The organism is Methylobacterium sp. BTF04, from assembly GCF_010692745.1.
Taxonomy (GTDB): Bacteria; Pseudomonadota; Alphaproteobacteria; order Rhizobiales; family Beijerinckiaceae; genus Methylobacterium.
In genome coordinates this window covers 1-56,472 of sequence record NZ_JAAHTB010000021.1, presented here as the reverse complement: position 1 = coordinate 56,472, position 56,472 = coordinate 1, and the positions used below count along the sequence as shown (strand labels likewise).

The 56,472-nt window shown below is 68.4% G+C and carries 51 protein-coding genes, 5 tRNA genes and 1 other RNA gene (1 of these 57 only partly in view); 43 read left to right on the top strand and 14 right to left on the bottom strand.

Translation table 11 applies throughout. The annotated features are described in order from the left end of the window. The 10 genes from G3T14_RS14170 to G3T14_RS14125 form a co-directional block, all read left to right on the top strand. Positions 1-334 carry the 3' portion of a nucleotidyltransferase family protein gene (locus G3T14_RS14170; protein ID WP_163643187.1) on the top strand. The gene continues 119 nt to the left of window position 1, outside the view, so 334 of the gene's 453 nt are visible here — the last part of the coding sequence; the start codon falls outside the window, past its left edge; it ends in the stop codon at positions 332-334. A gap of 145 nt (positions 335-479) precedes the next feature. Continuing rightward, positions 480-893 (top strand): EF-hand domain-containing protein, encoded by a 414-nt coding sequence (locus tag G3T14_RS14165; RefSeq protein WP_163643186.1) that lies wholly within the window; start codon positions 480-482, stop codon positions 891-893. 232 nt (positions 894-1,125) lie between these two features. Then, positions 1,126-2,043 (top strand): branched-chain amino acid ABC transporter permease LivH, encoded by a 918-nt coding sequence (locus G3T14_RS14160; protein ID WP_163643185.1) that lies wholly within the window; start codon positions 1,126-1,128, stop codon positions 2,041-2,043. Positions 2,044-2,071: 28 nt separating this feature from the next. Further along, the gene (gene livM / locus G3T14_RS14155; protein ID WP_348645273.1) at positions 2,072-3,415 is read left to right on the top strand and encodes a high-affinity branched-chain amino acid ABC transporter permease LivM; all 1,344 of its coding nucleotides are present in this window, start codon (positions 2,072-2,074) and stop codon (positions 3,413-3,415) included. Between the two features lie 83 nt (positions 3,416-3,498). Continuing rightward, a complete protein-coding gene (locus G3T14_RS14150) occupies positions 3,499-4,311 on the top strand; it encodes an ABC transporter ATP-binding protein (RefSeq protein WP_246733344.1) in 813 nt (270 codons plus the stop codon). Next, complete coding sequence (locus G3T14_RS14145) at positions 4,308-5,090, top strand: ABC transporter ATP-binding protein (protein ID WP_163643183.1); 783 nt, start codon at positions 4,308-4,310, stop codon at positions 5,088-5,090. The genes G3T14_RS14150 and G3T14_RS14145 overlap by 4 nt, the downstream gene beginning before the upstream one ends. Further along, on the top strand, positions 5,087-5,434 hold the full coding sequence (locus tag G3T14_RS14140) for a DUF6867 family protein (RefSeq protein ID WP_163643182.1): 348 nt from the start codon (positions 5,087-5,089) through the stop codon (positions 5,432-5,434). Before G3T14_RS14145 ends, G3T14_RS14140 begins: the two co-directional genes overlap by 4 nt. Before the next feature lie 101 nt (positions 5,435-5,535). Beyond that, positions 5,536-6,657, top strand: coding sequence for a branched-chain amino acid ABC transporter substrate-binding protein (locus tag G3T14_RS14135; RefSeq protein ID WP_163643181.1), 1,122 nt, complete (start codon positions 5,536-5,538; stop codon positions 6,655-6,657). Between the two features lie 289 nt (positions 6,658-6,946). Further along, positions 6,947-7,228, top strand: coding sequence for a hypothetical protein (locus G3T14_RS14130; protein ID WP_163643180.1), 282 nt, complete (start codon positions 6,947-6,949; stop codon positions 7,226-7,228). A gap of 324 nt (positions 7,229-7,552) precedes the next feature. Beyond that, positions 7,553-8,014, top strand: coding sequence for a tellurite resistance TerB family protein (locus G3T14_RS14125; RefSeq protein ID WP_163643179.1), 462 nt, complete (start codon positions 7,553-7,555; stop codon positions 8,012-8,014). Positions 8,015-8,027: 13 nt separating this feature from the next. Here G3T14_RS14125 and G3T14_RS14120 read toward each other — a convergent pair whose 3' ends face one another. The 3 genes from G3T14_RS14120 to G3T14_RS14110 form a co-directional block, all read right to left on the bottom strand. Then, a complete protein-coding gene (locus G3T14_RS14120) occupies positions 8,028-8,345 on the bottom strand; it encodes a hypothetical protein (protein WP_163643178.1) in 318 nt (105 codons plus the stop codon). A 117-nt stretch (positions 8,346-8,462) separates the two neighbouring features. After that, a tRNA-Ala gene (locus tag G3T14_RS14115) sits at positions 8,463-8,539 on the bottom strand. Positions 8,540-8,844: 305 nt separating this feature from the next. After that, a tRNA-Asn gene (locus tag G3T14_RS14110) sits at positions 8,845-8,920 on the bottom strand. Positions 8,921-9,326: 406 nt separating this feature from the next. On the opposite strand from G3T14_RS14110, the gene G3T14_RS14105 reads away from it, so the two are divergent. The 13 genes from G3T14_RS14105 to G3T14_RS14045 all read left to right on the top strand — a co-directional run bounded on the left by G3T14_RS14105 (position 9,327) and on the right by G3T14_RS14045 (position 23,128). Continuing rightward, positions 9,327-9,400 (top strand) — tRNA-Cys (locus G3T14_RS14105). A 191-nt stretch (positions 9,401-9,591) separates the two neighbouring features. Next, entirely contained in the window at positions 9,592-10,242 is a 651-nt protein-coding gene (locus G3T14_RS14100) for a protein-L-isoaspartate O-methyltransferase (RefSeq protein WP_163643177.1), read from the top strand. A 580-nt stretch (positions 10,243-10,822) separates the two neighbouring features. Then, on the top strand, positions 10,823-12,274 hold the full coding sequence (locus tag G3T14_RS14095) for a TolC family outer membrane protein (RefSeq protein ID WP_163643176.1): 1,452 nt from the start codon (positions 10,823-10,825) through the stop codon (positions 12,272-12,274). A 187-nt stretch (positions 12,275-12,461) separates the two neighbouring features. Then, positions 12,462-13,085 (top strand): DUF2497 domain-containing protein, encoded by a 624-nt coding sequence (locus G3T14_RS14090; protein ID WP_204262863.1) that lies wholly within the window; start codon positions 12,462-12,464, stop codon positions 13,083-13,085. A gap of 93 nt (positions 13,086-13,178) precedes the next feature. After that, positions 13,179-15,917, top strand: coding sequence for a valine--tRNA ligase (locus G3T14_RS14085; protein WP_163643175.1), 2,739 nt, complete (start codon positions 13,179-13,181; stop codon positions 15,915-15,917). Then, entirely contained in the window at positions 15,914-16,651 is a 738-nt protein-coding gene (locus tag G3T14_RS14080) for a DUF2459 domain-containing protein (RefSeq protein WP_163643174.1), read from the top strand. The genes G3T14_RS14085 and G3T14_RS14080 overlap by 4 nt, the downstream gene beginning before the upstream one ends. A gap of 85 nt (positions 16,652-16,736) precedes the next feature. Beyond that, the gene (locus G3T14_RS14075) at positions 16,737-18,290 is read left to right on the top strand and encodes a Do family serine endopeptidase (RefSeq protein ID WP_163643173.1); all 1,554 of its coding nucleotides are present in this window, start codon (positions 16,737-16,739) and stop codon (positions 18,288-18,290) included. A gap of 205 nt (positions 18,291-18,495) precedes the next feature. Then, the gene (locus G3T14_RS14070; RefSeq protein ID WP_163643172.1) at positions 18,496-19,377 is read left to right on the top strand and encodes an aldo/keto reductase; all 882 of its coding nucleotides are present in this window, start codon (positions 18,496-18,498) and stop codon (positions 19,375-19,377) included. Positions 19,378-19,451: 74 nt separating this feature from the next. Further along, positions 19,452-20,747 (top strand): aminotransferase class I/II-fold pyridoxal phosphate-dependent enzyme, encoded by a 1,296-nt coding sequence (locus G3T14_RS14065; protein ID WP_163643171.1) that lies wholly within the window; start codon positions 19,452-19,454, stop codon positions 20,745-20,747. 62 nt (positions 20,748-20,809) lie between these two features. Further along, entirely contained in the window at positions 20,810-21,274 is a 465-nt protein-coding gene (locus tag G3T14_RS14060) for a hypothetical protein (protein ID WP_163643170.1), read from the top strand. Positions 21,275-21,316: 42 nt separating this feature from the next. After that, the gene (locus G3T14_RS14055; protein ID WP_163643169.1) at positions 21,317-21,832 is read left to right on the top strand and encodes a hypothetical protein; all 516 of its coding nucleotides are present in this window, start codon (positions 21,317-21,319) and stop codon (positions 21,830-21,832) included. A 10-nt stretch (positions 21,833-21,842) separates the two neighbouring features. Further along, positions 21,843-22,700, top strand: coding sequence for a 3-deoxy-8-phosphooctulonate synthase (kdsA, locus tag G3T14_RS14050; RefSeq protein WP_163643168.1), 858 nt, complete (start codon positions 21,843-21,845; stop codon positions 22,698-22,700). A 104-nt stretch (positions 22,701-22,804) separates the two neighbouring features. Further along, the gene (locus G3T14_RS14045) at positions 22,805-23,128 is read left to right on the top strand and encodes a hypothetical protein (RefSeq protein WP_163643167.1); all 324 of its coding nucleotides are present in this window, start codon (positions 22,805-22,807) and stop codon (positions 23,126-23,128) included. A gap of 85 nt (positions 23,129-23,213) precedes the next feature. Here the strand turns inward: G3T14_RS14045 and queF are convergent, their stop codons facing one another. Then, on the bottom strand, positions 23,214-23,678 hold the full coding sequence (queF, locus tag G3T14_RS14040; RefSeq protein WP_163643166.1) for a preQ(1) synthase: 465 nt from the start codon (positions 23,676-23,678) through the stop codon (positions 23,214-23,216). A gap of 106 nt (positions 23,679-23,784) precedes the next feature. Here queF and G3T14_RS14035 point away from each other — a divergent pair, with 106 nt between their 5' ends. The 6 genes from G3T14_RS14035 (at position 23,785) to G3T14_RS14010 (ending at position 28,839) form a co-directional block, all read left to right on the top strand. Beyond that, positions 23,785-23,988 (top strand): hypothetical protein, encoded by a 204-nt coding sequence (locus tag G3T14_RS14035; protein WP_163643165.1) that lies wholly within the window; start codon positions 23,785-23,787, stop codon positions 23,986-23,988. 233 nt (positions 23,989-24,221) lie between these two features. Beyond that, positions 24,222-25,511, top strand: coding sequence for a phosphopyruvate hydratase (gene eno / locus G3T14_RS14030; RefSeq protein ID WP_163643164.1), 1,290 nt, complete (start codon positions 24,222-24,224; stop codon positions 25,509-25,511). An 81-nt stretch (positions 25,512-25,592) separates the two neighbouring features. Beyond that, positions 25,593-26,012, top strand: a complete 420-nt coding sequence (locus tag G3T14_RS14025) for a DUF393 domain-containing protein (RefSeq protein ID WP_163643163.1) — start codon at positions 25,593-25,595, stop codon at positions 26,010-26,012. Between the two features lie 8 nt (positions 26,013-26,020). After that, the gene (locus tag G3T14_RS14020) at positions 26,021-26,677 is read left to right on the top strand and encodes a DUF1345 domain-containing protein (protein WP_163643162.1); all 657 of its coding nucleotides are present in this window, start codon (positions 26,021-26,023) and stop codon (positions 26,675-26,677) included. A gap of 54 nt (positions 26,678-26,731) precedes the next feature. Continuing rightward, the gene (locus G3T14_RS14015; protein ID WP_163643161.1) at positions 26,732-26,983 is read left to right on the top strand and encodes an acyl carrier protein; all 252 of its coding nucleotides are present in this window, start codon (positions 26,732-26,734) and stop codon (positions 26,981-26,983) included. An 11-nt stretch (positions 26,984-26,994) separates the two neighbouring features. Further along, positions 26,995-28,839, top strand: coding sequence for an HAD-IIIC family phosphatase (locus G3T14_RS14010; protein WP_163643160.1), 1,845 nt, complete (start codon positions 26,995-26,997; stop codon positions 28,837-28,839). On the opposite strand, the gene G3T14_RS14005 is transcribed toward G3T14_RS14010, so the two are convergent. Next, complete coding sequence (locus tag G3T14_RS14005; protein WP_163643159.1) at positions 28,797-29,921, bottom strand: hypothetical protein; 1,125 nt, start codon at positions 29,919-29,921, stop codon at positions 28,797-28,799. The genes G3T14_RS14010 and G3T14_RS14005 overlap by 43 nt on opposite strands. A 210-nt stretch (positions 29,922-30,131) precedes the next feature. Then, positions 30,132-31,184 carry an endonuclease/exonuclease/phosphatase family protein gene (locus tag G3T14_RS14000; RefSeq protein ID WP_163643158.1) on the bottom strand — a complete coding sequence of 351 codons (1,053 nt, stop codon included), beginning with the start codon at positions 31,182-31,184 and terminating at the stop codon, positions 30,132-30,134. On the opposite strand from G3T14_RS14000, the gene G3T14_RS13995 reads away from it, so the two are divergent. From G3T14_RS13995 to G3T14_RS13985, 3 genes are all read left to right on the top strand, one after another. Next, the gene (locus G3T14_RS13995; RefSeq protein WP_163643157.1) at positions 31,168-31,362 is read left to right on the top strand and encodes a hypothetical protein; all 195 of its coding nucleotides are present in this window, start codon (positions 31,168-31,170) and stop codon (positions 31,360-31,362) included. The two genes, G3T14_RS14000 and G3T14_RS13995, sit on opposite strands and share 17 nt — an antisense overlap. Then, on the top strand, positions 31,352-32,719 hold the full coding sequence (locus G3T14_RS13990) for a pentapeptide repeat-containing protein (RefSeq protein ID WP_348645272.1): 1,368 nt from the start codon (positions 31,352-31,354) through the stop codon (positions 32,717-32,719). Before G3T14_RS13995 ends, G3T14_RS13990 begins: the two co-directional genes overlap by 11 nt. A 71-nt stretch (positions 32,720-32,790) precedes the next feature. After that, positions 32,791-35,763, top strand: a complete 2,973-nt coding sequence (locus tag G3T14_RS13985; protein WP_163643156.1) for a response regulator — start codon at positions 32,791-32,793, stop codon at positions 35,761-35,763. 148 nt (positions 35,764-35,911) lie between these two features. Here the strand turns inward: G3T14_RS13985 and G3T14_RS13980 are convergent, their stop codons facing one another. The 4 genes from G3T14_RS13980 to G3T14_RS13965 all read right to left on the bottom strand — a co-directional run bounded on the left by G3T14_RS13980 (position 35,912) and on the right by G3T14_RS13965 (position 39,785). Next, positions 35,912-36,616: a YafY family protein gene (locus G3T14_RS13980; RefSeq protein ID WP_163643155.1), complete on the bottom strand. Its 705-nt coding sequence runs from the start codon at positions 36,614-36,616 to the stop codon at positions 35,912-35,914. Positions 36,617-36,643: 27 nt separating this feature from the next. Further along, a complete protein-coding gene (locus tag G3T14_RS13975; protein ID WP_163643154.1) occupies positions 36,644-37,060 on the bottom strand; it encodes a DUF1761 domain-containing protein in 417 nt (138 codons plus the stop codon). A gap of 269 nt (positions 37,061-37,329) precedes the next feature. Further along, positions 37,330-39,303 (bottom strand): AI-2E family transporter, encoded by a 1,974-nt coding sequence (locus G3T14_RS13970; protein WP_163643153.1) that lies wholly within the window; start codon positions 39,301-39,303, stop codon positions 37,330-37,332. A 101-nt stretch (positions 39,304-39,404) separates the two neighbouring features. Continuing rightward, positions 39,405-39,785, bottom strand: coding sequence for a response regulator (locus G3T14_RS13965; RefSeq protein WP_163643152.1), 381 nt, complete (start codon positions 39,783-39,785; stop codon positions 39,405-39,407). A gap of 342 nt (positions 39,786-40,127) precedes the next feature. On the opposite strand from G3T14_RS13965, the gene G3T14_RS13960 reads away from it, so the two are divergent. The 4 genes from G3T14_RS13960 to ssrA all read left to right on the top strand — a co-directional run bounded on the left by G3T14_RS13960 (position 40,128) and on the right by ssrA (position 41,612). Continuing rightward, entirely contained in the window at positions 40,128-40,478 is a 351-nt protein-coding gene (locus tag G3T14_RS13960) for a 4-fold beta flower protein (RefSeq protein WP_163643151.1), read from the top strand. A 208-nt stretch (positions 40,479-40,686) separates the two neighbouring features. After that, positions 40,687-40,878, top strand: a complete 192-nt coding sequence (locus G3T14_RS13955; protein WP_163643150.1) for a hypothetical protein — start codon at positions 40,687-40,689, stop codon at positions 40,876-40,878. Between the two features lie 5 nt (positions 40,879-40,883). After that, the gene (locus tag G3T14_RS13950; protein WP_163643149.1) at positions 40,884-41,234 is read left to right on the top strand and encodes a hypothetical protein; all 351 of its coding nucleotides are present in this window, start codon (positions 40,884-40,886) and stop codon (positions 41,232-41,234) included. Positions 41,235-41,241: 7 nt separating this feature from the next. After that, positions 41,242-41,612: a transfer-messenger RNA gene (gene ssrA, locus G3T14_RS13945) on the top strand. A gap of 55 nt (positions 41,613-41,667) precedes the next feature. On the opposite strand, the gene G3T14_RS13940 is transcribed toward ssrA, so the two are convergent. After that, positions 41,668-41,805, bottom strand: coding sequence for a hypothetical protein (locus tag G3T14_RS13940; RefSeq protein ID WP_163643148.1), 138 nt, complete (start codon positions 41,803-41,805; stop codon positions 41,668-41,670). Positions 41,806-41,989: 184 nt separating this feature from the next. Between G3T14_RS13940 and G3T14_RS13935 the strand changes: the two genes are divergently transcribed. Next, positions 41,990-42,066, top strand: a tRNA-Arg gene (locus G3T14_RS13935). Positions 42,067-42,355: 289 nt separating this feature from the next. Here the strand turns inward: G3T14_RS13935 and G3T14_RS13930 are convergent. Next, entirely contained in the window at positions 42,356-43,702 is a 1,347-nt protein-coding gene (locus G3T14_RS13930) for an L-serine ammonia-lyase (RefSeq protein ID WP_163643147.1), read from the bottom strand. A gap of 654 nt (positions 43,703-44,356) precedes the next feature. Here G3T14_RS13930 and G3T14_RS13925 point away from each other — a divergent pair. The 4 genes from G3T14_RS13925 to G3T14_RS13910 all read left to right on the top strand — a co-directional run bounded on the left by G3T14_RS13925 (position 44,357) and on the right by G3T14_RS13910 (position 52,910). After that, positions 44,357-45,649 (top strand): efflux RND transporter periplasmic adaptor subunit, encoded by a 1,293-nt coding sequence (locus G3T14_RS13925; RefSeq protein WP_163643146.1) that lies wholly within the window; start codon positions 44,357-44,359, stop codon positions 45,647-45,649. Positions 45,650-45,710: 61 nt separating this feature from the next. Further along, on the top strand, positions 45,711-48,875 hold the full coding sequence (locus tag G3T14_RS13920) for a CusA/CzcA family heavy metal efflux RND transporter (protein ID WP_163643145.1): 3,165 nt from the start codon (positions 45,711-45,713) through the stop codon (positions 48,873-48,875). 113 nt (positions 48,876-48,988) lie between these two features. Further along, the gene (locus G3T14_RS13915; RefSeq protein WP_163643144.1) at positions 48,989-50,548 is read left to right on the top strand and encodes an efflux transporter outer membrane subunit; all 1,560 of its coding nucleotides are present in this window, start codon (positions 48,989-48,991) and stop codon (positions 50,546-50,548) included. Positions 50,549-50,837: 289 nt separating this feature from the next. Continuing rightward, positions 50,838-52,910 carry a carbohydrate porin gene (locus G3T14_RS13910; protein WP_163643197.1) on the top strand — a complete coding sequence of 691 codons (2,073 nt, stop codon included), beginning with the start codon at positions 50,838-50,840 and terminating at the stop codon, positions 52,908-52,910. A 28-nt stretch (positions 52,911-52,938) separates the two neighbouring features. Here G3T14_RS13910 and rocF read toward each other — a convergent pair whose 3' ends face one another. Then, on the bottom strand, positions 52,939-53,868 hold the full coding sequence (gene rocF / locus G3T14_RS13905) for an arginase (protein ID WP_163643143.1): 930 nt from the start codon (positions 53,866-53,868) through the stop codon (positions 52,939-52,941). Positions 53,869-53,900: 32 nt separating this feature from the next. Beyond that, complete coding sequence (locus tag G3T14_RS13900) at positions 53,901-54,944, bottom strand: ornithine cyclodeaminase (RefSeq protein ID WP_348645275.1); 1,044 nt, start codon at positions 54,942-54,944, stop codon at positions 53,901-53,903. A gap of 432 nt (positions 54,945-55,376) precedes the next feature. Between G3T14_RS13900 and G3T14_RS13895 the strand changes: the two genes are divergently transcribed. Next, complete coding sequence (locus G3T14_RS13895) at positions 55,377-55,631, top strand: hypothetical protein (protein WP_163643141.1); 255 nt, start codon at positions 55,377-55,379, stop codon at positions 55,629-55,631. A gap of 391 nt (positions 55,632-56,022) precedes the next feature. Beyond that, positions 56,023-56,112: transfer RNA gene (locus tag G3T14_RS13890), tRNA-Ser, on the top strand. Positions 56,113-56,472 lie beyond the last annotated feature (360 nt).

Below are 56,472 nucleotides of genomic sequence, written 5' to 3'. Positions count from 1 at the left end.
GTCCCTCAAGGTCGGAGATACGATCACGGTCGCGGGCGAGGCCAAGCCATCCGAGATCAAGGTCGCGACGCTGACCTTCTCGGACGGCACGACGCACACCATCGTCTGGGACAAGCCGCATGCCGCAGAGATGCCGCCCGCCGACCCCGAGCGTGCCCGTGACGCCCTGCGCCAGGCCGGCTACCGGATCGAGGGCGAGCCGAAGCGGAAGCCCAAGCATTTCGAGCTGCAGGGCATCCGGGATGGCGGCCGTTTCGAGGTCCATGTCGCCCTCGACGGAACCATCCGCAAGGCAAAAGCCCTGGACGTAAAAGCCCTCGACGCAGCGGCCTGAAAAACCGCCCTGAACGAGCCGGGAGGCGAGATGTTCCGCCTCCCGGAATGCGGCCCAGGAAATACTGCGTTGCAATATAAATCTTTCGCCGGAGGTGGGGCCTGTGGTAAAGCGGCAACGCACATTGCCTGAAAGAGGTCACTCCATGTCCAATCTGTCTCGTCTGTCCCTCATCCTCGGCGCCGCCGCCCTCGCCCTGCCGTTGGCGGTCCCGGCCTCGGCCAAGAGCGCCGGAGCGGCCAAGGTGATCACGATGGTCGATACCGACAGCGACGGCACCATCGATCTGAAGGAAGCGCAGGCGGTGGCCGGCGCCCTGTTCGACAAGCTCGAATCCGACAAGGACGGCACCGTCGACACCAAGGAGCTCAAGGGCCGGGTCAGCAAGGCCGCGCTCAAGATGGCCGATCCGGACAAGGACGGCACCCTCGACAAGACTGAGTACCTCGCCCTCGTCGAGGCACGCTTCAAGGCGGCCGACCCCGACAACGATGGCACCCTCGATGCCAAGGAGCTGAAGACCCCCGCCGGCAAGGCCCTGATCTCCCTGCTGAAGTAAGCCGGGAATCGGCCGGTTCGGCTGCTCTCTCCGAAGTCATACGAGAACGGCCCGGCGCCTGGCGCCCGGGCCGTTTTTACGTTTCAAGAGCCGTGATTTCTCGCCCGGGGTTGTGGCGCGAGGATTGACCCGAGATCGAACTTCGGCTCATGCCAGGGGCTCTGCCAAGCTGGCACGCCATTCGCGAATGGTCGCTTACGGACGCGAGTGGTCGCCGACGGAAAAGGCGCCCATGGAATTCTTTGCCCAGCAGTTCATCAACGGCCTGACGCTCGGCTCGATCTACGGCCTGATCGCGCTGGGCTACACCATGGTGTTCGGCATCATCGGCATGGTGAACTTCGCCCATGGCGACGTCTTCATGCTGTCGTCCTTCATCGCGCTGATCTGCTTTCTCATCCTCACGACCTGGCTCGGGCTCACCTCGGTGGCCTTGGTGTTCCTGATCGTGCTGATCCTCGCGATGGTGCTCACCGCCCTGTGGGGCTGGGCGATCGAGCGCGTCGCCTACCGGCCGTTGCGGGGCTCGTTCCGGCTGGCGCCGCTGATCTCCGCCATCGGCGTCTCGATCTTCCTGTCGAACTTCGTCCAGGTGGTGCAGGGCGCCCGCAACAAGCCGGTGCCACCGCTGGTGCGCGAGGTCTTCGTGCTGTTCCAGAACGAGCAATACACCGTGACCCTGTCCTACAAGCAGGCGATCATCATGACGACGACCGCCGCCCTGCTCGCCGGTTTCTGGTACCTCGTGCAGCGCACCTCCTTCGGCCGGGCCCAGCGGGCCTGCGAGCAGGACCGGCGCATGGCGGCGCTCCTCGGCATCAACGTCGACCGCACGATCTCGCTGACCTTCGTGCTCGGCGCCGCGTTGGCCGCCGTGGCCGGCACCCTCTACCTGCTCTATTACGGAGTCGTCTCGTTCTCCGACGGGTTCGTGCCCGGCGTGAAGGCCTTCACCGCGGCCGTCCTCGGCGGCATCGGCTCGCTGCCCGGCGCCGTCCTCGGCGGCCTCATCATCGGCCTCATCGAGACGTTCTGGTCGGCCTATTTCTCGATCGAATACAAGGATGTGGCCGCGTTCCTGATCCTGATCGTGGTGCTCATCTTCAAGCCGTCCGGCATTCTCGGGCGCCCCGAAGTGGAGAAGGTCTGACGTGGCGCAAGGATCGACGATCGGACAGGTGGCCCCGACCGTGGCCCCCCGCTCCACCGCCGCCCTGCCCGCATTGCTCAAGGATGCGGCACTCTTCGCCCTCGTGACCCTCGGTCTCGCCATTCCGGTGGTGGCCTACCGGACCGATCTCGGGCAGGGCACCGGGCTGGTGCTCACCGGCCGCTGGGGTCTGGTGGCGAGCCTGTGCCTCGCCATCTTCGTCCTGCGGCTGGCCCAGAGACTGGTGCTGGCCGAGGTCTCGCGCCGACGCGACGCCCGCATCCTGGCCGGGGTCGCTGCGCCGCCGGTGGCGGTTCGCCCCGCCCGCATCCTCGGACCGCTGACCCTCGCGATCGCGCTGACGCTGCCGTTCCTCGCCGCCTTCGGCAGCGGCGGATTGTCGGAGGGGCGCTACTGGATCGATCTCGGCATCCTCATTCTCACCTACGTGATGCTCGGCTGGGGCCTGAACATCGTCGTCGGCCTCGCCGGCCTGCTCGATCTCGGCTACGTCGCCTTCTACGCGGTCGGGGCCTATTCCTACGCCCTGCTCTCCACCGTGTTCGGCCTGTCGTTCTGGATCTGCCTGCCGCTGTCCGGCCTGTTCGCGGCGGCCTTCGGCATCCTGCTGGGCTTTCCGGTGCTGCGCCTGCGCGGCGACTATCTCGCCATCGTGACGCTGGCCTTCGGCGAGATCATCCGCCTCGTCCTCATCAACTGGACCGACTTTTCCGGGGGATCCGCCGGTGTCTCGTCGATCCCGCGCGTCAACTTCTTCGGCGTTCCGTTCGCGGCGGGCGAGGGCGGGTTCGCCGCGCTCTTCGGCCTGAGCTTCAACCCGATGCACCGGGTCGTCTTCCTGTATTACCTCATCCTCGTCCTGGCGCTCATCACCAACCTCGTGACCCTGCGCATGCGCCGCCTGCCCCTGGGCCGCGCCTGGGAGGCCCTGCGCGAGGACGAGATCGCCTGCCGCTCGCTCGGGATCGACACCACCATCACCAAGCTCACCGCCTTCGCGCTGGGGGCGATGTTCGCGGGCTTCGCCGGCTCGTTCTTCGCCGTGCGCCAGGGGTTCGTCAGCCCCGAGAGCTTCAACTTCCTGGAGAGCGCCATCATCCTCGCCATCGTCGTGCTCGGCGGCATGGGCAGCCAGATCGGCGTGGCCATCGCCGCCATCGCCATGGTCGGTGCGCCGGAACTGCTGCGCAACCTCGGCTTCCTCCGCGCGGTGTTCGGGGAAGGGTTCGACCCCAACGAATACCGCCTTCTGCTGTTCGGGCTCGCCATGGTCGGCATGATGGTCTGGCGCCCGCGCGGCCTCATCTCCGAGCGCACCCCTTCCGTCCGGCTCGCGGGGCGCAAGTCATGACCCTCGCCACGATCCAGGATGCGCCCCCGGCGGCCGTCTCCGGCGGCCCCGACGACGCGGTGCTGATCGTCGACCACCTCACCATGCGCTTCGGCGGCCTCACCGCCGTCGGCGACGTCTCGTTCAAGGTCGGGCGCGGCGACATCACCGCGCTCATCGGCCCCAACGGCGCCGGCAAGACCACGGTCTTCAACTGCATCACCGGCTTCTACAAGCCCACCGAGGGCATGATCCGGCTGCGCCAGGCGGATGGGGCGACCTACATGCTGGAGCGCCTGCCCGGCCACGACGTGAACCGGGTCGCCCGCGTCGCCCGCACCTTCCAGAACATCCGCCTGTTCCCGCAGATGACGGTGCTGGAGAACCTGCTGGTGGCGATGCACAAGCCCCTGATGCGGGCGTCGGGCTTCAGCCTCGCCGGCATCCTCGGGCTGTCCGGCTACCGCAAGGCGGAGGCGGCGGCGATCGACAAGGCCGCTGCCTGGATCGCGCGCATCGGCCTGACCCACCGCGCCGACGAGCCGGCCGGCGACCTGCCCTACGGCGACCAGCGCCGGCTGGAGATCGCCCGCGCCATGTGTACCGACCCCGTCCTGCTTTGCCTCGACGAGCCGGCGGCCGGCCTCAATCCGCGCGAATCGGGCGAACTCAACACCCTGCTGCGCCTGATCCGCGACGAGTTCGACACCTCGGTGCTGCTCATCGAGCACGACATGTCGGTGGTGATGAAGATCTCCGACCGGATCGTGGTGCTCGATTACGGCATCAAGATCGCCGACGGCACGCCCGAGCAGATCCGCACGGACACGCGGGTCATCGCCGCCTATCTCGGGGTGGACGACGAGGAGGTCGCCGCCGTCGAGGCGGAAGTCGGCCTGACGGGGGCTTCCGCATGAGTGTGGCCGGCATCAACGTCCTGGTGGACGAGACCCGCGCGCGGATGGCGCAAGCCCAGGCGCCGCTCCTCAGCGTGCGCAACGTCTCGGCCTATTACGGCAGCATCCGCGCCCTGAAGGGTGTCGACATCGACGTGAACGAGGGCGAGATCGTCGCCCTGATCGGCGCCAACGGGGCCGGCAAGTCGACCCTGATGATGACGATCTTCGGCCAGCCCCAGGCGCGCGAGGGCACCATCACCTTCGCGGGTCAGGACATCACCCGGTTGCCGACCCACGAGATCGCGCGGCTCAACCTCGCCCAGTCGCCGGAAGGCCGACGCATCTTTTCGCGCATGACCGTGCGCGAAAACCTGCAGATGGGCGCCGCGGTCAATGGTGGACGACATTTCGCCGAGGATCTCGAGCGGATGTGCACCCTGTTCCCGCGTCTCAAGGAACGCATCGACCAGCGCGGCGGCACCATGTCGGGGGGCGAGCAGCAGATGCTCGCCATCGCCCGCGCCCTGATGAGCCGGCCCCGGCTGCTGATGCTCGACGAGCCGTCGCTCGGCCTCGCGCCCCTGGTGGTGAAACAGATCTTTTCCACCGTGCGCGAGTTGAACCGCACCGAGGGGCTCACCGTATTCATCGTCGAGCAGAACGCCTACCATGCCCTGAAGCTCGCGCATCGCGGCTACGTCATGGTCACGGGGGCGGTCACCATGAGCGGCACCGGACAGGCCCTCCTCGACGATCCGCAGGTGAAGGCGGCCTACCTCGAAGGGGGACAGCATTGAGCGGGGCCACGATCGGCATCTTCCTCCTGATCACCGTGGGTCTCGGCGGCTCGGCCGCCTGGATGACCGGCAGCGGTCTCGCGCGCGGCTGGCGCCCGTTCTGGCACTGCGCCCTGGCGCTGCTGCTGATCGCGGCGGTGACGCGCTTCCTCCACTACGCCTTGTTCGAGGAGACGCTGCTCTCGGCGGGCGGCTACCTCGTCGATGCGGCCGTGGCCTTCGTCGTCGGTGCCGTCGCCTATCGCTTCACCCGCGCCGGCCAGATGACCCGGCAATATGCCTGGCTCTACGAGCGCACCGGCCCGCTCTCCTGGCGGGAGCGGCAGCCGACCGCAACACCCTGACCCCGGCGGCGCATGCCTCCGTCACGCAGGATACTCAAGCTTCGCGCGACCGTGCCGCCGACCCGTCCCGCCGGCATGGCGCTTCAAGAGGGGAAACACGCATGAAGTCACTGTTTTCGGCCGGCGTCGCGCTCGGCCTGATGATCGCCGCGACCGCTGCGCACGCAGAGATCAAGATCGGTGTGGTCGTCCCCGTCACCGGCCCCAACGCCGCCTTCGGCGCGCAGATCAAGACCGGTGCGCAACAGGCCATCGCCGACATCAACAAGGCCGGCGGCGTCAACGGCGAGAAGCTCGTCATGACCGTGGGCGACGATGCCTCCGACCCGAAGCAGGGCGTCTCGGTGGGCAACAAGTTCGCCTCCGAGGGCGTCAAGGCCGTGGTCGGCGCCTTCAATTCCGGCGTCTCGATCCCGATCTCCGACGTACTGCAGGAAGCCGGCATCATCGAGATCAGCCCCGCCTCGACGGCGATCAAGTACACCGAGCGCGGCAACTGGAACACGTTCCGCACCTGCGGACGCGACGACCAGCAGGGCGCGGTGGCGGGCGATTATCTCGCCACGAAATTCAAGGGCAAGAAGATCGCCTTCGTGCACGACAAGTCGCCGTATGGCCGCGGCTTGGCCGACGAGACCCTGAAGGCGCTGAAGGCCAAGGGCGGTACCAACGTGATCTTCGAGGGCATCAACCCTGGTGAGAAGGACTTCTCCTCCCTGGTCTCGAAGCTCAAGCAGGCCGGGATCGACGTGGTCTATTTCGGCGGCCTCTACACCGAGGCCGGCCTGCTGATCCGCCAGATGCGCGACCAGGGTCTCAACGCGCCGCTCATGGGCGGCGACGGCATCGCCGACCGCGAGTTCGCGCAGGTGGGCGGCCCCGGCTCCGACGGCACCCTGATGACCTTCTCGCCCGACGCCCGCAAGAACCCGAAATCCAAGGCCACGGTCGACGCGTTCAAGGCGATCAACTTCGATCCCGAGGGCTACACGCTGTATTCCTACGCCGCCGTTCAGATCCTGAAGCAGGCGATGGAGGCGACGAAGTCTTCCGATGGACAGAAGCTCGCCGACTACATGCACCAGGGCAAGCCGTTCGACACGGTGATCGGCGACATTTCCTACGACAAGAAGGGCGACATCACCCGGCCGGACTACGTCATGTACGTCTGGAAGAAGGGCGCGGACGGATCGATCAACTACGCCGGAAACGAAGTGCAATAACCACCGCGGGATCGGCTGATCGCGCCGGTCTTCCATCGCGAGAGCCGTTTCCGTCCCGGCGGAAACGGCTCTTTCGTTTTGACGGGGTGGGGTTACCGCCTGCACCAAAGGCGCGGACGCCAAACCTGCGTATCACGCCACTCTCGCTGTTTCTCAAGTATCCATGCCCGCCACTTGCGTGTGAAACCGCACGGAATTGCCTGAAAGTCCGGCCTATATCGGGTCCACACAAGAACCCACGGCCCCCAACCCTTGATTGGCGACCGCGTCTCACCGATCGGATACCGTCATGAGCGCTCGTTTTGCTTCCGTCACCGCCGCCCTCGTCTTGAGCGCCGGCCTCCTGTCGTCCCCGGCCTTCGCCCAGAGCTATAACGCTCCGGCCGGCATCCCGGCGGCCGCCGCGCCCGGCGGTTTCGAAGGCCAGACCGGCCGCGCCGGAGCGCCTGCAGGCCGCTACGACGCCGCGCCGCAGGTCCACGATGCCCTCACTACGGGATCGATCGGCGCACGCAGCCACCGGTCGCCGCGGCCCTATACCGGCCTGCGCAGCGCGCCGCAGGCCTACTGACCGTCGTCGGACACGCCAATCGGCAAATGGCGGGACGCCAGTCCCGCCATTTGCCGATGCGGATCGCAACGACACGGCGGCCACGGCGTTTGAAAGCACGAAGAGACGTCCACGCGATGCCCGCGACAGCCTGAGGGGCCGCCCCGGCGTTCAGCCTCGCCCACGCGGCGGGGTGTCCGCTGCGGATGCTCCACACGGTTTTTGCGCCGTTACGCCAATTGTGCGGCGATCGGCGCGAGCCGACGCTGTGCCGCGGCGCGCAGGGGCGTAAGCTCGCGTGTACATCCCGTTGCCAAACGCCAGTCGGCGCATCCGAGGACGACCATGGGCATCTTTCACGACATCGCGAGCCGCATCGCCCACAGCATGACCGCGCTCACCGGCGACAAGGTGCTGATGCAGGCCATGGTCTCGGGCGCCGCGAATGTGATCGTCGCCGATGGCGAGGTCGACAACGAAGAGATCGAGGCGGCCTTGGCCGGGATGCGCGCCAACCCGGTCCTGGAAAAGGCCTACGGTACGCTGACGCTCGAAGGCGAGTTGTTCGAGGGCATCGACAGGGCCCGCAGCCGGGCCGGACGCGCCGAAAACCTGCACATGGTCGCCGCCATCGCCGACCGAGCGCTGGAGCAGCGCAACAGCGCCTTCCTGATCGCGGCGGACGTCGCCGATTACGAGGGCATCAGCGAGATCGAGCATACGGCACTAAACGAGATCGCCGCCGCTCTCCAAGTCGACAAGGCGGCATTGCTCGCAGCGTCCCCGGCTTTCCCGCGCGCGATCTGAGCCGGCATTCGCCTCAGGCGACGCCCGGCCCCTCGGCGCGGGCCTCGATCATGGCGAGCGTGCGCAGGATCCCCAGGGCGACGATCTCGGCATCGGTGTCGCCCTCGGGCGTCGCCGGCAGGATGGCGACGGTGCTGACCTCGTCCTCGCTGAGAAAGCCGACCACCACCTTGTAGACGTCGCCTTCAGGGGCGGCGTCGTCGTGGACGAGACACACCCGGCAACCGCCCGCCTCGCCGTAGACGCGCTGCGTCACCACCTGGACGCGGCGATCGTCCAGGCTGTCCTCGGGGCGGGGCTTGCCGAAAGTCGGTCGGATGATGTTGTCCATGGGGCCTTATAGACGACCGATCCCACGATTCGGGAGGTCTTTGCCGCGCCCTCGAGCGCCACACGACGGCATCGCAACGCCCGTGGGTCTCGTCGGTGTGTTGAGTAATCGAGCCGATGGAGGCCGGGGTTCGGATTTGAACCGAACGTGCGAAGCCTTGCGGGGCTCCTGGCTAAACACTCACCCACCTGGCCGTTGCCATTGAAGCACGCTGAGATTCGGTCGCCAAGAGGCGATCCCGAATCCGCCAGGCCAATCTCGCATAGTGTTTCTGAACCCTCGTGCGGCTCATCCGGCGACGCATCGGCAAGACGCACCGGACTGCCCTGCGCTGCAGGCTTCTCGGAGCGAATCCGCAGAAGATGAAGATGGGGGTCGATCTGCGCGGCGGCGTGCGCGGAAGCTGAGACGCGCCACGATCCAAGATCAGTGGCCGGACAATCAGTCTTCGAAGGATATTGGCAGTCTTCGAAAGAGATTATCAGTCTTTGAAAGGGATTGGCTCCCCGAGTAGGACTCGAACCTACGACAAAGCGATTAACAGTCGCTTGCTCTACCAACTGAGCTATCGGGGACCACGGCGGTGGCTCTACACAGCGCTGGCGCGGGACGCAAGGGTCTTGTGCCGACTTTCGACGATTCCGTCGCCCTCCCGGGCCTGCCCGCCAGGGCGAAACCGCTCCTGTGGCGTGATGCGCGACGCCTCCCGCGCGACGGACGGGCGGAGCGTCGCCGGGCGGTCCGAAAAGCGCTTCGCAGCGCCAAAGCCTGAGCCCGCTTCAGCGGGTGCCGCCGATCGCGGCCGGGGAAAATCGCGCGCGGGCGCTTTCGGTCGATTGCCCCGGAGTCGATTGCCCCGGAGACTTTGCAAAAGGGCGTTGCCCATCGGCATGGGCCTCTGCTAGAGACCGCTCTCCCCGGATCGGCCGCCCGGTCGGGGATCGCAGATCGGGGCCCGTTGCGACGGGTCCGCGCGACAGAGGCCTCGTGGCGGAGTGGTTACGCAGAGGACTGCAAATCCTTGCACCCCGGTTCGATTCCGGGCGAGGCCTCCAATTTCCCGCTTTCCGTGTCCGTTCGCGCAAGCTCCACCCGTGCGCTCGGCATCCCGCTTCGGCATCGCGAAAACCTTGCGTTTTCGGGCTTCATCCCCGACAACGCCCGAGCTTTCAGTGCTGCCGCGCGGCCTCCCGTGAGGAGGGGGCCGATGCGGGCAGCCGACCAGCGTCGAGGGAAGACGACATCCATGCTCGATTACGCGCAGGCGCGACGCCTCATGGTCGATTGTCAGTTGCGGACCTTCGACGTGAACGACATCGCGGTACTCGATGCGTTCGAGGACGTCCCCCGCGAGCGCTTCGTGCCGCCGGGCCGCGAGGACTTCGCCTATAGCGACCAGACCCTGCGCCTCGATGCGCACAGCCGTGCCATGCCGGCGCCGATGCTGCTCGCCCGCATGATCCAGTCGCTGACTGTCCTGCCCGGGACGCGCGTCCTCGACGTTGCGGCGGGCTACGGCTACGGCACGGCGCTCCTGCAGCGGCTCGGCGCTCAGGTGACGGCCCTGGAATCGGATGCCGGGCTCTGCGCCGGCGCCCGCGAGCGTCTCGCGGGCCTCACCGGGGTCGCGGTCGTCTCAGGACCGCTCGACGCCGGAAACCCCGCGAGCGCGCCCTACGACGCCATCCTGATCAACGGCCGCATCGAGGTCCGGCCGCAGGCTCTGCTGGACCAGCTCGCCGATGGCGGCCGTCTCGTCTGCGTGATGGGCCGCGACCGGGCGGCCAAGACCACCGTGTTCGTCCGTGCCGGCGATGCCTTCGGCGCGCGTCCGCTCTTCGACGCGAGCCTGCCGCTGCTGGATGCCTTCGCGGTGGAGGCGGGCTTCGCTTTCTGAAGTCTTGTGCAGCGCGGCGGACGCCGGCTCGCCTGAAGAGCAGGCGATTGTAAACCGAGATAGAGCCCTCCGCTGCAATGGAGACCGATGCGTCGTCGGAACACGGCAGAGCGAAGTCTTGGAACGGTGGTCGGATCCATCGGGAGCCGCAACGACTCTTGCCCGATAGCTTTGCTGTCTCGACGCGCGCTGGATTTCACTTTGCCCACGGTCGCTCCAAAGCATCGAATCGACTAACGTATCGCTGCTGGTTTTTTCGAATGCGTGTTCTTCGGTTGGCTTTCTGTCGAAAACCGATGTCCCGTTTTGAACCAAGACTCTCGCGTAGCTTCGGAGCGTTCGCGCGAACGTCTCATGCTTGATCTACGCGCATCGCCGCCGTCTTTTGATTCAATCCAAACGCCTTTCGCTTGCAGGACAGTCGCGTGACAGACGCGAATACTCCGATCCCGGCCGAACGTCGGTGTCGCTTTTATGCGCCACTCGCAACGATTCAGCGTGCGGAGGGAAACCACCCCTGTGCCGAGGGCGGCAACCTCGGCTAGACTTCTGTCTGAGGCGGGCAACCCGGAATGCGCCTATGGCGCGTCGGTCGCATGACGTGACCGACCGGTTCATCGAGAAACCGCAAGGGCTGATGAACGTGAAAGAACGGAAACCTGCGATCCTGAACGGGCTGTCGCTCGTAGGGATCGCCGCACTGGCGCTGGTCGCCGCACGTCCCGCTACGGCGGAGACGCTGGAGAGTGCGTTGGCGCGTGCCTATGGCGCGAATCCGACGCTGAACTCCAACCGTGCGAGCCTGCGCGCCACCGACGAAAACGTGGCGCAGGCGAAATCCGGCTATCGTCCGACCGTGAACGTCGAGGCCGACATCGGCCTGTCGCAGCAACAGGGCCGTTTCAGCGGCTTCAACCTGAACCAGGTGACGAAGCCGGGCGGCGCCGGCATTACCGTCAACCAGACCCTGTTCAACGGCTTTCAGACCGACAACCAGACCCGGCGGGCGGAATCGGGCGTGCTCGGCGCACGCGAGGCGCTGCGCGCCACCGAGATGAACACCCTGTTCAACGCCGCCCAGGCGTACATGTTCGTCCTGAGCGACACCGCGACCCTGGAGCTGCAGCGCAACAACGTCGAAGTGCTCGAAGAGCAGCTGCGCCAGACCCGCGACCGCTTCAACGTCGGTGAGGTGACCCGCACCGACGTGGCCCAGGCCGAGGCGCGCCTCGCCGGCGCCCGCTCGAACGTGAGCAGCGCCGAGGCCACCCTGCGCGCCAGCATCGGCAATTACCGGCGCTATATCGGCGTCGAGCCGCGCCAGCTCGCCCCCGGGCGGCCGCTCGATCGCTTCGTCCCGGCCAATCTCGACAGCTCGATCTCCATCGGGCTCAAAGAACACCCGCAGATTCTCGCCGCCCTGCACGCGGTGGATGTCGCCGCCGCTCAGGTGAAGGTCTACGAAGGCCAGCTCTATCCGACGGCCGGCCTGCAGGGCTCGGTCGCCCAGCGCTACGACGCGCAGTTCCCGGGCGATAACGGCGTCACCGCCTCCATCGTCGGCAGGCTCTCGATCCCGCTCTACGAGGGCGGCCAGACCTACTCGCTGGTCCGCCAGGCCAAGGAGACCGAAGGCCAGCGCCGGCTCGAGGCCGAGGACATCCGCGATCAGATCCGCTCCGCCATCGTCACCGCCTGGGGCCGGCTCGAAGCCGCGAAGGCCCAGGTGCTCGCCTCCCAGGCGCAGGTCCAGGCCAACGAAGTGGCGCTGAACGGCGTGCGCGAGGAAGCCCGCGTCGGCCAGCGCACCACCCTCGACGTCCTGAACGCGCAGCAGGAACTCCTGAACGCCCGCGTGAACCTCATCCTCGCCCAGCGCGACCGGGTGGTGTTCTCCTACGGTGTCGTCCAGGCGGTGGGCCGTCTCACCGTGCGCTACACCTCGATCCCGGTGGCTTACTACAGCCCGAAGGAGCACTTCGATCAGGTCAAGGACCTCTGGTACGGCCTTCGCACCCCCGACGGGCGCTAGTCCGTCTCGGAATGGGGCGGAGGCGTCCGGCCTGACGAAAAACCGCCGCGCCGATTTCGTGACGAACCGGCTCGGACCAGCCGGCTTATCCCGTGTCCTGGCTCCCGGTGCGCTTTCTGTCCGGTGTGAGGCGTGAAATACTACGCATCGTCGTAAACCGTTTCCCCTGACCCCGAGCATCGTCCGGATGAGTGCAGCGAGCCCCAAGGTACCGGACAAGTCCCAAGAGCCGTCGATGGAGGAAATTCTCGCCTCCATCCGCCGCATCATCGCCGACGATCAGAACGCCAAGGCCGAGGGCGCGGAACCGCCGCTCTCCGCCCCGGCGCCCGAGAACGACGACGTGCTCGATCTGGCCGAAGTCGCGCAGCCGGTGCGCAAGCCCATCGCCTTCGCGGAGCCCGAAAGCGCGTTCCGGGAAGCCCCGCGCGACGATGACGGGCAGATCGACTTCGATGCCATCTCGTTCGACGACGAGCCCGAGCCCGAGCCGCTTCCACCCGTCCGGGCCGCCCCTGCGCCGGAGCCGCCGCGGCCTGCGCCCCAGCCGGTCTACCGGGAGCCTGAGCCTCAGCCGCTACAGCTGTCGACGCCCCAGGAGCGCCTGACCTCGGCGGTCACCGATGCCAGCGTGGCCCAGGCCTTCCACATGCTGTCCAACACGGTGTTGAGCGGCAATGCCCGGACCCTGGAAGACCTCGTGCAGGACATGCTCCGGCCGATGCTGAAAAGCTGGCTCGACGAGAACCTGCCGACCATGGTGGAGCGCCTCGTCCGCGCCGAGATCGAGCGCGTCGCCCGCGGGCGCTGACACCGTCAGCGGCGTCCGGTGTTGACGGGACGGGCCTGACGGGTTGAAAGCGGGCCACCGCGATCCGCCCGCACCAGTGACCCGACCAAGCCCATGATGGACAAAACCTTCGACCCCGCCGCCGTCGAGGCGCGCGTCAGCAGCGCCTGGGAGACGGGCGACGCGTTCAAGGCCGGCCGGCCCGAGCGCAGCGGGGCCGAGCCCTTCACCATCGTGATCCCGCCGCCGAACGTCACCGGCAGCCTTCACATGGGCCATGCCCTCAACAACACGCTGCAGGACATCCTCGCGCGATTCGAGCGCATGCGCGGACGCGACGTGCTGTGGCAGCCCGGCACCGATCACGCCGGCATCGCCACCCAGATGGTGGTGGAGCGGCGCCTGGCCGAGGCCAAGCAGCCGGGACGCCGCGAGATCGGCCGCGCGGCCTTCGTCGCGAAGGTCTGGGACTGGAAGGCGGAATCGGGCGGGGCCATCGTCAACCAGTTGAAGCGGCTCGGCGCCTCCTGCGACTGGTCGCGCGAGCGCTTCACCATGGGGCTGGCCGGCGCGCCCGACGACCAGATGGTCCGCGCCGTCACCAAGGTGTTCGTGGATCTCCACGCGCAGGGACTGATCTATCGCGACAAGCGGCTCGTGAACTGGGACCCCAAGTTCCAGACCGCGATCTCGGACCTGGAGGTGCTCCAGATCGAGGTGAAGGGCCACCTCTGGCACTTCGATTATCCGATCGTCGACGCGGCCGGGACCGAGACCGGCGCGATCATCACGGTGGCCACCACCCGCCCCGAGACGCTGCTCGGCGACACCGCGGTGGCGGTCCACCCGGACGACGAGCGCTACACCGCGCTCGTCGGCAGCTTCGTGCGCCTGCCCCTGGTCGGCCGGCTGATCCCCATCGTGGCGGACGAGTATTCCGACCCGGAGAAGGGCACCGGCGCGGTCAAGATCACCCCGGCGCACGACTTCAACGATTTCGAGGTCGGGCGCCGCCACGGCTGCACGCCGATCAACATCCTGGATGCGGAAGCCCGCATAACCCTCGACGGCAATGACGCTTTCCTGAAGGATTCGACCCCCGAACCCGAGGCGCTGGCTCTGCATGGGCTCGACCGGTTCGAGGCGCGCAAGCGCGTCGTCGCCCTGATGGAGGCGCGCGAGCGGCTGCGCCTGATCGAGCCCAACACCCATGCGGTGCCGCATGGCGACCGCTCGAACGTGGTCATCGAGCCGTATCTCACCGACCAATGGTACGTGAACGTCAAGCCGCTGGCCGAGCGCGCGCTCCAGGCGGTGCGTGACGGCCGGACCCGGTTCATCCCCGAAAACTACGAAAAGACCTTCTTCCAGTGGCTGGAGAACATCGAGCCATGGTGCATCTCGCGCCAGCTCTGGTGGGGGCACCAGATCCCGGTCTGGTACGACGAGGCGGGCGGCTGCTTCGTCGCGGCGAGCGAGGCGGACGCACAGGCGCAGGCCGACGCCAAACACGGCGGCCCGGTCGCATTGCGCCGCGACGAGGACGTCCTCGACACCTGGTTCTCCTCGGCCCTGTGGCCGTTCTCGACGCTCGGCTGGCCCGATGCGACGCCGGAGCTCGAGCGCTACTATCCGACGAACACGCTCGTAACCGGCAAGGACATCATCTTCTTCTGGGTCGCCCGGATGATGATGCTCGGCCTGCACGTCACCGACCGGGTGCCGTTCGATACGGTCTACCTGCATACCCTCGTGCGCGACGCCACCGGCGCCAAGATGTCGAAGTCGAAGGGCAACGTCGTCGATCCGCTGGGGCTCATCGACCAGTACGGGGCCGACGCCCTGCGCTTCACCCTGGCCGCCATGGCGGCGCAGGGGCGCGACATCAAGCTCGCGGTCAACCGGGTCGAGGGGTACCGCAACTTCGCGACCAAGCTCTGGAACGCCTCGCGCTTCGCCGAGATGAACGGCTGTACCCTGAGGGCCGATTACCGTCCGGAGGCCGCCACCGAGACCCTCAACCGCTGGGCTCTCGGCGAGGCGGCCCGGGCCGTGGCCGAGGTCACGTCGGCGTTGGAGGCCTACCGCTTCAACGATGCGGCGGCGGCGGCCTACCGCTTCGTCTGGAACATCTTCTGCGACTGGTATGTCGAGCTCGCCAAGCCGGTACTCCAGGGGGAGGGCGATGCCGCCTCCAAGGCGGAGACGCAGGCCACCGTCGCCTTCCTCATCGACCAGATCGCCAAGCTGCTGCACCCGTTCATGCCGTTCCTCACCGAGGAGCTGTGGGCGATCAAGGGCGAGGGGATGCCGGATCGCGGCCTGCTGGCGCTGGCGCCGTGGCCGGACCTCGCGCGCCTGAACGATGCCGCCTCCGAAGCCGAAGTCGGCTGGCTCGTCGACCTCGTCTCGGAAATCCGCTCGGCCCGCTCGGAGACCAGCGTGCCGGCCGCCGCCCAAATCCCCCTCGTGGTGATCGGCGCGGACGAGGCCCTGCGGGGGCGCGCCACGCGCTGGAGCGAGACGCTGACCCGTCTGGCGCGTCTCTCCGAGCTCCGTTTCGAGGCGGTGGCCCCGAAGAACTCGGTCCAGCTCCTCGTGCGCGGCTCGGTGGCGGCGTTGCCGCTGGAAGGCATCGTCGATCTCGGCGCTGAGGTCGCCCGTCTCGAGAAGGAAGCGGCCAAGGCCACGGCCGACATCGCCAAGATCGAGGCCAAACTCGGCAATGCCGATTTCATGGCCCGCGCCCCCGACGAGATCGTCGAGGAACAGCGCGAGCGCCGCGATGCCGAGGCCGCGCGGCTGGAGAAGATCACCGAGGCGCTGGCGCGGCTGACCGACCAATCCGCATGATCCTGCGTCGGCTGGCCGCCTCCGCCCTCGGCCTGCTCGGACTTCTGCTGCTCGCCGTGTTCCTCACGGCGAGCCCCGGCGACCCGGGCTTGTTTCCGGCGAGCGGGGCGGAGTCACGCACACTCGAACTCGTCAGCCATGGCTGGCATTCGGGCCTCGTCATCCCGCGCGAGGCCCTGACCGGGGAGGGGGCCGGACCGGCCCTGCGCAGCATCGCCACGCGCTTTGGCGCCTATCCAAACATCGAGTTCGGCTGGGGCGAGGCGAAATTCTACCGGGCGACCCCGACCCTGGCGCAGTTCGATGCCGGGCTCGCGCTCAAAGCGCTGTTCACGCCGGGCGGGAGCGATGGAATTATCCAGGTGGTGGGGCTCTGGCAGAGCACCCGCGCCAGCTTTCCGTATTCGGACCTCGTCACCGTGCGGGTCTCCCCGGCCGGACTGGCGCGGCTCCTCGCCCGGCTCGAAGCGAGTTTTCGCCTCGAGGGCGGCCAGCCGGTGGCCAGTGGTCCCGGCCTCTACGGGCCGAGCCTGTTCTACGAGGGGCTGGGGCGCTTCTCGTATGCGAACGTCTGCAATCATTGGGCGGCCCGGCTCCTCAACGCCGCCGGCCTGCCGATCACGCCGATGCTCGACACCCATCCGCTCGGCCTGCTTCTCGACCTGCGCTGGCGCGCTGGGCTGGTGCCGCAGCCCGCCCCCATGCCCGACCAGCCCAACCTGTCCAAACCGTAATCTTCGCGCCACGAACGGGTCAGGCGAGCGTCGCTAGAACCGGGATCACGGCCCGCCCCAGCGGCCCCCTGATCCGGAGACCACGATGACCGTCCAGCCGAACCGCCTGCGCCGCAACGCCCTCGCCTCCGTCGCCGTGGCCGCCCTCGTGGCGTCGGGCGCCGCAGGAATCGGCCTCACCCAGCAGGCCACGCCCGCCTACGCCCAGGCCCTCTCCAAGAATCCCATCGAGACCCCGGATCATCCGCCGGGCTCCTTCGCCACCGTCGTCGACAAGGTGAAGCCCGGCGTCGTCGCGGTGAAGGTCAAGCTCGACGACAGCGCCGAATCCGAGGACGACAGCGATGGCCCGAGCGGCCGCGGCATGGAGAACGCACCGCCGCAATTGCGCGAGTTCCTCAAGCGCTTCGGCCAGAACGGGCAGGGCGGACAAGGCGGGCAGGGCGGCCCCGGCTTCGGCGGTCAGGCCCCCAAGCGCCAGGGCCAGCGCGGCGCCATGGGCTCCGGCTTCATCATCTCGGCCGACGGTTACGTCGTGACCAACAACCACGTGGTCGACCACGCCAAGACCGTACAGGTGACCCTGGACGACAACCGCACCCTCGACGCCAAGGTCATCGGCAAGGATCCCAAGACCGATCTGGCGCTGCTCAAGATCACCGACGGCGGTCCGTTCCCGTACGTGTCGCTCAGCAAGTCGGCGCCCCGCGTCGGTGACTGGGTGGTGGCCATCGGCAACCCGTTCGGCCTCGGCGGCACCGTCACCGCCGGCATCGTCTCGGCCCGCGGCCGCGACATCGGCGCCGGCCCCTACGACGACTTCCTGCAGATCGACGCGCCGATCAACAAGGGCAATTCGGGCGGCCCGACCTTCAACGTCGGCGGCGAGGTGGTGGGCGTGAACACCGCCATCGCCTCCCCGTCGGGCGGCAGCGTCGGTCTGGCCTTCGCCATCCCCGCCGAGACCGTGCAGGCGGTGGTCGATCAGCTCCGGGCCGACGGCAAGGTGGCGCGTGGCTATCTCGGCGTCCAGGTCCAGCCGGTGACGAAGGACATCGCCGACGGCCTCGGCCTCGACAAGGCCAAGGGCGCGCTCGTCGACCATGCCGAGCCCGGCACCCCGGCCGCCAAGGCGGGCCTCAAGTCCGGCGACGTGATCGAGTCGGTCAACGGCAGTGCGATCAACGACGCCAAGGAGCTCTCGCGCAAGATCGCCGGTCTCAAGCCCGGCGCCAAGGTCGAGCTCGCCTACCTGCGGGCCGGCAAGTCCGACACCGCCACGGTGGAACTCGGCGCCTTGCCCAACGACCCGAAGGCGTCGGGCGGCAGCAGCCGCGGTTCGTCCTCGGACGGCCAGCCGCGCCTCGGCCTCAGCCTCGCTCCGGCGTCGGAAGTCGGTGCCGGTGACGAAGGCGTCGCAGTGATGGACGTCGATCCCGACGGCCCGGCCGCAGCCAAGGGCATCGAGCAGGGCGACATCATCCTCGATGTCGCGGGTTCCAGCGTCTCGAAGCCCTCCGAGGTCGCCGAGCGCATCCGCTCCGCCGAGTCGAGCGGCCGCAAGGCCGTGCTGATGCGGGTCAAGAGCGCCAAGGGCGTCACCCGCTTCGTGGCGGTGGCCCTGAACAAGGCCGGCTAGTCTCCCGGGCCCACTCCGATCGATCGCATCGGGTTGGGCTCGCGACGGCGGCGCGGTGCCGGCCTTCGCTCCAGATCCTCACCGGAAGCCGGCTCCCATGGGGCCGGCTTTCCGTTTGAGTGCGCCAGCGCACGGGCTGCGGCCTCGTCCGCGCCCCGCACAGAGTCATATGTCTGGAGACCGTCTCGCCACCCGAGGAGTTCCCATGCCCAGCGCCCACGCGTCCGGTACCTTCGCCATCGGCGGAGATATGCCCGTCCACCGCCTCGGCTTCGGGGCCATGCGCATCACCGGCCAGGGCATCTGGGGCGAGCCCGCCGACCGGGCCGCGGCCAAGGCCACCCTCGCGCGCGTGCCGGAACTCGGCATCGACCTCATCGATACGGCCGACAGCTACGGCCCGTTCGTCAGCGAGGACCTGATCGCCGAGGTGCTCCACCCCTATAAAAATCTCGTCATCGCCACGAAGGGCGGCCTCACCCGGCACGGGCCGGACATCTGGCGCCCGGTGGGCAACCCCGACTACCTGCGCCAATGCGTGCTGATGAGCCTGCGGCGGCTCCGGATCGAACGCATCGACCTGTGGCAGCTCCACCGCATCGGTCCCGACGTGCCGCGCGAGGCGCAGTTCGCGGTGATCGCCGCCATGCGGGAAGAAGGCCTGATCCGCCATGTCGGCCTCAGCGAAGTCTCGGTGGACGACATCGCGGCCGCACAAACGTTCTTCCCCGTCGCCACGGTACAGAACCAGTACAACCTCGTCGACCGCACCTCCGAGGCGGTCCTGGACCATTGCACCGCCCACGGCATCGGCTTCATCCCCTGGGCGCCCCTGGCCCGCGGCGCCCTCGCCCGCGACGGCTCGGTCCTGTCCGAGATCGCCAAGGCCCATGGGGCGAGCGACGGGGCCGTGGCGCTGGCATGGCTCCTGAAGCGCGCGCCCGTGATGCTGCCGATCCCCGGTACCGGCGATCCCGCACATCTGGCGGACAACATGAAGGGCGCGGACCTCTCCTTGAGCGACGCGGAGTTCGCAGCGCTCGACGCGCAGGGCAGGGCGGCCTGGAACGCAGCGCAGGCGGGGTGACGCGGACGGTGCGAGAGGCCATGGTGCGCCCCGCATAATCCTCATCCTCGCACGGCCATCCGGGGCGCCAGACCATGACCACCATCGCCGAGCGGACCGATGCCGATCTCGCGGACCTGCACGGCCGGGCGCGCGCGGCCTACGAGGCCTTCAAGGCCCGCGGGCTCAAGCTCGACATGACGCGGGGAAAGCCCTCGCCCGAGCAGCTCGATCTCGCCTCGGCGATGCTGGGGCTGCACGGCAACGCCGATTATGTCACCCAGGCCGGCGAGGATGCCCGCAATTACGGCGGCCAGCAGGGCGTGGCGGAGGTCCGGGCGCTGTTCACGCATCTCCTCGATGCCCCCGCCGACCAGATCGTGGTCGGTGACAATTCGAGCCTGGCGCTGATGCACGACACCATCGTGTGGGCGCTCTTGAAGGGCATGCCGGGCTCGGTGCAGCCGTGGTCGCGCGAATCCGACATCGCCTTCCTGTGTCCGGTGCCGGGCTACGACCGCCACTTCGCCCTGTGCGAGGCCTACGGCATCCGCATGATCCCGGTGCCGATGACCGGCCACGGCCCCGACATGGACGTGGTCGAGCGGCATGCCGCCGATCCGGCGGTGAAGGGCATGTGGTGCGTCCCCAAATACGCGAATCCGTCGGGCGAGACCTATTCGGACGAGACCGCGCGGCGGCTGGCCACCATGAAGACCGGCGCGCCGGACTTCCGGCTGTTCTGGGACAACGCCTACGCGGTGCACCACCTGACGCCAGACCCGGTCGCGATTCCCGATATCCTCGCCCTCTGCGCCGAAGCCGGTCATCCGGACCGCGCCTTCATCTTCGCCTCGACCTCGAAGATCACGCTGGCCGGGGCTGGGCTCGCGTTCTTCGCCGGATCGCCCGAGAACGTGCGCTGGTACCTCGCGCGCGCGGGCAAGCGCACCATCGGCCCGGACAAGCTCAACCAGCTGCGCCACCTGCGCTTCCTGCGGGACGGCGCCGGGCTCACCGCCCATATGGATGCGCACCGCGCCCTGCTGACCCCGAAATTTGCCGCGGTGGACGCCGCCCTCGACCGGCATCTCGCGGGCACCGGCGCGGCGCAGTGGACCAAGCCCAAGGGCGGATACTTCATCACCGTCGCGGCGCGTGCGGGCACGGCCACCGAGGTGGTCCGGCTCGCCAAGGACGCCGGCATCGCCCTGACCCCGGCCGGGGCGACCTCGCCGCATGGCAAAGACCCCGAGGACAGCGTGCTGCGCCTCGCGCCCACCTACCCGAGCCTCACCGAGGTCACGGCAGCGGGCGAGGGTATCGCGGTCTGCATCCTTCTTGCTTCCGTCGAGGCGGAGACCCGGATGCGGGTTCGCACGGGGACCTGAGGCGTCTGTCGTAATCCGGAAACACCGGGGCCCGATGGTGCGCCGTCAATCGGGAGGCGGACATGGCCGGACCAGCGATGCGGCGGCAGGGACTGTCCCTGTTCGGCCTCTGTGCCATCCTCGGTATCGGGGTGGTTCCGGCCGAGGCAAGGCCGGTCTGGTCGTCGGGCACCTACGTCTACGCCGATCTCTGCACAGTGGCAGAGAACGGTACGCGGGCGGGCCAGCGCATCACCCTCAGACGCTCCCCGCGCGGGGACGGCCTCGTCTACGAGGCCGCCTCGCTGAGCGGTCCGGTTCAGGCCGACACGATCGCCCTCGACGATGCGACCAAGGCCATCGACTTCGTTGCCGCGACGGAGAGCGGCCCGGTCCACTTCCATGGCACCATGGCCGTCGACAGCCTCACCGGCGTCGTCGAGGACGAGTCCGGCCCGCATCCGGTGCACCTGCCGCGCGTCCTGCGTCCGCATGCCCACGAAGTGTGCCAGCCCGATGCGACGGGCTCGCTCGGCGCCGGCCGGTGAGGCCGTAGGCTCGGGGGACGCGTTGCGTTAGAGCTTGCGCCCATGACGCGCCTCATCCCGCTCGCCGCAACGGCCGGCCTACTCGCCCTCGTCGCCGCCGGCCAAGCCAGGGCGGCGGAGTCCTGCGACGCCCTGACCGCGACGGTGATTCGCGCCACCGGCGCCTCGCTCGCCGGGAGGGCCGGAGCTGGCGCCGTGTTCCGCGCGGCCGATGCCGAGCGCATGAGCCTCGATTGCCGGGCTCCGCGGCGGATGGTGTTCGGATCGCTCGACCGGGAGCCGAGCCGGGCTTTCTTCGCACTGATCGGGCAGGCGGCCCGGGCACTGACCGGCGCCGACCCGGACGCGGTGGAGGTCCTGGCTCTCACGCTACACCAGGCTTCCCTGCTCGCCGACGCGCCCCGACAGGGTGTCGTCGACCGGGCCGCCTTGCGCTGCGAGACCGGCCCCCGCGACGATTCCCTGGCCGGCACCCTCACCCTCTGCGTGCTGGTCCCGGCACGTCCACGAGCGGCGCGGCGGCGTATCGGCCTTTTCGCCGGAGCCGTGGCGCGATAGACCGCGCTCCATGTCCGAAATCTCTCCCTCCGCCCGCGGTCCCGTCGTCAAGGCCGGCACCACCGCCTTCGCCAACCACCTGCCCTTCGCGCTCATCGCCGGCCCGTGCCAGCTTGAGAGCCGCGACCACGCCATCGAGATCGCCGACGCGCTCAAGGGCATGACCGACGCCCTCGGGATCGGCCTCGTGTTCAAGGGCTCGTTCGACAAGGCGAACCGCACCTCGGGCTCCACCGCCCGCGGACTCGGCCTCGCGGAAGCGCTCCCGATCTTCGCCGACATCAAGGCGCGATTCGGGCTTCCCGTCCTCACCGACGTGCACGAGGCGAGCCAGTGTGCGATCGCCGCCGAAACGATCGACATCCTCCAGATTCCCGCCTTCCTGTGCCGCCAGACCGACCTGCTGCTGGCGGCCGCCGCCACCGGGCGGGTGGTCAACGTCAAGAAGGGGCAATTCCTCGCGCCCTGGGACATGGCGCACGTGGCCGCCAAGGTGACTGATGCCGGCAACCCCAACGTGCTGGTCACGGAGCGCGGCGCCTCGTTCGGCTACAACACGCTGGTCTCCGACATGCGCAGCCTGCCGATCATGGCGCAGGTGACGCATGGGGCGCCGGTGGTGTTCGACGCAACCCATTCGGTGCAGCAGCCCGGCGGACAGGGCGCCACCTCCGGCGGACAGCGCGAATTCGTCGCCGTCCTCGCCCGCGCGGCGGTGGCGGTGGGGGTGGCCGGCCTGTTCATCGAGACCCATCCCGACCCCGACCGGGCTCCCTCGGATGGACCCAACATGGTGCCGTTGCGGGCGATGCCGGCCCTGCTGGCCGAACTCCAAGCATTCGATCGCCTGGCGAAGTCGCTGTCTTAACCGCGATCCGTTCCATATGTCCTCGCGCGCGGGGACATGTGGAACGGACGCGCTGCGCTTGTGTTGTTACGCTCAAGAGACAACGCAACGATTTGAGGAGCACCATGCGCAAGCTCGCAATGATTACGGCCGTGACCCTTTCCCTTGGTGCGATGGCCGCCGGCACTGCCGCCGAAGCACGCCCTGGACATGGCCATGGCTATGGTCGCGGCGGCTATGCTCATGGCGGTGGATACGGACATCGCGGCTATGCCTATCGCGGCGGCGGACGTCGCGGAATCGGGACCGGTGCGGCCGTCGGCCTCGGAATCGCCGGCCTGGCGGCGGGCGCCATCGCGGCCGGTGCGGCCCGTGATTCGTACTATCGCGGCGGCTACGATCGCCCGGCCTACGGCTATGAGCGTCCTGCCTACGGCTACGGCTACTGAATTCGTCTCACGCGTGTGAGTGGTTGGGGGCGGCCGGTTTTGACCGGTCGCCCTTTTTGCTGCGCGCAGGGCGCAACCGGGTGGCTCAGCCGCGTCCGCGATAGGGCGCGATGCCCTGGTCGGGCAGCCAGAGTGATTTTGGCGGTTCGCCCGTCTGCCAGAACACGTCGATCGGAATGCCGCCGCGGGCATTCCAGTAGCCGCCAATGCGCAGGTAGCGGGGCGCGAGCAGTTCGGTCAGCGTCAGGCCGATCCCCACCGTGCAATCCTCGTGGAAGGCACCGTGATTGCGGAACGCTCCGAGGTAGAGCTTGAGCGACTTCGATTCGACGAGCCACCGATCCGGGACGTAGTCGATCATCAGGATGCCGAAATCGGGCTGGCCGGTGACCGGGCAGATCGAGGTGAATTCCGGTGCGGTGAATCGGGCCAGATAATCCGTTTGCGGGTGGGGATTCGGCACCCGGTCGAGACGGGCTTCGGCCGGCGAGGCAGGCAGGGGGGTCGCCTGACCGAGCTGAAGTGTCTCTCGCGGCGTCTCTTGGGTCATGGTTTCGTCCTGTGACCGGCCTCTGCGACGAGGAAAGCGCCGGTTTGGAAATCCGAATGCGCTCCGATGAGTGGCAGGCGCGGGAAGCTCGTGCCATATGGGGAGCATGAGCGACGAAAACACTGCCACATATCCCTACACCCTGGAAATCCAGCCCCCCAAGGCGCCGGGCAGCCCGTACCAATGGGCGATCCGCCGGAAGGGGAAGCTGATCCAGCGATCCGACCGCAATCATCCGACCGAGGCGAAGGCACGCGAGAATGGGCTCGCCCAGATCGAGTTGCTGCTCTCGGGCGCCGGCGACCGCTGAGACAATCGTGATTCCGGGGCGATGCGTTGCCCCGGAAACTCCGGTCTGAAGCCGAATTGCGCGTCTGCCTCCGTGGTCGACCGCAGGGGCGCTTGCCGGATGCGAGAGGTTGGCGGATAAGCCTCGACGGGATCGTCCAATCCCGGATGAGGCCGTGTCGGGCACATTGCGGGATGGACCAGGCCTCTCCACGGGGAGGCTTCGACACGCCGTAACGTCCAGAAGGCTCCTGCATGACCGCGATCACCAACATCGCCGCCCGCGAGATCCTCGACAGCCGGGGCAACCCGACGATCGAGGTCGACGTATTGCTCGAAGACGGCTCCTTCGGCCGCGCCGCCGTGCCATCGGGCGCGTCCACCGGCGCCCACGAGGCCGTCGAGCTGCGCGACGGCGACAAGGGCCGCTTCGGCGGCAAGGGCGTGCGCAAGGCGGTCAACGCCGTGCAGTCCGACATCCTCGACGCCATCGGCGGCATGGATGCAGAAGACCAGATCGCCATCGATGAGGCGATGATCGAGCTCGACGGCACGCCCAACAAGGCGCGCCTCGGTGCCAACGCCATCCTGGGCGTCTCCCTCGCCGTCGCCAAGGCCGCGGCCGAGACCGCCGGCCTGCCGCTCTACCGCTACATCGGCGGCACCCAGGGCCGGGTTCTGCCGGTACCGATGATGAACATCATCAACGGCGGCGCGCATGCCGACAACCCGATCGACTTCCAGGAATTCATGATCATGCCGGTGGGCGCCTCGTCGCTCACCGAGGCCGTGCGCATGGGCGCCGAGGTATTCCACACCCTCAAGGGCGCGCTCAAGAAGGCCGGCCACAACACCAATGTCGGCGATGAGGGCGGATTCGCCCCGAATCTGCCCTCTGCCGAGGCCGCCCTCGACTTTGTGATGCAGTCGATTTCCGCTGCTGGCTTCAAGCCGGGCGTCGACATGGTGCTGGCCCTCGATTGCGCCGCCACCGAGTTCTTCAAGGACGGCGCCTACCGCTACGAGGGCGAGGGCCAGACGCGGGACATCGAGGCCCAGGTGAGCTACCTCGCCAAGCTGGTCGATTCCTACCCGATCCTGTCCATCGAGGACGGCATGTCCGAGGATGACTGGGCCGGCTGGAAGCTGCTCACCGACCGGGTCGGTGATCGCTGCCAGCTCGTCGGCGACGACCTGTTCGTCACCAACGTGACCCGCCTGTCGCGCGGCATCGCCGAAGGCACGGCCAACTCGATCCTGGTGAAGGTCAACCAGATCGGTACGCTCACCGAGACCCTGGCCGCTGTCGATATGGCCCAGCGCGCCGGCTACACCGCGGTGATGTCCCACCGTTCGGGCGAGACCGAGGATTCGACCATCGCGGATCTGGCCGTCGCCACCAATTGCGGGCAGATCAAGACCGGCTCCCTCGCCCGGTCCGACAGATTGGCCAAGTACAACCAGCTGATGCGCATCGAGGAGGGCCTCGGCTCTCAGGCCCGCTATGCCGGCCGCGATGCCCTGAAGATCCGCGCGAGCCACTAAAACCTGCGACGACAACCGATCCGGACGGCCGCGAAGCGATTCGCGGCCGTTTTTTCGTGGGGCCGCCCTATCTTATCGGAGATGGACACCGCCCTCGCCACGCCGCCGCCGCTCACGATCTACTACGACGGAGCCTGCCCGCTCTGTGCCGCCGAGATTCGCACCTATCGCCGCTGCCGCGGCGCCGAGCGTCTCGCCTGGATGGATGTGAGCCTCGACGGGCCGGCCGAACTCGGCCCCGGCCTGACCCGCGCCGCGGCGCGCGCCCGGTTCCACGTGCGCGACGAGCACGGACGCCTCGTATCGGGCGCGGCCGGATTCTTCACGCTGTGGTCCCACTTGCCCGGATGGCGGTACCTCGCCCCGATACGCCATCTGCCGGGGGTGACGTGGATCGCGGAAGCCGCCTATCGCGGGTTTCTGCCCTTGCGTCCCTGGCTCGCCCGGCGCATCGCGGGGCCCGTCCGCTGCGACGGAGCCTGCGGACCGGAGCCTCGCTGAAACACCCCATGCGCAATCCGTTCCGCCCGTTCTGGCTCCGCCCGCGTCTCCTCGCCTCGCTCGCTCTCACCCTCGTCCTGGCCCTGGTGCTGCCGTTCGAGACCCTTTCGGTCCGGCTGCTGATCGGCTGGTGCCTCGGGGTCGTGGTCTACACGGCGCTGATCGTCTGGAAGGCGGCCGGGCAGAAGCAGGAAGCGATGCGGCAGGAAGCCTCGCGCCTCGACGACAGCGCCTTCGGGATTTCGCTCTTCGCGATCCTGGCGGCGGCGGCGAGTTTCGGCGCGGTGGCGATGCTGGTGTTCGGCCAGCACGACGACGACACCGCCCGGCTCGCCCATCTCGGGCTGGCCGCCGCGACCATGCTGTGCGCCTGGGTCTTCGTGCAGGTGGTCTTCACCGTGCACTACGCCCATCTCTATTACGGCGATGCGGGCGAAGGCGACGCGCGGGGCGGCCTCGATTTCAACGGCGACACCAACCCGGATTTCTGGGATTTCCTCTACTTCGCCGCGACGATCGGGGCGACTTCGCAGACCTCCGACACCGCCATCACCACCAAGACGATGCGCCGCGTCGTGACGGTGCAGACGATCTACGCCTACCTGTTCAACACCAGCGTCCTGGCGCTCGCGATCAACATGGCCGCCGGCGTGGCGCAGCATTGAGGAAGGCCCTGTGATAAGGGCTCGCCCGACCCGCCCACCATGGAAGGACGCACCATGCAACCGGATGCGATCACCGCGCAGCTGACTGCGATCTTTCGCGATGTGTTCGGCGATCCGGCCCTCGTGATCACGCCCGACACCAAGGCCGACGACATCGCGGGCTGGGATTCCGGCCGCATGATCGAACTGATCGTCGCCGCCGAATCCGAGTTCGGCATCCGCTTCACCACGCGGGAGGTGGACGGCATGGCCCGGGTGGCCGATTTCGTCGCCATCATCGCGGCCAAGACCGCGCACGCGGCCTGAGCCCCGGCGCGATGTCCCTCGCCTGGCTGCCCGAACCCGCGAACTGGCCGGAGGCGACGGCGCGCGCGGCCGCGGGCGACCTGACCTTCGACGGGTTCGTGACCCTCGCCAACACCCGGCTGACCCCGTCGCGCACCAACCAGCTCGATCGGTTGCTGGGCAAGGCCTTCCCGGCGGCGCCACCGGCCGGGCTCGGGACCAGGCCGGTGCGGCTCGCGATCCTGTCCTCCTCCACGATCTCGCATCTGCTGCCGGCGATCCGGGTCGGCGCCCTGCGCCGCAGGATCTGGGTCGAGACCTACGCGGCGCCGTTCGGCGCCGCCCTGCAGGATCTCGTCGATCCGGCCTCGGGCCTGCAGGCCTTCGGGCCCGATACGGTGCTGTTCGCCTTCGATGCGCCTCACCTGACGGGGCTGGGGCCCGACGCGGCCATCGCCCATCTGCGCGAACTCTGGCGCATGGCACGGGAGCGGTTCGGCTGCGCCGTGATCCAGCAGACGCTGCTGCCGGTGGCGCTGCCGCTCCTCGGGTCCAACGAGCATCGGCTGCGGGGCTCGCGTCACGACGCCATCTCGGAGATCAATCACGCGATCCGTGCGGCGGCGGATGCGGACGGCGTCGACCTTCTCGCGCTCGACGATCAGGCCGCCCGCCATGGCCGCGACGCCTGGCACGATCCGGTGTGGTGGCTGCGCGCCAAGCAGGAGGTGTCGCCGGGCGCCGCCCCCGCCTATGGCGACCTCGTCGGACGCCTGTTGGCGGCGGGGCAGGGCCTGTCGAAGAAGTGCCTGGTGCTCGACCTCGACAATACGCTCTGGGGCGGGGTGGTGGGCGATGACGGCCTCGCCGGCCTCGTGCTCGGCCAGGGCAGCGCCGAGGGCGAGGCCCATCTCGGCCTCCAGGCCTATGCCCGCGACCTCGCGGCGCGCGGGATCATCCTGGCGGTCGTCTCGAAGAACGACGAAGCCAACGCCCTCGAAGTCTTTGACCATCATCCCGAGATGCTGCTGCGGCGCGCCGACATCGCGGCCTTCTTCGCCAACTGGGACGACAAGGCGCAGAACCTGCGCCGGGTGGCGGCCACCCTGGGGATCGGCCTCGAAGCCCTGGTCTTCGTCGACGACAACCCGTTCGAGCGCGAGCTGGTGCGATCCGAACTGCCGATGGTGGCCGTGCCCGAGCTGCCCGAGGACCCATCCGGCTACGCCGACCGGATCGCGCAGGCGGGCTATTTCGAGGCGCTCGGCATCACCGAGGAGGACCGCGCCCGCACGCGCCATTATGCGGCCAATGCCGAGAGAGCGACGGCGGTGGCGCAGGCCGCCGACCTGCCGACCTATCTCGCCGGCCTCGACATGCGCCTGATCTGGCGCCCGTTCGACGCGCTCGGCCTGCCCCGCATCGTCCAGCTCGTCAACAAGACCAACCAGTTCAACCTGACCACCCGGCGCACCACCGAGGTCGAGATACGCGCGCTGATGGACGATCCGGACGCGATCGGCCTGCAGTTCCGCCTCGTCGACCGACTCGGCGACAACGGCATGATCGGCGTCGTGATCGCGCGCCGCACACGACCCACCGGGTTCACCATCGACACCTGGCTGATGAGCTGCCGCGTGCTGGGGCGGCGCGTCGAGGCGGCGATGCTCTCCGTGCTGGTGGAATCCGTGGCCGAGCGGGGCGGCGACCATCTCGTCGGGCTGTACCGGCCGAGCCCGAAGAACGCGATGGTGGCCCGGCTCTATCCCGACCTCGGCTTCGCGGCTCTTGCATCCGAGCCGGACGAGGCGCGCTTCGGCCTCGACCTGTCGGCCTACGTGCCGGAGCCGAGCCCGATCCGCAGCGCGCGCGGCTGAGGCGCGGGGGCGGGCAGGGGGCCGGCTTCCAACCGGCGGCCCGTCGACCACAGCCGCTCGCCCGCTGGGCCGGTGACGAGTAGGCCCATCATCAGATCGCGGTAGGTGGCCGGAATCTTCGCCGCCACCCAGACGCGCTGCCACGCCTCGCGCACCGAGAGGTCGGCGTCGCACCAACCATGGCGGAAGTGGCCGATGGCGGCTCCGACCCGGTCGCCGCGAAAATCCGCCGGAATCCAGACCCAGGCCGAGAACACATGGACCGCGTCCGCATCGAGCCGATCGGTGCGTTCGCGGCGCCCGAACACGTTGGGCGCCTCGCCCGGCGGTCCGAGGACGTGGCGCGCCGCCAAGCCGGGAAGTCCGGCCATGGCCAGCAGGTTCGGCGAGGCTGGCGCGGACAGGGGCGCCGGCAGGCCCCTGGCCAGCGCATGGGTGCGGCGACAGAGATCGAGCCAGGATGCGAGGTCGATGTCGTAGGCCGTCTCGTAGGGGGCAAAGCGCCGGATGTGACCGATCATCAGCGTCGCGTCGTGGCGCGTCACCGTCCCGGCCAAGGCCTCCCGGTCCGGCCTGCGCACAGCGAGGAGCTGGCCCGGCCCGTGTCGCCGCACCGCGCGGGCAAGGGCGGCGACGGCGTCCGGCTCCTCCTCCGCATCGCCCTTGCGGACGAAGACCTTCTCACCCTCGGCGAGGTCCTCCAGCAGGCGCCGCTTGAGATAGGCGACCTTGCCGACCTCGCGCCGGTGGATCGCCGCCGGTTGCGTCGTGCCGACGAAATCCGAGGTGTTGTAGGCGAAACCGTAGCGGCGGCTGCGGCAATACAGGCGCCCGGTCGCGGCCACGAGCACCTCGAGGTCGTCGGCACCGCCATATTCCGAGAAGTCCGTCTCGAGGGCATGGACGAGGTTGGCGATCGGCGCGGAGGAAAACCGGAACAGGCCCAGCGGCTCGGCGCCGCAATAGCGCTGAACCAGCCCGAACTCGCAATTGTCGCCGACGCTCTCGAAGGCCTGGACGAGGTCGCGTGCGGGCAGGAACGGGGCGGCGGGGACGGTCTCGCGGTGTCGGATCAACCTCATGCGGCAGGGCATAGCGGCCCGGCCGCACGCTCTCAAGGCGCTCTCACGGCGGCGCCCGCCAGCACTGCCCGGTCTCGAGCGACTGAATCTCCAAGACGACACGCGCCATTATCCTGCCGGAACCTGATCCGGGATGTCCTGACGCCGCGGTTCCTGCCCGAAATCGTCCGCCACCACGCTCTTTGCGTGCGGAGGTGGATGAACCTCTCCTCAATGCGCCGCCTCCACCGCCTCACGCGCCGCCTTGCGATCGGCGGCATCGGCCTGCGGCGCATCCTGAACCGCCGGCGCCGCCTTGGAACGGCACAGGGAGATCAGGATCGGGAAGTGGTCGGAGCCGATGTGAGGCAGGCGCTGAAGGTCCACGAGCAGAAAGTCGTCGCTGAAGAACACGTGATCGAGGGGCCAGCGCAGCATCGGCCATTTGGCGTTGAAGGTCGGGTAGAGGCCGCGCCCGATCCGCGGATCGAGCAAGCCGCCGATAGTCTGGAACAGGGCGTTGGTCTTCGACCACGCCACGTCGTTGAGGTCGCCGCCCACCACCGCCGGGCCACCCGCCGCCTTCACCTCGCGCGCCACCATCACCAGTTCGGCGTCGCGGGGGGCGCTGCTCTGTCCCGGATGCGGCGGGCGCGGGTGCACGCCGTAGAATGTGAAGCGCTCGCCCGAGCGCAGGGTGACGCCGGTGCGCACCGACGGCACGTCGTCCTGCAGCAGGAAACGCACCTGGGGGTCGGTGAGGGCGAGCCGGGAATAGAACATCAGCCCGTAGGTGTTGCCCTGGGGCTGGGCCACCACATGGGGGTAGCTGGCCCGCAGGGGCGCGAGCGCCGCCGCCCAGGTGGCATCGGTCTCCAGCAGCAACAGCAGATCGGGGTCGTGCCGCGCCACGAGGTCGAGAAGGGCTGCATGGTCGCGGTTCGACTCGAGCACGTTGGCGATCAGGATCGAGACGGTGGCGGCCTCGCCGCAGGCGGAGGGCGCCGCCGTCACCGCCTGCGGCGAGGCCGCCGGCGTGAACGGGTAGATGCGCGACACCTGGTAGGCTAGGGCTGCGATCAGGGCAGCGATCAGGACCCATCCCGCACCGTCGCGGGACAGGATGAGCAAGGCCGCCACAACCGGCACGATCATCGCCGCGATCTGCAATCTCGGAAAGTCGAAGGTGCGGATGAACCCGGAATTGCTGGGAATGAAGGGAAGCAGCGTCGCTGCCACGAGGATCGCCCCCAGGACCTTCACGCCGATGATCAATGCCGCCAACCGTCCGTCCTCGCGCTACCGCCCCATCGTCGCGACCCGGGAAGTCCTGACGACCCGGGAAGTCCTGATGACCCAGGAAGTCCTGATGACCCTTGCCGTCACCGAGCGTTCCCAAACGCCCCAGCGGTGGAATGGTGCCGGTGGCGCGCAGATCGCCGAGGCCAGCCGTGCAGCCTGATCCCCTGGTGGAGGCCGCCGCGCAGGCGCGCGTCGACGCGCTGCTCGCCCTGATCGCGGCGGGCGCCCCCTTGCGCGAAGACGGCGCGCCGCTCGACCTCCACGGCCTGCGCCTCGGGCGCGAAGCCCTCGCCGCCCTGGCGCGCGAGCCCGCGCCCGCGTGGCGGGATCCCAAGAACGGCGGGCTCGACCTCGCCGGGGCGGATCTGTCCGACGCCCATCTCGAAGACACCGATCTGTCCGGTGCCAACCTCGCGGGCGCGCGCCTGTCCGGGGCGCTGGCCCGCTCGGCGCGGTTCGTCGGCGCAGTGGTCGAGGAAGCGGATTTCAGCGGGGCCGACCTCAGCGGCGCACGCTTCACCGACATCGCCGGGGGCGAGGCCAATTTCGACGACGCCATGCTGGAGGACGCGCATTTCGGCAACGCCGCCATGCGCTTCGCCAAGCTGCGCCGTGCGCTCCTCGACGGGGCGAACTTCAACGGCGCCGACCTGTGGGGGGCCGACCTCACCGGGGCGGATGCGGATTACACCCATTTCCGCGGTGCGCGCCTCGACGAGGTCAAGCTCGCCCGCGTCAATCTCACCTACGCCGATTTCGAGGGGGCCAGCCTGAAGAAGGCGCAGCTCTCGGAATCGCGCCTGCGCGGCGCCAACCTCACCGGGGTGAAGCTCGACGGGGCCGACCTCTCGGGGGCCGACCTGTCCGATACCAGCCTCGTGCGGCTCAACCTCGCCACCTGCAACCTGCGCCACGCCCGCTTTGCCGGCGCGTGGCTCAACGGCACCCGCATGCGGGTGGAGCAGCTCGGCGGCGCAGTGGGCGAGGAGATCGCCAAGGAATACGAGACGGCCCAATCGAGCTACCTCGCCCTGGAGCAGAACTTCAAGAGCATCGGCAGCCAGGACGCGGCGAGCTGGGCCTACAAGCGTGGGCGCCGCATGGGCCGGCTCCATGCCGGGGCACAGGCGCGGACGGCCTGGACGGAGCGCGCCTGGGTGGCGCTCGCCCGGCATGGCTACCAATGGATCGCCGACCGCTTCGTCGAGTGGCTGTGCGATTACGGCGAGAGCCTGTCGCGGATCGCCCGCGCCTTCGTCATCCTCATCGGCCTCTTCGCCGCACTGTATGGCGTGGCCGGCGGCCTCATCCCCGAGGGCGGCGACGGACGCCCGACCTACAATCCCCTCGATCTCGTCAGCTACAGCGCCCTCAACATGATGACGGCCAACCCGCCCGAGATCGGCGTCAAGCCCATCGGCCGCTTCACCAACCTGCTGGTGGGCGTCGAGGGCGCCGCCGGGATCATCCTCATGGGCCTGTTCGGCTTCGTCCTGGGCAACCGGCTGCGGCGCTGACGCGTTTGCGTGCGCCGGGTGCCCGTCACGCGCCATCGCCCTCCTTCCCGATCCCAGCCTCAGGCCCCGTCATGAACACCGCTCCTTCTTCGCGTCCGGCTCGCGGCTGGCGTGGTTCGCGCGTGCTCGGCACCCTGCCGAGCTCCCCCGTCGCCCTGGCGCTCATCGGCATCGCGGTGGCCGCCGGCATCGCGAACTACCTGGTCGGGGAGACGGGCCGGTCGGAGACGGCACGCCAGCATGCCGTCCTCAGCCAGAGCGAGCACCTGCTCTCCAACATGGTCGAGCTGGAAACCGGCATGCGCGGCTACATGCTGTTCGGCGCCGAGGAATACCTCGAACCCTACGAGGCCGCCCAGGCCACGCTCGGCGGCCAGCTCGATGCCCTCGATGCGCTGACGCGGGATGAGGTGGTGCCGGGCAACGATCCCGGCCGTCTGCGCGCCTTCGTCGACGCCAAGCGGACCTTCGCCGCGCGCGTCATCGCCCTGCGACGGACGGATGGCTACGACCCCGCCATCGCGCTGGCGCAGACCGGCGAAGGCAAGCGCACGATGGACGGGGTCCGCGCGGCCACGAAGGCGCTGCAGGACCATGCCGACGCGACCCTGGTCCGCATCGAGGGTCAGGACCGTGCCTGGTCCCTCGTGCTGCTGCTGCTGTCGATCGGCTCGGCGCTGGCCGCCGTGGGTCTGCTCGCCCGCCTCGCCTTGGTACGCCGGCGCGAAGAGCAGCGGATCGCGGCCCTCCTCGACGGGGTGTTCGCCAACGCCCCCGTCGGGCTCGGCTTCCTCGATCGCGACTACCGGTTCCGTCACATGAACCGGGCCTTGGCCACCATGAACGAGCGCGGGTTCGGGGCCGATCTCGGGGCACCGATCTGGGCGATGCTGCCGACCCTGCGGGATCTGCTGACCCCGAAGCTCGCCGCCGCGCGCGATGCCGGCCTCGTCACCACCAACGTCGACGTGGCGGTGCCGACCCCGAGCGCCCCGCGCGGGGTGCGCCACTTCCAGATGAGCTTCTATCCCCTGCTCGGCCGGGGCGGCGATGCGGCCGCGCCCACCGAGGGTGTCGGCCTCGTCGTCTCCGACGTGACCCTGAGCAAGCTCGCCGAGGAGCGCATGCGCCACAACGAGGAGCGGTTCCGCTCGCTCACCGAGGCCACCTCGGCCATCGTCTGGACGACGACGCCCGAAGGCGGCTTCGAAGTCACCCCGTCGGAATGGACGCGCTTCACCGGCCAGACCCCGCAGGCGGCCGCCGGCTACGGCTGGCTCGAAGCGATCTGCCCCGAGGACCGCGAGCGGACCAACGCGGCCTGGAGCCGGGCGGTGGAGTCCCTGTCGCCCTACGAGATCGAGCACCGCATCCGGCGCAACGACGGAATATGGCGCTTCATGGCGGCCCGCGCCGTGCCGATCCTGGAGGAGAACGGCAGCATCCGCGAATGGGTCGGCGCCCATACCGACATCACCGCGCGCAAGGAGGCGGAACTGGCCCTGGAGACGGCCAAGGAAGCGGCCGAGGAGGCCAACCGCGCCAAGAGCCAGTTCCTCGCCAACATGAGCCACGAGCTGCGCACCCCGCTCTCGGCGGTCATCGGCTACTCGGAGATGCTGCAGGAGGAGATGGAGGATCTCGGCGAGGAGAGCCTCCTCGTCGACATGCGCAAGATCGAGGCGAATGCCCGCCACCTCCTCGGCCTCATCAACGACGTGCTCGACCTCTCGAAGATCGAGGCCGAGCGCATGGAGATCTACGCCGAGACCTTCTCGGTCGCAGAGATCGTCCGGGACGTGGCCGCCACCGTCGAGACGCTCATCGACAAGAAGGGCAACACCCTGGCGCTCAACGTCGCCGATGGGCTCGGCGAGGCCCATACCGATCAGACCAAACTGCGCCAGTGCCTCATCAACCTCCTGAGCAACGCGGCCAAGTTCACCGAAGGCGGCCGGATCACCCTGTCGGTGGGCCGGATCGTGCAGGGCGGGGCCGACCGGCTGCGCTTCGCCGTCACCGATACGGGCATCGGCATGAGCCCCGAGCAGCAGGCCAAGCTGTTCCAGCGCTTCACCCAGGCCGACGCCTCGACGACCCGACGCTTCGGCGGCACCGGCCTCGGCCTCGCCATCACCCGCGCCTTCGCCGAGATGCTCGGCGGCACCATCGACGTGACGAGCCAGGAAGGGGTCGGCACCACCTTCACCCTCGATGTGCCGGCGGCCTATGTCAGCACCTCGCCGATGGAGGCGGTGCGGCACGAGCTCACCGGGTCGCACCGCGCCCTCGACGTGCTTCCGGCGTCCGGCGGCCATGTCCTCATCATCGACGACGACGCGGCGACCCGTGATCTCCTCGCCCGCTTCCTGGAGAAGGACGGCTTCGTCGTCGCCACCGCCAGCGACGGACGCGAGGGCGTCGAGCGCGCCCGCACGCTGCGGCCCCGGGTCATCCTCCTCGACGTGACCATGCCGCGGATGGACGGCTGGTCGGTGCTGCGGACCTTGCGGGCGGACCCGGACCTCGGCGCGACCCCGATCATCATGGTCACCGTGCTCGACGAGCAGAACCTCGCCTTCTCGCTCGGGGCCACGGACTACCTCCAGAAGCCGATCGAGTGGGGTCAGCTCAAGACCGCGATGGAGCGCTTCAAGCCCTCCGAGCACGAAGGCCCGGTGCTCATCATCGACGACGATCCGGATGCGCGCGAACGCATGGCGGCGATGCTGACCCGCGAGGGCTGGCGGGTGGCGGCGGCCGAGAACGGCGTCGCCGGCCTCGAGGCCTTGGCGGCCAAGAAACCCTGCCTCATCCTCCTCGACCTGATGATGCCGGAAATGGACGGCTTCGGCTTCCTGCGCGCGCTGCGTGCCCGGCCCGAATGGCGCGACATCCCCGTGGTGGTGCTCACCGCCAAGGACATCACCGCCGAGGACCGCCGCCGTCTGGCGGGGCAGGCCGACCGCGTGCTGCAGAAGGGCCGCCTCAGCCTCACCGACCTGTCGGAATCCCTGCGCTCGCTGGTCTCGCCGGGGGTGTGAACGAGGCGATCATGGTGCCGGATGGGTCATCCGGCACCATGATCGCGATAGCTTCCTCAATGGAGGACATCCGACCGTTGGCCCCCTCGCCGCATCCGCTCGCGCCCCCCTGCAGACCTTGGGGACCTTGGGGACCTTGGATCATCGGTTAGAGGACGGGCGGAACAGCTCGTTTTTCGCGCATCATCGCCAGCCAGCGGCGACGCAGGGTGACGGAGCGCTCGGGGTAGCGTTCGTCGCAGAAAGCGATCGTCGTCAGCCGATCGGTGCGGAACACCCGAAAGTCCTGTCTCAACTCGCACCAGGCCATGACCATGCGGATGGTCGCAACGTAGCCGACCATGAACGGGTGGATGATGCGTTCGCTCACCGCCCCGGTTTCATCGACGTAGCCGATGTCGAGCTTACGGCCTTCGCGGCACCACATCCGCAAGCGGGCAATGTCGATAGGGTCGTCCTCGCGACGGCGCGCCGGCGGAGTTCCGATCGCAGGATCATCGATGACCGGCCGCAAGTCCTCGGGCACGATCGCTGCGATCTTGGCGAGCACGCTCAGCGCGGCGCGCGCCAGCCCCGCATCGGCATGGGCGACCACCCATTGGGCGCCGAGCGCGACCGCCTCCACTTCGTCCGTCGTCAGCATGAGCGGCGGCATGTCGAAGCCGCGCTCCAGGACATAGCCCACCCCCGCCTCGCCCCGGATCGGCACGCGCTGGGCGACCAGCGCATCGATGTCGCGGTAGATGGTGCGCTTGCTCGTCTCGAGTTCGGTGGCGATCCGGTCGGCGGTCAGCGGACCAGATGCGCGGCGCAGCACCTGGATGATCTCGAACAGGCGATCGGCGCGGCGCATGGCCTCGAGGCCCGCTGGTCGGCAGCCCTAGGACAGCGCCACCAGGATCGCGCACGACATCAGGCTGCCGGTGACGAAGAACGGGGCGTTGAGGGCCGTGTACGCGAAGGGGCGCGGGAAGAGCGGGTTGATCGCGATGTTGAGGGTCATCGGAACGAGATAGCCGATACCCACGAGGGCGCCCAGCAGAAGGGCGTCGCCGTATGTCGTGATGCCGAGCGCGCGCAGGAGGACGGCGCTGGTCGCGATGGTGACTGCGGTGCACGCGAAAGGACCGGCGAGGGAGAGGGGGCCAGAGCTCTTCTGCGGTCGGTCGGCGATGCCGAGCACGACCGGGTAGTACTTGCCGACGAGCCCCACGAACCAGGCGGCCCCAAGCAGGAAGTGGGCGACGCTGGCGACTCCGACGGCGAGCCAGTTCACGTGGGAGAGAGCGTCGATCATGGGTCCTGCTTCCTTGCGCCGGCGTTGCCGAGGACCCTTCGATAGCGCAGCGCTGTGGCCACCGTGGTGTCAGCAGCGGTGGTGCACCAAGCCGGTTTCGTAGCCTCAACCGGATCGGTCTCAGCCGGGGACGGCGTCGGTCGAACGAACGCTGACCAGACATCTCAGACGTTCAGGCAAGACGACCCTCCGTCGGCCTCCGACCTCGGACAAGGATGTCCGCGCGAGCGTCGCCAGTAGACTTCAACCGCGCTCGACCGGCCGCACGATCATGCTGCCACCGACCTTCCGGTCGCCGGCGCGAGACGGGGCATTTCGGGGGCCTGTGCGCTCGGCGCGTCGACACGCTTCGAGAACGTCAGGGCTGCGTCGAGGGCGCCGTTGAGCGAGGTGACGAGCACGTCGGCCGAGACGGTCCGGCGCAGGCGGTCGAGGGTGGAGGGATCGCGTTCGCGCCAGAACCCGACCAGGACCTTGACGCCGGGGACCGCTTGGCGCGCCTGACGGACGTTGAGGCGGATCTGCGAGAGGCTGACCGGCTCCAGGTAGGAAAAGCACACCAGGGCGATGCCGTCCGTCGCCGCGGGACGCTCGCCCTTGCGCAGGGCGGCCATGGAGATGACCTGCGACGCCAGCCCGTGCTGGCCGAGAATCTGGCTCAGCATCAGGGTCGCCGCCTCGTCGAAGGGACCCCGGCTCGACACGCACAGGACCGGGCAGGGGCCGCGCCAGTTCAGGGCGAGTTCGGCCTGGGTCCGCACGATGGCGGCGACCTGGCGGTCGGGTCCCACCGCGGCGACGGCGGCGTAGGTCTCGGTGTTGCCGGCCTTCGCCCGACCGGCCTTCGCCCGGCGCACCGGCTTGATGCCGAGGCGCGCCACGACTGTGCGCAGAGCGGTGCCGACCTCGTCCTGGCGTTCGCGGTCGAGGGTGCCACGAGCCAGATCCTCCTGCGCCAACAGGAGACCGGCCAGCACGACCTCGTCGTAATAGGTCACCAGCGCACGGGCCTTGAGGAACAACTCGCCCTGGTCGATGGCCTCGGCCGGGTCGCCCGCCAGCATGCGCTGATAGAAGATCTCCGGCGGCGACAAGGCGGGCTGGTCGCCCAGAATCACGTCGAGGAACCACAGGCGCTCGATGTGGCGCCCGAGCACCACGAGGCAGACGGTGATCGGCGTCGCCAGGACGAGGCCGATCGGCCCCCACAGGAAGGCCCAGATCGTCGCCGACAGGATCACCGCGATGGGCGAGAGCCCGGTGGAATGACCATAGAGCAGGGGCTCGATCGCGTGGCCGGCCACCGGCTCCACCACGAGGAACAGGGCCGCCGTGGCGATCACCATGGTCCAGCCCGGGTCCACCGCCGCGGCCACGACGAGCGGCAGCAAGGCGCTGATGGCCGCGCCGACATAGGGCACGAACCGCAGGATCGTGGCGAGCACGCCGAACAGGATCGGGTTGGGCACCCCGATCCACCACAGGCCGGTGCCGATGACGATGCCGAAGGCGATGTTGAGGACGAGCTGCGCCAGGAAGAACCGGCTGAGGCGGCTCGCCGCGTCGTCGATGGCCGCCGTCGTGCGCCGCAGATCGCCCGAGCCCGCGAGCCGGATCGCGCGATTGCGCAGGTCCTCGCGCTGCAGGAGGATGAAGATCGTGAAGATCAGGATCAATCCGGTGGTCGCCAGTGGATGAAGGATCGGCTCGACGAGGGTGCCGAGCGTGCCCAGCAACCCGGCCTTGGCCGCCGCGATCTGGACGTGGAGCGGGTGGGCGACGCTGCCGGCGGCCCCCTGTGGCGCGCTCTCCTTCAGGTCGGGCTGCAACTCGGTACCGAGGTCCTGCACCATGTCGATCATGCGCGACAGGGTACCGCTGCCGGCGGTGGCCTCCTTCAGCGAGCCGATTTTTTCACGCATCGTGACTTGGTAGCGGGGCAGGTCGGAGGCGAGCTGCGCCGCCTCGTTGGCGATCAGCAGGCTTACCCCGAGCAGCGCCCCGAACGCGGTCACCACCACGAGGAGCACGGCCACGGCGCGCGGCAGTCGCAGGCGCCGCAGCAGGCGCACCCCCGGCACGAGGACGAAGCTGAGCAGGATCGCCAGCGTCACGGGGACGAAGATGTCGCGGCCGAAATAGAGCGCCGCCGCGATGGTGATCACGAGGAGGCAGGAGGCCAGGGTCGTGAACACCGGCATCGCCTGCCGCAGGAGGCGGGCGGTGATGGGATCGTCGCTCATGGGTGCAGGATCTCGTCCGGGGGAGCGACGTGCGCTTGGTTACGCGACAGGGTCGGGTGGGGGCAGGGACCAGGCCCGGCGCTGCCGGGAGGCACCGGTTCTCAGGCGGCCGAAGCAGGCACCCCGACCGCGGCGTTGATCTGGGTGAGCAGTTTCGAGAAGTCCACGGGCTTGGGATGGTAATCGTTGCAGCCGGCCTGGATCGCCTTGTCGCGGTCCCCCGACATGGCGTGGGCGGTGAGCGCGATGATCGGAATCCCCTTCGTGTCGCTGCCGGACTTGAGGACGCGGGCGGCCGACCAGCCGTCGAGAATCGGCAGGTTCATGTCGAGCAGGATCACGTCGGGGCGCCCAGTGCGGGCCTGCTGCACGCCGGCCTCGCCATCATGGGCGAGGATGACCTCATAGCCGCGCCGCTTCAGACGGCGGGACAGGAAGTCCCAGATCTCCTCATGGTCCTCGACCAGCAGAATCTTGATCATGTGCCCGTGCTCCCCGTCGTCCGTCACCGCACCCGGCCCCAGATCCGCCCCCATGCCCATACCGGGCGGAGGCGGCGCAAGACATGTGCCCTCACCGTGCTGTGAACGCACGACCCGGGCGAACGGTCCACTTCGCCGGCAAGGATCGTGTTGCGCTGCCGCGACGGCCGGTCGCGCCGGCTTTCCGGGCCATTGTCCGGCACAATGCGGCCGCGGCCGCCACCTGTGTTACGCTTATCGCTTCGGGATGACCCGGCCGGACCCCAAGCCCCGCCGATCCGCCCAGGGTCGACGTCGCAACGCGGGATCAGCCACGCATCCCCCTGAAGGATCGGGCGGACCATGATCGAATTCTTCGACCGCAAGGGCCAGCCGGCGGCCTATTGCCACGATGGCCGCTCCCTCTACCTGTGGGACGGAAGGGCGGTGGCCATCCTCGAGGACGACGCGGTGTTCGACTATGCGGGGCGGCATATCGGCTGGCTCGATGATGGCTGGATCCGCGACGCGGAGGGCAAGTGCCTGCTCTACGAGTCGGACGCGATCCGCGGTCCGGCCAAACCGGTTCGTGGGGTGAAGACGTCTCCGGGTGCACGCGGGCCGCGCCCGACCCGGGGGACGATGCAGGCCGCTCCGCCTCGCCCCGCGCGCTCGGAAGCCTGGTCGGAGCGGACGTTTCTCGACCTGATCTGAGAATCTTCATCCGGCTTGCCGGGAAGCTGTCAGCTATACACGGGGCCGATGCGGGTTCTGCGGCAAGGTCAGATCGGTGTCTCGCCTGTTGTCCAGTGGAACAGAAACGTGGCCGGGATGCCGCAGCCCACAAGTGCTGCGTGATATTTCCGAATACAGGGCAAAGACAGCATTGCGGGCCATGGCCGCCTTCCGCTAAAGCCGGCCCATGTCAGACCTCGGAACCTTGCTCGACCGCCTGAAGGGCGCTCAGCGCGATCTCATCCTCGAAGCGGCCAAGTTCGCCATGCTACCTCCCGACAGCATGCTGCGGCGGGTCGCCGACCTCGAGAACACCATCGCCGCCGTCGAGGCGCTCATGGACGAGCAGGCGCACAAACGCGGCCACGCCGACGACTGATCGGAATGCCGACGACGCGGCGGCCTGTGATCGAGACGCCCGACGGTCGCTACATCATCGTGAACGGACGGCTCTGGCGGCGCACGCGGCCCGACCTCGCAGAGGCCGAGCGTTCGCAGCTCGTCGCCGCACTGATGGACGCGCGCCGTGCGGTGAAGGCGGCCAAGCAGGCCGACGACGCGGACGCGCTCCGCGCGGCGCGGGCCGGAGTGGATGCCGCCAAGCATGGGCTGGGCGAGCGCGGCCCGGTCTGGTGGACCGACGGCACCCCCGACCTCAACCGGCGCATGGCGCGCAACACGCCCTATGCGGCCTGGTATGCGCAGCAGGACGGCGCCGAACCCGCACCCGAATAGCGACGCCAGACTGGACCGGCTGCCTCGCATCGCCTATATCGAAGCTGCGATTGATGACCGGTTCGTAATAACGTTTCAGGACCCGGAGGGCAGTACTCCGGCGCCTCCACCATGAGCCCATCATGCGCCTGGCGCAGGGTGGTCTTCTGATGGGGGCGAAATAGGATCGACTGGGCGGTAAAGGGATCGCGAGTTTGCTGCCACTTCGGTGGGAGACAATGCGGTTGTCGGTAAGGACTCGACCGGTTCGACGCAGGTAACCCCTGTTTCGGGCATTTGGCCAAAACTCTAAATGCCAACGATAACGTTGTCATGGATGCCCGCCTCGCGGCGTAAGCATCTTGCGGTAGGGTAACCGTCGAAACAGAACCCGGAGCTTCGGCTCCGGGACCCACCTTTTCCCTCGTCCGGTACCGCGGCCCGCTCGAGGGCCTTATGCGACCCGACGAATCCCGGGCGGCGTGAACCCACGCTCGACGATGATCTCCATCCCATCGGCGACGGGAACGCCCAGGACCCGGACCGCGACGCGCAGGCCGCTGCGGCGCGCACTCGGATCGAGATCGGACAAAACATCTCCCGTTTCAGCGCCGGCGACGGCTCCGCCCGCGTGGCGGCGTGGTCTCGGGCGCCGTTCCCAAGCCCGATCGTACCGCATCGCGAAAAACTTCGCGGTAGAGGGTTGCCAAGCTGAAACGGAGATTCTAGACACCGGCTCCCGACCGGAGCGGCCCACAGCCAACCCGGTCAGGCAGGCGCCCGTAGCTCAGCTGGATAGAGCACCAGACTACGAATCTGGGGGTCAGAGGTTCGAATCCTTTCGGGCGCGCCAGTTTTCTCTTTATGAAGTCCGGGTTTATCCGCCCTGCACTGTCGACGTTGGAGCGGTGGATTGCAGTCGGTCTGCAATCCCGGCTCGCGGTGATTTCCTCCAATTTGACATTGCCTGATCTGTCAGAGACCGCGTGCGGTCTCTGCCGCGGGTATCGGCTTGAGCGCGTGGCCGGCGATCGGGCTGCCGTCGTTCGCTGAGCACCGTCTCGCGCCGATGGCCTCGATCGGCGAATGCGACGGGGCTGCGAAAGCCCCGCCTATCAACCCCCCGAACACGCAACACTTCGTCAGCAGGCGGCGACGTTGACCGCGAGGCCGCCGAGGGACGTTTCCTTGTACTTGGCCTGCATGTCGGCGCCGGTCTGACGCATGGTCTCGATGACCTCGTCGAGGGTGACGCGATGGATGCCGTCGCCGCGGAGCGCCAGGGACGCGGCCACCACCGCCTTGTTGGCGCCAAACGCGTTGCGCTCGATGCACGGGATCTGGACGAGGCCACCGATCGGATCGCAGGTCATGCCGAGATGGTGCTCCATGGCGATCTCGGCGGCGTTCTCGATCTGGCCGGCACTGCCGCCGAGGAACGCGGCGAGCCCGGCCGCGGCCATGGCGGCGGCCGAGCCGACCTCTCCCTGGCAGCCGACCTCCGCGCCCGAGATCGAGGCCCGGCGCTTGATTAGGCCGCCGATGGCCGTGGCCACCAGCAGGAATTCGCGCCCGCGCGCATCCGACCAGCCCGGGCAGAAATCGCGGGCGTAGCGCAGCACCGCAGGCACGATGCCGGCGGCCCCGTTGGTGGGGGCGGTGACGACGCGTCCCCCCGCCGCGTTCTCCTCGTTGACGGCGAGGGCGTAGAGGCTGATCCAGTCGACGATCTCATGGGCCGGGCGGCAATTGAGATGGCGGCTCGCCTGCAGATCGTCGTGCAGGCGCTTGGCGCGCCGCCGCACCTTGAGCCCGCCGGGCAGTTCCCCGTCCTGGTGCAGGCCGCGCTCGATACAGGCGAACATCGCGTCGCGGATCGCGTCGAGGCCGGCATCCACCGCCTCGGGCGCGCGCAGGCCCTCCTCGTTGGCGCGCTGGAGTTCGGCGATGGTCAGGCCGGTGCGGGCGCACAAGGCGAGCATCTCCGCGCCGCTCCCGAACGGCATCGCGACATCGGCGGTCCGGCCCGGCGCGGTTTGCGCGTCCGTGACCACGAAGCCGCCGCCCACCGAGTAGTAGATCGCCTCGTCGAGGAGCGCGTCGCCCGCATCGTAGGCGCGGAACCGCATTCCGTTGGTGTGGAGCGGCAGCACCTCGGTGAAGTTGAAGGTCAGGTCCGCCTCCGGATCGAAGGCCGGCCCGCCGAGCCCGATCCGACCCGCCCGACGCAGGTCGGCGACGTAGCCCGCGACGTGGTCGGGATCGACCCGGGATGGCTCGTGGCCCAGCAAGCCGAGGAAGATCGCCACATCGGTGCCGTGCCCGCGTCCGGTCCAGGCGAGCGAGCCGAAGATCTCGGCGCGGATGCGCGCGACAGGGCCGAGCCCCCGCACCCGATCGCGAAACCGGTGCGCGGCGAGCATCGGCCCCACCGTGTGCGAACTCGACGGGCCGATGCCGATCTTGAAGAGGTCGAAGGCGCTGATCATCGGGTCAGGCTACCACGGCCGGACATTGTGGAGTCGCGGCACCATCGGCCATCCGCGTGGACTTGAAGATCATGTTCGATAAAGGCCGCTCTCGGAGGCCTATTGACAGTGTTGGCCTGGCCCATGACGACGATCTCCGCTCCGACACCGGGGCCGTAGCGCGTTTTCGTGTTCGATGAACCCGGCTCGATTGGAGAACATGCGGTTTCTCGAAAACAAGGCGCCGTTTCGTAACCCCCGGACACGGCGCTGGGCCGGGTGAGCGACCACCAAGCGAGAAGCGGGCCGTGTTCCCGATGAGGGGAGGGCCCGGGATAGGGCACTCGGCCGGGTCGGGGTTATGCCTCCCGCGAGACCGTCCCTGCGGCTGCATCAACACGATTTCTTGTACGGTAGGGCCCTTCCAAAATATGTCATGGAACCGGTGTACGGCTCCGCTCCGAGGTGATAGCCGTCCGGCCAAGACGAGCGAAAGCATGTCATTGCCTCGGCCGATTATAGCACCACGACCTCCACCGTATCGACAGCCCGAGGACATGGAGATGCCTGAGTTTGCAGGGCAGGCTCATCCGGGGCGAATCGTAAGACAATGATCAGAATCGGCGTATGACGAACGAGCGCTCTGCCTCAACGGATTTCAGCCGCGATGCCGGTATGCCTCGGCCCGGACGGAATCGGTCGGGCCTGAAGATCGCCCTGTCGCTCGGGGTGATCGTCTGCGGCGTCGTGGCGATCGCGATCTGGCCGGGACGCGCCTCGGAATTCGCCGGATGGATCGCCTCCAGCGTGCGCGACCGTCTGTCCGCGAGCTCCGACGAGGCGGCGTCCGACGAGGTCGGCGGTCCCGCCAGCACCGTCGCGCGGGTCTTCCGCCCGAGCCCGGCCCAGCGCTCCGCCCTCGACATCGCCCCCGTCAAAGCCATGACGTTCCGGCCCGAAGGCATGGCCGAGGGACGCATCGCCCTCAACGACGACGACAACGTGCCGGTCACCTCGCCCTATGCCGGGCGCGTGACCAAGGTCCTGGTGCGGGCGGGCGACGAGGTGAAGGCCGGCGACATCCTCCTCACCATGGAGGCCACCGACATGGTCCAGGCCCAGAGCGACTATCAGGGCGCGCTCAACACCATCGCCAAGACGACGGCCCTGCTCAAGCTCGACCAGATCATCGCGGTGCGCCAGCAGGAGCTGTTCCAGGCCAAGGCGGTGGCGCTGAAGGATTACCAGTCGGCCCAGAACGACGTGATCGGGGCGCAGAGCGACCTGAAGACCGCCGAAGCGAGCCTCGAGGCGGTCAAGAACCGCCTGCGCATCCTCGGCAAGTCGGATGTGGAGATCGCGGCCTTCGAGAAGAACGGTAAGATGAGCGCGGAGACGCAGATCCGGGCGCCGATCGCCGGCACCATCGTCCAGCGCAAGGTCGGCATCGGACAATACCTGAGCACGTCGGCCGATCCGGTCTTCGTCATCGGCGACCTGTCGACGGTCTGGCTCGTGGCCAACGTGCGCGAGAGCGAGATCCCCAAGATCCGGATCGGCCAGGAGGTCGAGGCGCGGGTGGTGGGCATCGGCACCCGTGTCTTCAAGGCGAAGGTCGACTACATGGCCGCCAGCCTCGATCCGGCCACCCGCCGCCTGTCGGTGCGCAGCGAGGTCGAGAACCCGGACCGGGTGCTCAAGCCGGAGATGTTCGCCGCCTTCACGATCTTCACCGGCCCCGGCGAGACCGCGCCGGCGATCAGCCCGGCGGCGATCGTCTACGAGGGGCGCCGCGCCCATGTCTGGGTGGCCCGCCCGGACGGTACCATCGAGGCGCGCAACGTCACCCTCGGCCTCGTCGGTCAGGGGATGGTGCAGGTGGTGGAGGGGCTGTCGGTGGGCGAGGAGATCGTCACCCGCGGCGCCATCTTCATGGATCGCGCTGCCAGCGGCGAGAAGGCGTCCTGAGCCGCCACGGCTCGGGCCCACGAAACCAAGTCCATGAACGGCCGACCATGATCTCCGCGCGATGAACAGCCTGATCGTCTTCGCCCTGCGCCAGCGCGTGCTGGTGTTCCTGATGTTCCTCGTGATGCTGGCGCTCGGCTATGCCAGCTACACGCAGCTGAACATCGAGGCCTATCCCGACCCGGTGCCGCCGCTCGTCGACGTGATCACGCAGAATCCCGGCCAATCGGCCGACGAGATCGAGCGCTACATCACGATCCCGCTCGAGGTGCAGCTCGCCGGCATCCCCAACGCCACCGTGGTGCGCACGATCTCGCTGTTCGGCCTGTCCGACGTGAAGATCCAGTTCAGCTACGCCTTCACCTACCAGGAGGCGCTGCAGCGGGTGCTCAACCGGCTGTCGCAATTGCCGCCGCTGCCCAACGGCGCCCAGCCGCAGATCTCGCCGACGAGCCCGGTGGGCGAGATCATGCGCTACAAGGTGACCGGTCCGGAGGGATACTCGTCCACCGAGCTCAAGACGCTGCAGGATTGGGTGCTCCAGCGCCGCTTCAAGGCGATCCCGGGTGTGGTCGACGTCACCGCCTTCGGCGGCAAGACCAAGGAATACGAGATCGCGGTCGACCTCAACCGCCTGCAGGCCCAGGGCTTGACCCTGGTGCAGCTCGTCACCGCGCTCAACAATTCGAGCATCAACGTCGGCGGCCAGACCCTCAACGTCGGCGAGCAATCGGCGGTGGTGCGCGGCATCGGCCTGATCCGCGACATGGACGACATTCGCGACACCCTGCTGACGCAGGTGGGCGGCGTGCCGGTGCTGGTGCGCGATGTCGCCGACATCCGGGTCTCGAATGCGCCGCGCCTCGGCATCGTCGGCCATGACGGCCAGAGCGACATCGTCGAGGGCATCGTCCTCATGAGCCGCGGCGGCGAGAGCCTGCCGACGCTCAGGCTGGTCGAGGCGGAGATCGACAAGATCAACGCCAGCGGCATCCTGCCGCCGGAGGTGCGCGTGGAGCGCATCTACGACCGCAGCGGCCTGATCCACACCACGACCCACACGGTGATGCACAATCTCGTCTTCGGCGTGGTGCTGGTCTTCGTGGTGCAGTGGCTGTTCCTGGGGAGCCTGCGCAGCGCGATCATCGTGGCGGCGACGATTCCCTTCGCCCTCGGCTTCGCCATCCTGATCCTGGTCCTGCGCGGCGATTCGGCAAACCTGCTGTCGCTCGGCGCCATCGATTTCGGCCTGATCGTCGACGCCACCGTGATCATGGTCGAGAACGTGTTCCGGCATGTGGCCGAACCCGAGCACGGGGAGGGGCAGAAACCGCCCGGAGGGCTCACCGGCCGGCTCGGTACCATCGCCATCGCGGGCGCCGAGGTGAACCGGGCGATCTTCTTCTCGGCCACGATCATCATCGTCGGCTTCCTGCCGCTGTTCACGCTGAGCGGCGTCGAGGGGCACATCTTCGGGCCGATGGCCAAGACCTACGCCTATGCGCTCGGCGGCGGCCTGCTCGCGACCTTCACGGTCTCGCCCGCGCTTTCGGCGCTGATCCTGCCCAAGCACGTGGAGGAGCGCGACACCCTCGTGGTGCGCCTGCTGCGCTTCGGCCACGTGCTGATCCTGCGCTTCGGCCTGCGCAACAAGGTGCTGTCGCTCCTGGTGGTGGCGGTGGTGCTCGGCGCCTCGGCCATCGCGGCCAAGACCCTGGGCCTCGAGTTCCTGCCCAAGCTGGAGGAGGGCAACCTCTACATCCGCGGCACCATGCCGGCCTCGATCTCGCTGGAGGCGGGCAACGCCTATGTCGAACGCCTGCGCAAGATGATCGCCGAGGTGCCGGAGGTGGTGACCGTCCTGTCGCACCAGGGGCGTCCGGACGACGGCACCGACGCCACCGGCTTCTTCAACGTCGAGATCCTGGCGCCGCTGAAGCCGTTCGACACTTGGCGCAAGGGCATCGACAAGGAGACCCTGGTCCGAGACCTCTCGAAGAAACTCGACGAGGCATTCCCCGGCATCGAGTTCAACTTCTCGCAGTACATCGAGGACAACGTCCAGGAGGCCGCCTCGGGGGTGAAGGGCGAGAATTCCGTCAAGATCTACGGCAACGACCTCAACGAGCTGACGCGCACCGCCGAGGCGGTCAAGGCCACCCTGTCGAAGATCCCGGGCATCGCCGACCTCTCGGTGTTCGCCTCCCTCGGGCAGCCGACGGTGCGCATCGACATCGATCGGCGCAAGGCCGCGCGCTACGGCCTCGCCCCCGGCGACGTGAACACCACGGTCCAGGCGGCCATCGGCGGCCAGACCGCCGGCGACCTCTACGAATACGGTTCCGACCGGCATTTCCCCATGCGGGTGCGCCTCGCGCCCGAATACCGCCGCAGCCTGGAGACCATCCGCAACATCACCATCGGGGCCACCAGCCCGGCCGGTGGCGTGATCCAGGTGCCGCTCTCCGAGATCGCCACCGTGGAGCTGACCTCGGGCGCGGCCTTCATCTACCGCGAGAACCAGGAGCGCTACATCCCGGTGAAGTTCTCGGTGCGCGGGCGCGACCTCGGCGGCGCCGTGCTGGAGGCGCAGGCCCGGATCGCCTCCGACGTGACGCTGCCGGCCGGCTTCCACCTCGAATGGGTCGGCCAGTTCACCAACCTGCAGGACGCGGTCCAGCGCCTGACCATCGTGGTGCCGGTGACGATCGCACTGATCGCGCTGCTGCTCTACATCAACTTCTCCTCGCTCACCGACATGCTGCTGACGCTCAGCGTGATCCCGATGGCGATGATCGGCGGCATCTTCGCCCTGTTCCTGACGATGACCCCCTTCTCGATCTCGGCGGCCATCGGCTTCATCGCCCTGTTCGGCATCTCGACCATGGAGGGCGTGATCCTGCTCTCCTATTACAATCAGCTCATGGACGAGGGCTGGCAGAGGGGCGCTGCGGTCTGGCACGCGGCCAATGTGCGCATGCGCCCGGTGATGATGACCTGCGTGGCGGCCTGCGTCGGCCTGCTGCCGGCGGCGATCTCCACCGGCATCGGCTCCCAGGTCCAGAAGCCCCTGGCCCTCGTGGTGGTGGGCGGCATCCTGCTCGCCCCGAACCTGATCCTGGTGGTGGTGCCGATCCTGATCTCGCTGTTCTCGCGCCGTCGTCCGACACCCGGGGCGCGGCCTCCGAGCGCCGCCCATGCTGCGGCGCACGCGGAACACGCGTGATGCCTGAGACACATCCGGGTAAAAGCGTCGTTCACGACGCACTCGTCACGTTGACTCGGGCGTGCCCCCGTCGCCTCTACGAGCGACGGACGGCGGACGGGATCGGCCCTAAGATGCGACGCAACCCAGACGCGCCCGGCGCTCCGTTCCTCACGGCACGCCTCCTGCGCACGGCCTGCGCCGCGGCGCTGACGGTGGCGCTGGCCGGCTGCGTCGTCGGCCCCGACTTCGTGCCCCCCACCGATCCGCCGGTGATCCGCTACACCAAGGAGCCGCTCGTCAACCCGAGCGCCACCGATTCCATCACGACGAAGCAGGGCGGCTCGGCCGACCAGAACTTCATCTCCGGCGCCGACGTGCCCGGCCAATGGTGGACCCTGTTCCATTCCCCGGCGCTCAACCGCCTGGTGGCGGAGGCGCTCGCCAACAACCCGAACCTCGATGCCGCCCAGGCCGCCCTGCGGATCGCGCAGGAGAACGTCGAGGCCCAGCGCGGCACCCTGTTTCCGGTGGTGACCGGCAACGGCCTCGGCTCGCGCCAGAAGGCGCCCGGCGGCGCGCTCCAGGGCCCGCTCAACGATCAGCGCCAGCTCTTCTACAGCCTCTACACCCCGCAGGTGACGGTCTCGTTCACCCCGGACGTGTTCGGCGGCAACCGGCGCCAGATCGAATCGCTGGAGGCCCAGGCCGAGAACCAGCGCTTCCAGCTCGAGGCGACCTATCTCTCGCTCACCGCCAACGTCGTCCTGGCCGCGATCCAGGAAGCTTCGCTCCGCGCGCAGATCGACGCCACCAAGAAGGTGATCCAGGCCCAGACCGAGGTCCTCACCCTCTACAACAAGCAGCTCTCCCTCGGGCAGATCGCCGGCGCCGACGTAGTGGTGCAGCAGGCGGCCCTCTCGGTCTCGATGCAGTTGCTGCCGCCGCTGGAGAAGCAGCTCGCGATCCAGCGCAACCTCCTCACCGCCCTGGTCGGGCGCCTGCCGAGCGAGGAAGTGTCCCAGACCTTCACCCTGGCCTCGCTGCGGCTGCCGACCAAGCTGCCGGTAAGCCTGCCCTCGCGCCTCGTCCAGCAGCGCCCCGACGTGAAGGCGGCGGAGGCGACCGTGCAGCAGGCGAGCGCCGCCGTGGGCGTCGCGGTGGCCAACCGGCTGCCGCAGTTCAACATTACCGCCAATGGCGGCGCCAGCGCCGTGAAGATCGCACAACTCGCGAGTTCGGCCGCGACCTTCTACGGCATCATCGGCACCGTGGCGCAGCCGCTGTTCGATGCCGGCACCCTGTTCCGGCGCCAGCGTGCCTCCGAGGAAGCGCTGAACGAGGCGCAGGCGCAGTACCGCGCCGTGGTGATCGGCGCGTTCCAGAACGTGGCCGATACCCTGCGCGCCCTGCAATCGGACGCCCTGGCGGTGGCAGCGGCCTCGGCCGCCGAGAAGGCGACGAGCGAAAGCCTCGGGTTGATCCGCAAGCAATACACGGCCGGCGCCATCAACAGCACGCAGGTGCTGATCGCGCAGCAATCCTACCTGTCGGCCCTCGTCACCTCGGCCGGCGCGCGCGCCAACCAGTATGCCGACACCGCAGCCCTGTTCCAGGCCTTGGGCGGCGGCTGGTGGAACCGCTCGGACGTGAAGCCGCCGCGGCCCGAGACCGATCCCTTCAAGTTCCTATGAGGCCCGGCCCCAGCGGGCCGGGATCGCTCGCAGGGCCTTGATCCACGGCCGACACCCTCCGTCATCGGGAGGGTCGGACCGGCGCGGGCCTTCAGTGAGACGTTCCGGCAACAGCCAAGGAATCCCGGTCGGGACACCGGATTAACCCCATTGTCAGAGTTATAGCATCGTCTATATCGAAATCGACGGTTCGGTGGGGGTGAGGATGACGCGACACGACAGATGCGGCCCGACAGGCCCCCGCGCGGGCCAGCCCGCCGCCGGATTTCTGCTCCTCGCGCTCGCCGGTATGTCCGGGCTCACGGGGGCCCAGGCCGCCGACCTCACGCCGATCCGGACACCAGCGGCGCCCCAGGCGTCCTTCGTCGATTGGTCGGGGGGCTATCTCGGAATCGAGGGCAGCGCGGGTGCCTCGTTCGGTGCCTTCAATTTTCACGAGACCCGCGTCGGCGCCCGCGCCGTGCCCGACTTCAAGACCGGCGACGCCACCGGGCGGAGCGACCGCAGCCGTTCGGCCACCACCGCCGTCGGCGGCCTGTTCGGCGGCTACAACTGGCAGACCGGCCCGTGGGTCTACGGTGTCGAGGCCGACCTCTACGGGGCCAACCTCAAGCGTCCCGTCGCCTCGACGGCACAGGGTCTCGGCTACGAGGGGGTCGACCCGGCCTTCAGCGTGATCCGCGCCAAGACCGATGTGTATGGGACCCTGCGCGGCCGGTTCGGCTACGCCTTCGAGCGCGCCCTGGTCTATGCCAGCTTCGGTCTCGCCGGCGCCAATGCCCGTATCCTGGCGACCGAACCCGACCTCGCCACCGGCGCGGTATCGGCGGCGCGCCGCGACCTGTCCTATCTCGGGTTCACCCTGGGTGCCGGCGTGCAATTCGCCGTCACCGAGCACATCGCGCTGGGACTCGACTACCGCTACGTCGATCTCGGGACGAGCTCACGCTTCGATCTTGGTACCCTGCCGGGTCCGGCCGGCGGCCCGCTCTCGACCCAGGCCGGCTTCACCTCCCACCAGATGATGGCGCGTCTGTCCTGGCACCCGGGCGGCCTGACCCTGCCGCCCGAGGTGGACGAGACCGCGCCGCACGATCCCGACAACGGCGATACCGGCCGGTTCTCGTTGCACGGGCAGACCACCTTCATCGCCCAGGGCGTGCCGGGCTTTCGCGCGCCCTATACCGGGCCGGCGAGCCTGATCGGCAACCAGGTCCAGTCCACCACCACGGCCACCGCCTTCCTCGGCCTGAAGCTCTTCGAGGGCACCGAACTCTACTACAACCCCGAATTCTCCCAGGGCTTCGGCCTGAGCCGCACCCTCGGGGTCGCCGGCTTCGTCAACGGCGAGGCGCAGAAGGCCGGCGCGCCCTACCCGAAGCTGCGCTCGAACCGCTACTTCGTGCGCCAGACCTTCGGCCTCGGCGGCGAGACCGAGGACGTGCCCGACGGCCCCAACCAGGTCGCCACCCGGCGCGACATCGAGCGGATCACCGTCATCGCCGGCAAGTTCGCGCTGGGCGATTACTTCGACGGCAACGTCTACGCCCATGATCCGCGCGTCGACTTCATGAACTGGGGCATCTGGTCGTCCGGCGCCTACGACTTCCCCGCCAACCTGCCCGGATTCACCCAAGGGGTGCTCGTCGAGTACAACCGCGCGGCCTTCGCGGTGCGCGCCGCCTACACCCAGGTGCCGAAGGAGCCGTCCAACGACGTGCTCGACCCGCGTGTGTTCCGGCGTGCCGGCACGACGGTGGAGTTTGAGGAACGCCACGTGCTCCCGTTCCTCGACCAGCCGGGCAAGCTCCGGATCGGCTTCTTCTCCAACGTCGGCAACACCGCCAATTATCGCGATGTGGTGGGCCTGACCCAGGCGGGGGTGTTCGACGACATCAACGATGCGGCCGCCGCCACCCGCGCCGCGCGCCGCAAGACCGGCTTCTACCTCAACCTCGAACAGGCGGTGACGGCGGATCTCGGCGTGTTCGCCCGCTTCAGCAACAATGACGGCCGCACCGAGAGCCTGTCCTTCACCGATATCGACCGCTCGATCTCGGGCGGCGTCTCGCTGAAAGGGTCGGCATGGGACAGGCCCGCCGACACGGTGGGCCTCGGCACCTCGATGAACGAACTCTCGCCCTCCCACCGCGCCTTCTTCGCCAATGGCGGCATCGGCCTGCTCATCGGCGACGGCCGGCTCAACTACGCACCCGAGCGGGCGCTGGAGGCCTATTACGCACTCAGCCTCAGCAAGACCCTGACCCTGTCGTTCAACTACCAGCTCGTGGTGAACCCGGCCTACAACAAGGACCGCGGCCCGGCGAACTTCCTCGGAACCCGCATCCACGCGGATTTCTGAGAGACCCGAGTGGGATCGGCCGGGGGCGTCAGTAACTCCGGGTCGGGCGGTCGAGGACGCGCCGGCCCATCAGGCTGGCGGCGAGATCGGTCATGAGCAGGGCGGTGCGGCCGCGCTCGTCGAGGAACGGGTTGAGCTCGACGAGGTCGAGGCTGCGCACGAGGCCGCTGTCGTGCAGCATCTCCATGGCCAGATGCGCCTCGCGGAAGGTGGCGCCGCCCGGCACCGTGGTACCGACGCCGGGAGCGATGCCGGGCTCGAGGAAGTCGACGTCGAGGCTGACATGCAGGAGCCCGCCGGCCGCGGCGACGCGGTCGAGGAAGGCCGACAGCAGGATTCCGATACCGTTCTCGTCGATGGCGCGCATGTCGTGGACGACGATGCCGGCCTCGCGCAGCCCGACGCGCTCGGCCGGATCGACGCTGCGCAGGCCGATCATGCAGACACACCGGGGGTCCACCGGCGCGGCGAGCGGCGGGAGATACCCGGCAAAGCCGGGCGCGCCGGTGGCGTAGGCCATCGGCACCCCGTGGAGGTTGCCGCTCGTGGTGGTGTCGAGGGTGTGCAGGTCCGGATGCGCATCGAGCCAGAGGACGAAGAGCGGCCGGCCCTCGTCGGCGGCGCGCCGGCTCATGCCCGAGACGGTGCCCGCCGACAGGCTGTGGTCGCCGCCGAGAAAGATCGGCACGCCGTGCGCGCTGGCGTCGTAGGCCGCCTGCGCCAGGGCGGCGGTCCAGCCCGCCACCTCGGCCAGGCCGACGACGACCGGGTTGGGGTGGGGCATCTCCGGCATCGGCGCGGGCGCGAGATTGCCGCGATCCTCCACCGACAGGCCGAGGCCGATGAGCGCCGGGCCGAGCCCGGCCGCCCGGTAGGCGCTCGGACCCATGTCGCAGCCCAGGCGCCGCGTGCCCGCCTGGACGGGCGCGCCGATGAGAATGCAGCGATTGGTGTCCATCTCGGGTCCAGTCTGGTTCGATGACGCGCGGCTCATGCGCCGGCGCGCAGGAGCATGCCGAAAAGGTCGCGCGGCTCGTCGGGGTCGGCGAGGAGGTCGAGATCCGCGTAGAAGCCGGTCCCCGCGAGTTTGGCGCGGACATAGCGCAGGGCCGAGAAATCCTCGACGGCAAACCCGACGGAATCGAACAGCGTGATCTGCCGGGCGTCGCGGCGGCCCTCGGCCTCGCCGCGGAGGACGCGCCACAATTCGGTGACGGGGTGGTCCACCGGCAATTGCTGGATCTCGCCCTCGATCCGGGTCTGCGGGGCGTACTCGACGAAGATGTCGGCGCGTCGCAGGATGTCGGCGTGCAACTCGGTCTTGCCGGGGCAGTCGCCGCCGACCCCGTTGATGTGGAGACCGGGGCCGACGAGATTGTCGGTGAGGATGGTGGCGTTCTGCTTGTCGGCGGTCACCGTGGTAACGATCTGCGCGCCCTCCATCGCCTGGGCGATGCTGGAACAGGACCGGATGTCGATGCCGCACCCTGCGAGATTGCGCACGCATTTGGCGGTGGCGGACGGATCGATGTCGTAGAGACGCACGGCATCGACCCCCAGAAGCGCCTTGAAGGCGAGGGCCTGGAACTCGGCCTGCGCGCCGTTGCCGATGAGCGCCATCGTCCGCGCTCCCACGGGCGCGAGATATCGGGCCGCCACCGCCGACATGGCGGCGGTGCGCAGGGCGGTGAGGATCGTCATCTCGGTGAGCAGCATCGGGTAGCCGTTGCCGACATCGGCGAGCACCCCGAAGGCGGTGACGGTCTGGCGCCCGTCGCGCGTGTTCTTCGGGTGACCGTTGACGTATTTGAACCCGTATGTGGTCCCGTCGCTCGTGGGCATCAGCTCGATGACGCCATCCGCGCTGTGCGAGGCGACGCGCGGCGTCTTGTCGAACACGCTCCAGCGCCGAAAATCCTCCTCGATGAAGCCGGCGAGTTCGGTGAGAAACCGCTCGATCCCGATGGAGAGCACGAGCTTCATCATGTTGTCGACGCTCACAAAGGGAACGACGTTGAGCTGAGGCGACATGATGCGGAGGGTTCCTGCGAGACAGCGAAGGGGGAGGGCGCCGACCCGATAGTGATCCAGCCGGGGCCGTCATCCAAGATGTGCATCTGGCGGCGCCAACCGCCAGCACGGCGTCGCGGGAAGGCCATGCGTCTCGAAACGTTCGTCGCAGCTTCGCTGCAATTCCGCCCGACCCGCATCGGCGCGCGCCGTCCTCTCGGCGAGGCCGACGGTTGACGCCGCCGGCCTGACGGAGACGGGGTGAGCGGTAGCACCCGAGGAGGACGCGTAGGATTCGGGCGGCTTGCTGAGCAGCGCTGGAGGCCGAGAGGCAGGCGCGAAGTTCGGCATCAATCCTCAGGGCATCGCGCGCACTGACAGAATTCAGGATCGCTCGACGAAAATAAAAAGTGGCGTATCCTCGTGCTTGTCCCGCCTGGGACGAGGGAGGAAAAAATGTCCGCAAACTGGAAATCAGTTAAAGAGGACTTGGACTGGAGCTTAAACCAAGGCGAAGACGTCAAAGGGCGCGCCGAACTGATGGAGGCCTTCAGTAAGGGCGACGCAAAGGAAATGGCGCACGTCATCGAGGCATTTAAAATGGGCCAGAGAGACAACCACAAGCTCGCCAATCTCACACGATGCGCCCACGAAGACGATAAGCGATTATACAATATCGGCCGAAAGCTGATCGAGCTTAAAGCTTCGTAGGCTACGGTGAGGCGGATCGAGGCGCCCTGTCTTGTCACCTCGCCATTCGCGCATGTGTTTGCGTGCGCTACGGCGAACCCGCCTCACCCCGCCTCACCTCAGAGCTTCGGCACTGGCCACGTCCCGATGATGCGGATTGAGGCGGGGTTTCCGCCTACCCCTCATACGCACCTGCGCGCAGGAGCGCCTTGGCCACGCCCGCATCGGCATCACGCTCGATCTCTCGTCTCACGTGATACCGGGCCTACAGGAGGACGCGGCAGCGAAGGTTGACGCCGCCATGCGGGCGGCCATAGACAGGGTCGCCGGTTGGTCGGGTCGCAATTCGGTAGCAACGGGCTCTTTCCCGTCGCTTCAGCAGAGGTAAATTTACCAGCCTTTGCAAGGACTTGGAAGGGTGGCCGAGTGGTTTAAGGCAGCGGTCTTGAAAACCGCCGTGGGTGAAAGCCTACCGTGGGTTCGAATCCCACCCCTTCCGCCACATTTTCTCGCTCAGGCTGAGCCCCCCTCAGAAAGCTCCGCCGCCCGCCCTGTACACGGGATTGTACACGAGTGCCGAGCCGTCATCTTACCCGCAACGGGCGGGTACCCGTCTTCCAGATCCGGGTACTGTTGATTTCCGCTGAAAGTTGACCCGGCGTTTTCGTTGAGAAGTGACCCAGGTTCAGGGGTTGATGTCTGTCATCGGGTGGGTCTGGTCAACTCATGGTGCGGCTCCTTTTCGGCTTTCCGGCTGCGGCACTTGCCCTGAAGCGGAAGCTGTCGTTTCCGGTCTCCAGGATGTGGCATATGTGGACGGCCCCCAGCTCGCAAGATGATGAAGTCAGTTTGGATGATCGGA

Excerpts from the sequence above, each read along its gene's own strand:
- G3T14_RS14165 (WP_163643186.1), top strand. The coding sequence starts at position 480 with ATGTCCAATCTGTCTCGTCTGTCCCTCATCCTCGGCGCCGCCGCCCTC.
- G3T14_RS14160 (WP_163643185.1), top strand. The coding sequence starts at position 1,126 with ATGGAATTCTTTGCCCAGCAGTTCATCAACGGCCTGACGCTCGGCTCG.
- G3T14_RS14150 (WP_246733344.1), top strand. The coding sequence starts at position 3,499 with ATGCGCTTCGGCGGCCTCACCGCCGTCGGCGACGTCTCGTTCAAGGTC.
- G3T14_RS14145 (WP_163643183.1), top strand. The coding sequence starts at position 4,308 with ATGAGTGTGGCCGGCATCAACGTCCTGGTGGACGAGACCCGCGCGCGG.
- G3T14_RS14135 (WP_163643181.1), top strand. The coding sequence starts at position 5,536 with ATGAAGTCACTGTTTTCGGCCGGCGTCGCGCTCGGCCTGATGATCGCC.
- G3T14_RS14130 (WP_163643180.1), top strand. The coding sequence starts at position 6,947 with ATGAGCGCTCGTTTTGCTTCCGTCACCGCCGCCCTCGTCTTGAGCGCC.
- G3T14_RS14125 (WP_163643179.1), top strand. The coding sequence starts at position 7,553 with ATGGGCATCTTTCACGACATCGCGAGCCGCATCGCCCACAGCATGACC.
- G3T14_RS14120 (WP_163643178.1), bottom strand. The coding sequence starts at position 8,345 with ATGGACAACATCATCCGACCGACTTTCGGCAAGCCCCGCCCCGAGGAC.
- G3T14_RS14100 (WP_163643177.1), top strand. The coding sequence starts at position 9,592 with ATGCTCGATTACGCGCAGGCGCGACGCCTCATGGTCGATTGTCAGTTG.
- G3T14_RS14095 (WP_163643176.1), top strand. The coding sequence starts at position 10,823 with ATGGCGCGTCGGTCGCATGACGTGACCGACCGGTTCATCGAGAAACCG.
- G3T14_RS14090 (WP_204262863.1), top strand. The coding sequence starts at position 12,462 with ATGAGTGCAGCGAGCCCCAAGGTACCGGACAAGTCCCAAGAGCCGTCG.
- G3T14_RS14085 (WP_163643175.1), top strand. The coding sequence starts at position 13,179 with ATGATGGACAAAACCTTCGACCCCGCCGCCGTCGAGGCGCGCGTCAGC.
- G3T14_RS14080 (WP_163643174.1), top strand. The coding sequence starts at position 15,914 with ATGATCCTGCGTCGGCTGGCCGCCTCCGCCCTCGGCCTGCTCGGACTT.
- G3T14_RS14075 (WP_163643173.1), top strand. The coding sequence starts at position 16,737 with ATGACCGTCCAGCCGAACCGCCTGCGCCGCAACGCCCTCGCCTCCGTC.
- G3T14_RS14070 (WP_163643172.1), top strand. The coding sequence starts at position 18,496 with ATGCCCAGCGCCCACGCGTCCGGTACCTTCGCCATCGGCGGAGATATG.
- G3T14_RS14065 (WP_163643171.1), top strand. The coding sequence starts at position 19,452 with ATGACCACCATCGCCGAGCGGACCGATGCCGATCTCGCGGACCTGCAC.
- G3T14_RS14060 (WP_163643170.1), top strand. The coding sequence starts at position 20,810 with ATGGCCGGACCAGCGATGCGGCGGCAGGGACTGTCCCTGTTCGGCCTC.
- G3T14_RS14055 (WP_163643169.1), top strand. The coding sequence starts at position 21,317 with ATGACGCGCCTCATCCCGCTCGCCGCAACGGCCGGCCTACTCGCCCTC.
- kdsA (WP_163643168.1), top strand. The coding sequence starts at position 21,843 with ATGTCCGAAATCTCTCCCTCCGCCCGCGGTCCCGTCGTCAAGGCCGGC.
- G3T14_RS14045 (WP_163643167.1), top strand. The coding sequence starts at position 22,805 with ATGCGCAAGCTCGCAATGATTACGGCCGTGACCCTTTCCCTTGGTGCG.
- queF (WP_163643166.1), bottom strand. The coding sequence starts at position 23,678 with ATGACCCAAGAGACGCCGCGAGAGACACTTCAGCTCGGTCAGGCGACC.
- G3T14_RS14035 (WP_163643165.1), top strand. The coding sequence starts at position 23,785 with ATGAGCGACGAAAACACTGCCACATATCCCTACACCCTGGAAATCCAG.
- eno (WP_163643164.1), top strand. The coding sequence starts at position 24,222 with ATGACCGCGATCACCAACATCGCCGCCCGCGAGATCCTCGACAGCCGG.
- G3T14_RS14025 (WP_163643163.1), top strand. The coding sequence starts at position 25,593 with ATGGACACCGCCCTCGCCACGCCGCCGCCGCTCACGATCTACTACGAC.
- G3T14_RS14020 (WP_163643162.1), top strand. The coding sequence starts at position 26,021 with ATGCGCAATCCGTTCCGCCCGTTCTGGCTCCGCCCGCGTCTCCTCGCC.
- G3T14_RS14015 (WP_163643161.1), top strand. The coding sequence starts at position 26,732 with ATGCAACCGGATGCGATCACCGCGCAGCTGACTGCGATCTTTCGCGAT.
- G3T14_RS14010 (WP_163643160.1), top strand. The coding sequence starts at position 26,995 with ATGTCCCTCGCCTGGCTGCCCGAACCCGCGAACTGGCCGGAGGCGACG.
- G3T14_RS14005 (WP_163643159.1), bottom strand. The coding sequence starts at position 29,921 with ATGAGGTTGATCCGACACCGCGAGACCGTCCCCGCCGCCCCGTTCCTG.
- G3T14_RS13995 (WP_163643157.1), top strand. The coding sequence starts at position 31,168 with ATGATCAATGCCGCCAACCGTCCGTCCTCGCGCTACCGCCCCATCGTC.
- G3T14_RS13985 (WP_163643156.1), top strand. The coding sequence starts at position 32,791 with ATGAACACCGCTCCTTCTTCGCGTCCGGCTCGCGGCTGGCGTGGTTCG.
- G3T14_RS13980 (WP_163643155.1), bottom strand. The coding sequence starts at position 36,616 with ATGCGCCGCGCCGATCGCCTGTTCGAGATCATCCAGGTGCTGCGCCGC.
- G3T14_RS13975 (WP_163643154.1), bottom strand. The coding sequence starts at position 37,060 with ATGATCGACGCTCTCTCCCACGTGAACTGGCTCGCCGTCGGAGTCGCC.
- G3T14_RS13970 (WP_163643153.1), bottom strand. The coding sequence starts at position 39,303 with ATGAGCGACGATCCCATCACCGCCCGCCTCCTGCGGCAGGCGATGCCG.
- G3T14_RS13965 (WP_163643152.1), bottom strand. The coding sequence starts at position 39,785 with ATGATCAAGATTCTGCTGGTCGAGGACCATGAGGAGATCTGGGACTTC.
- G3T14_RS13960 (WP_163643151.1), top strand. The coding sequence starts at position 40,128 with ATGATCGAATTCTTCGACCGCAAGGGCCAGCCGGCGGCCTATTGCCAC.
- G3T14_RS13955 (WP_163643150.1), top strand. The coding sequence starts at position 40,687 with ATGTCAGACCTCGGAACCTTGCTCGACCGCCTGAAGGGCGCTCAGCGC.
- G3T14_RS13950 (WP_163643149.1), top strand. The coding sequence starts at position 40,884 with ATGCCGACGACGCGGCGGCCTGTGATCGAGACGCCCGACGGTCGCTAC.
- G3T14_RS13930 (WP_163643147.1), bottom strand. The coding sequence starts at position 43,702 with ATGATCAGCGCCTTCGACCTCTTCAAGATCGGCATCGGCCCGTCGAGT.
- G3T14_RS13925 (WP_163643146.1), top strand. The coding sequence starts at position 44,357 with ATGCCTCGGCCCGGACGGAATCGGTCGGGCCTGAAGATCGCCCTGTCG.
- G3T14_RS13920 (WP_163643145.1), top strand. The coding sequence starts at position 45,711 with ATGAACAGCCTGATCGTCTTCGCCCTGCGCCAGCGCGTGCTGGTGTTC.
- G3T14_RS13915 (WP_163643144.1), top strand. The coding sequence starts at position 48,989 with ATGCGACGCAACCCAGACGCGCCCGGCGCTCCGTTCCTCACGGCACGC.
- G3T14_RS13910 (WP_163643197.1), top strand. The coding sequence starts at position 50,838 with ATGTCCGGGCTCACGGGGGCCCAGGCCGCCGACCTCACGCCGATCCGG.
- rocF (WP_163643143.1), bottom strand. The coding sequence starts at position 53,868 with ATGGACACCAATCGCTGCATTCTCATCGGCGCGCCCGTCCAGGCGGGC.
- G3T14_RS13895 (WP_163643141.1), top strand. The coding sequence starts at position 55,377 with ATGTCCGCAAACTGGAAATCAGTTAAAGAGGACTTGGACTGGAGCTTA.